At 65.1% G+C, this 56626-nt stretch carries 53 protein-coding genes (1 of these 53 cut by a window edge); 24 read left to right on the top strand and 29 right to left on the bottom strand.

Going from position 1 to position 56626, the window contains the following annotated elements:
* Together AC2FLM_RS02515 and AC2FLM_RS02510 are read right to left on the bottom strand one after the other, a co-directional pair.
* A protein-coding gene (locus tag AC2FLM_RS02515) for an aquaporin (protein WP_234136890.1) crosses the window boundary here: on the bottom strand, positions 1 to 537 show its 5' portion. The gene continues 99 nt to the left of window position 1, outside the view; the window shows 537 of its 636 coding nt (coding positions 1-537); the start codon lies at positions 535 to 537; the stop codon falls past the left edge of the window.
* Between the two features lie 155 nt (positions 538 to 692).
* Positions 693 to 1241: a peroxiredoxin gene (locus AC2FLM_RS02510; protein WP_496855310.1), complete on the bottom strand. Its 549-nt coding sequence runs from the start codon at positions 1239 to 1241 to the stop codon at positions 693 to 695.
* A 197-nt stretch (positions 1242 to 1438) separates the two neighbouring features.
* Here AC2FLM_RS02510 and lipA point away from each other — a divergent pair, with 197 nt between their 5' ends.
* Positions 1439 to 2389 carry a lipoyl synthase gene (gene lipA, locus AC2FLM_RS02505; RefSeq protein ID WP_234136888.1) on the top strand — a complete coding sequence of 317 codons (951 nt, stop codon included), beginning with the start codon at positions 1439 to 1441 and terminating at the stop codon, positions 2387 to 2389.
* On the top strand, positions 2386 to 3558 hold the full coding sequence (locus tag AC2FLM_RS02500; RefSeq protein ID WP_496855307.1) for an amidohydrolase: 1173 nt from the start codon (positions 2386 to 2388) through the stop codon (positions 3556 to 3558). The genes lipA and AC2FLM_RS02500 overlap by 4 nt, the downstream gene beginning before the upstream one ends.
* Here AC2FLM_RS02500 and AC2FLM_RS02495 read toward each other — a convergent pair.
* Positions 3536 to 4420 carry a c-type cytochrome gene (locus AC2FLM_RS02495; RefSeq protein ID WP_496855305.1) on the bottom strand — a complete coding sequence of 295 codons (885 nt, stop codon included), beginning with the start codon at positions 4418 to 4420 and terminating at the stop codon, positions 3536 to 3538. The genes AC2FLM_RS02500 and AC2FLM_RS02495 overlap by 23 nt on opposite strands.
* 58 nt (positions 4421 to 4478) lie before the next feature.
* On the bottom strand, positions 4479 to 4955 hold the full coding sequence (locus tag AC2FLM_RS02490; protein WP_234136886.1) for a c-type cytochrome: 477 nt from the start codon (positions 4953 to 4955) through the stop codon (positions 4479 to 4481).
* A gap of 100 nt (positions 4956 to 5055) precedes the next feature.
* On the opposite strand from AC2FLM_RS02490, the gene AC2FLM_RS02485 reads away from it, so the two are divergent.
* A complete protein-coding gene (locus tag AC2FLM_RS02485; protein WP_496855303.1) occupies positions 5056 to 5916 on the top strand; it encodes a LysR family transcriptional regulator in 861 nt (286 codons plus the stop codon).
* A gap of 61 nt (positions 5917 to 5977) precedes the next feature.
* On the opposite strand, the gene hpt is transcribed toward AC2FLM_RS02485, so the two are convergent.
* Positions 5978 to 6520: a hypoxanthine phosphoribosyltransferase gene (hpt, locus tag AC2FLM_RS02480; RefSeq protein ID WP_234215569.1), complete on the bottom strand. Its 543-nt coding sequence runs from the start codon at positions 6518 to 6520 to the stop codon at positions 5978 to 5980.
* Between the two features lie 74 nt (positions 6521 to 6594).
* Here hpt and AC2FLM_RS02475 point away from each other — a divergent pair, with 74 nt between their 5' ends.
* The gene (locus tag AC2FLM_RS02475) at positions 6595 to 7041 is read left to right on the top strand and encodes a type II toxin-antitoxin system RatA family toxin (protein WP_496855300.1); all 447 of its coding nucleotides are present in this window, start codon (positions 6595 to 6597) and stop codon (positions 7039 to 7041) included.
* Positions 7042 to 7087: 46 nt separating this feature from the next.
* A complete protein-coding gene (locus tag AC2FLM_RS02470; protein WP_496855298.1) occupies positions 7088 to 8383 on the top strand; it encodes an MmgE/PrpD family protein in 1296 nt (431 codons plus the stop codon).
* Between the two features lie 167 nt (positions 8384 to 8550).
* Here AC2FLM_RS02470 and AC2FLM_RS02465 read toward each other — a convergent pair whose 3' ends face one another.
* The 4 genes from AC2FLM_RS02465 to AC2FLM_RS02450 all read right to left on the bottom strand — a co-directional run bounded on the left by AC2FLM_RS02465 (position 8551) and on the right by AC2FLM_RS02450 (position 11990).
* Positions 8551 to 9732, bottom strand: coding sequence for an ammonium transporter (locus AC2FLM_RS02465; RefSeq protein WP_496855296.1), 1182 nt, complete (start codon positions 9730 to 9732; stop codon positions 8551 to 8553).
* A 154-nt stretch (positions 9733 to 9886) separates the two neighbouring features.
* The gene (locus tag AC2FLM_RS02460) at positions 9887 to 10366 is read right to left on the bottom strand and encodes a CinA family protein (protein WP_496855294.1); all 480 of its coding nucleotides are present in this window, start codon (positions 10364 to 10366) and stop codon (positions 9887 to 9889) included.
* Positions 10363 to 10860: a phosphatidylglycerophosphatase A family protein gene (locus tag AC2FLM_RS02455; RefSeq protein WP_496855292.1), complete on the bottom strand. Its 498-nt coding sequence runs from the start codon at positions 10858 to 10860 to the stop codon at positions 10363 to 10365. Before AC2FLM_RS02455 ends, AC2FLM_RS02460 begins: the two co-directional genes overlap by 4 nt.
* Positions 10857 to 11990, bottom strand: coding sequence for a bifunctional 2-C-methyl-D-erythritol 4-phosphate cytidylyltransferase/2-C-methyl-D-erythritol 2,4-cyclodiphosphate synthase (locus AC2FLM_RS02450; protein ID WP_496855290.1), 1134 nt, complete (start codon positions 11988 to 11990; stop codon positions 10857 to 10859). The genes AC2FLM_RS02455 and AC2FLM_RS02450 overlap by 4 nt, the downstream gene beginning before the upstream one ends.
* A gap of 194 nt (positions 11991 to 12184) precedes the next feature.
* Here AC2FLM_RS02450 and dusB point away from each other — a divergent pair, with 194 nt between their 5' ends.
* From dusB to ntrX, 5 genes are all read left to right on the top strand, one after another.
* Positions 12185 to 13168 carry a tRNA dihydrouridine synthase DusB gene (dusB, locus tag AC2FLM_RS02445; RefSeq protein ID WP_496855288.1) on the top strand — a complete coding sequence of 328 codons (984 nt, stop codon included), beginning with the start codon at positions 12185 to 12187 and terminating at the stop codon, positions 13166 to 13168.
* Positions 13165 to 14244 carry a two-component system sensor histidine kinase NtrB gene (locus tag AC2FLM_RS02440; RefSeq protein ID WP_496855286.1) on the top strand — a complete coding sequence of 360 codons (1080 nt, stop codon included), beginning with the start codon at positions 13165 to 13167 and terminating at the stop codon, positions 14242 to 14244. The genes dusB and AC2FLM_RS02440 overlap by 4 nt, the downstream gene beginning before the upstream one ends.
* Entirely contained in the window at positions 14244 to 15617 is a 1374-nt protein-coding gene (locus tag AC2FLM_RS02435; RefSeq protein ID WP_234145563.1) for a response regulator, read from the top strand. Before AC2FLM_RS02440 ends, AC2FLM_RS02435 begins: the two co-directional genes overlap by 1 nt.
* Before the next feature lie 99 nt (positions 15618 to 15716).
* The gene (locus AC2FLM_RS02430; protein ID WP_496855283.1) at positions 15717 to 18002 is read left to right on the top strand and encodes a sensor histidine kinase NtrY-like; all 2286 of its coding nucleotides are present in this window, start codon (positions 15717 to 15719) and stop codon (positions 18000 to 18002) included.
* Positions 17999 to 19411, top strand: a complete 1413-nt coding sequence (gene ntrX / locus AC2FLM_RS02425) for a nitrogen assimilation response regulator NtrX (RefSeq protein ID WP_496855281.1) — start codon at positions 17999 to 18001, stop codon at positions 19409 to 19411. The genes AC2FLM_RS02430 and ntrX overlap by 4 nt, the downstream gene beginning before the upstream one ends.
* 17 nt (positions 19412 to 19428) lie before the next feature.
* On the opposite strand, the gene AC2FLM_RS02420 is transcribed toward ntrX, so the two are convergent.
* Positions 19429 to 19908, bottom strand: coding sequence for a hypothetical protein (locus AC2FLM_RS02420; RefSeq protein WP_234166471.1), 480 nt, complete (start codon positions 19906 to 19908; stop codon positions 19429 to 19431).
* A 98-nt stretch (positions 19909 to 20006) separates the two neighbouring features.
* Here AC2FLM_RS02420 and trkA point away from each other — a divergent pair, with 98 nt between their 5' ends.
* From trkA to hflX, 4 genes are all read left to right on the top strand, one after another.
* Positions 20007 to 21383, top strand: coding sequence for a Trk system potassium transporter TrkA (gene trkA / locus AC2FLM_RS02415; RefSeq protein WP_496855279.1), 1377 nt, complete (start codon positions 20007 to 20009; stop codon positions 21381 to 21383).
* A complete protein-coding gene (locus AC2FLM_RS02410; RefSeq protein WP_496855277.1) occupies positions 21383 to 22918 on the top strand; it encodes a TrkH family potassium uptake protein in 1536 nt (511 codons plus the stop codon). The genes trkA and AC2FLM_RS02410 overlap by 1 nt, the downstream gene beginning before the upstream one ends.
* Before the next feature lie 137 nt (positions 22919 to 23055).
* Positions 23056 to 23295 carry an RNA chaperone Hfq gene (gene hfq / locus AC2FLM_RS02405; RefSeq protein ID WP_011047807.1) on the top strand — a complete coding sequence of 80 codons (240 nt, stop codon included), beginning with the start codon at positions 23056 to 23058 and terminating at the stop codon, positions 23293 to 23295.
* The gene (gene hflX / locus AC2FLM_RS02400; RefSeq protein WP_496855275.1) at positions 23295 to 24566 is read left to right on the top strand and encodes a GTPase HflX; all 1272 of its coding nucleotides are present in this window, start codon (positions 23295 to 23297) and stop codon (positions 24564 to 24566) included. Before hfq ends, hflX begins: the two co-directional genes overlap by 1 nt.
* On the opposite strand, the gene AC2FLM_RS02395 is transcribed toward hflX, so the two are convergent.
* From AC2FLM_RS02395 to hemB, 4 genes are all read right to left on the bottom strand, one after another.
* On the bottom strand, positions 24551 to 25735 hold the full coding sequence (locus AC2FLM_RS02395; RefSeq protein ID WP_496855273.1) for a cation:proton antiporter: 1185 nt from the start codon (positions 25733 to 25735) through the stop codon (positions 24551 to 24553). The genes hflX and AC2FLM_RS02395 overlap by 16 nt on opposite strands.
* Before the next feature lie 3 nt (positions 25736 to 25738).
* On the bottom strand, positions 25739 to 28207 hold the full coding sequence (locus tag AC2FLM_RS02390) for a penicillin acylase family protein (RefSeq protein ID WP_496855271.1): 2469 nt from the start codon (positions 28205 to 28207) through the stop codon (positions 25739 to 25741).
* A gap of 144 nt (positions 28208 to 28351) precedes the next feature.
* Positions 28352 to 28924, bottom strand: a complete 573-nt coding sequence (locus AC2FLM_RS02385; protein ID WP_234217977.1) for a lipid-binding SYLF domain-containing protein — start codon at positions 28922 to 28924, stop codon at positions 28352 to 28354.
* 142 nt (positions 28925 to 29066) lie between these two features.
* On the bottom strand, positions 29067 to 30065 hold the full coding sequence (hemB, locus tag AC2FLM_RS02380) for a porphobilinogen synthase (protein ID WP_234217978.1): 999 nt from the start codon (positions 30063 to 30065) through the stop codon (positions 29067 to 29069).
* A 123-nt stretch (positions 30066 to 30188) separates the two neighbouring features.
* Here hemB and AC2FLM_RS02375 point away from each other — a divergent pair, with 123 nt between their 5' ends.
* Positions 30189 to 30713: a component of SufBCD complex gene (locus AC2FLM_RS02375; protein WP_496855268.1), complete on the top strand. Its 525-nt coding sequence runs from the start codon at positions 30189 to 30191 to the stop codon at positions 30711 to 30713.
* Positions 30714 to 30743: 30 nt separating this feature from the next.
* Entirely contained in the window at positions 30744 to 34196 is a 3453-nt protein-coding gene (gene mfd / locus AC2FLM_RS02370; RefSeq protein ID WP_496855266.1) for a transcription-repair coupling factor, read from the top strand.
* A gap of 64 nt (positions 34197 to 34260) precedes the next feature.
* On the opposite strand, the gene AC2FLM_RS02365 is transcribed toward mfd, so the two are convergent.
* From AC2FLM_RS02365 to AC2FLM_RS02345, 5 genes are all read right to left on the bottom strand, one after another.
* Entirely contained in the window at positions 34261 to 34914 is a 654-nt protein-coding gene (locus AC2FLM_RS02365; RefSeq protein WP_496855264.1) for an SH3 domain-containing protein, read from the bottom strand.
* Positions 34915 to 34916: 2 nt separating this feature from the next.
* Complete coding sequence (locus AC2FLM_RS02360; protein ID WP_496855262.1) at positions 34917 to 36584, bottom strand: hypothetical protein; 1668 nt, start codon at positions 36582 to 36584, stop codon at positions 34917 to 34919.
* Positions 36585 to 36747: 163 nt separating this feature from the next.
* Positions 36748 to 37956, bottom strand: a complete 1209-nt coding sequence (locus AC2FLM_RS02355) for a multidrug effflux MFS transporter (RefSeq protein ID WP_496855260.1) — start codon at positions 37954 to 37956, stop codon at positions 36748 to 36750.
* A gap of 78 nt (positions 37957 to 38034) precedes the next feature.
* Positions 38035 to 38691, bottom strand: a complete 657-nt coding sequence (locus AC2FLM_RS02350) for a DsbA family oxidoreductase (protein ID WP_011047796.1) — start codon at positions 38689 to 38691, stop codon at positions 38035 to 38037.
* Positions 38688 to 40205, bottom strand: a complete 1518-nt coding sequence (locus tag AC2FLM_RS02345; protein WP_496855258.1) for a class I adenylate-forming enzyme family protein — start codon at positions 40203 to 40205, stop codon at positions 38688 to 38690. The genes AC2FLM_RS02350 and AC2FLM_RS02345 overlap by 4 nt, the downstream gene beginning before the upstream one ends.
* 64 nt (positions 40206 to 40269) lie before the next feature.
* Between AC2FLM_RS02345 and AC2FLM_RS02340 the strand changes: the two genes are divergently transcribed.
* On the top strand, positions 40270 to 40893 hold the full coding sequence (locus tag AC2FLM_RS02340) for a helix-turn-helix domain-containing protein (protein WP_234217984.1): 624 nt from the start codon (positions 40270 to 40272) through the stop codon (positions 40891 to 40893).
* An 8-nt stretch (positions 40894 to 40901) separates the two neighbouring features.
* On the opposite strand, the gene AC2FLM_RS02335 is transcribed toward AC2FLM_RS02340, so the two are convergent.
* On the bottom strand, positions 40902 to 41126 hold the full coding sequence (locus AC2FLM_RS02335; RefSeq protein WP_234217985.1) for a hypothetical protein: 225 nt from the start codon (positions 41124 to 41126) through the stop codon (positions 40902 to 40904).
* Between the two features lie 149 nt (positions 41127 to 41275).
* Complete coding sequence (locus tag AC2FLM_RS02330; RefSeq protein WP_496855255.1) at positions 41276 to 43090, bottom strand: extracellular solute-binding protein; 1815 nt, start codon at positions 43088 to 43090, stop codon at positions 41276 to 41278.
* A 408-nt stretch (positions 43091 to 43498) separates the two neighbouring features.
* Here AC2FLM_RS02330 and AC2FLM_RS02325 point away from each other — a divergent pair, with 408 nt between their 5' ends.
* Both AC2FLM_RS02325 and AC2FLM_RS02320 read left to right on the top strand, forming a co-directional pair.
* On the top strand, positions 43499 to 44272 hold the full coding sequence (locus AC2FLM_RS02325) for a 3-hydroxybutyrate dehydrogenase (protein WP_496855253.1): 774 nt from the start codon (positions 43499 to 43501) through the stop codon (positions 44270 to 44272).
* A gap of 92 nt (positions 44273 to 44364) precedes the next feature.
* Positions 44365 to 45396 carry a patatin-like phospholipase family protein gene (locus AC2FLM_RS02320; protein ID WP_496855251.1) on the top strand — a complete coding sequence of 344 codons (1032 nt, stop codon included), beginning with the start codon at positions 44365 to 44367 and terminating at the stop codon, positions 45394 to 45396.
* Here AC2FLM_RS02320 and AC2FLM_RS02315 read toward each other — a convergent pair.
* The 6 genes from AC2FLM_RS02315 to AC2FLM_RS02290 form a co-directional block, all read right to left on the bottom strand.
* Positions 45393 to 45899 carry a GNAT family N-acetyltransferase gene (locus AC2FLM_RS02315; protein WP_496855249.1) on the bottom strand — a complete coding sequence of 169 codons (507 nt, stop codon included), beginning with the start codon at positions 45897 to 45899 and terminating at the stop codon, positions 45393 to 45395. The two genes, AC2FLM_RS02320 and AC2FLM_RS02315, sit on opposite strands and share 4 nt — an antisense overlap.
* Complete coding sequence (locus AC2FLM_RS02310; protein WP_234136852.1) at positions 45896 to 46570, bottom strand: DUF502 domain-containing protein; 675 nt, start codon at positions 46568 to 46570, stop codon at positions 45896 to 45898. Before AC2FLM_RS02310 ends, AC2FLM_RS02315 begins: the two co-directional genes overlap by 4 nt.
* Positions 46571 to 46647: 77 nt before the next feature.
* Positions 46648 to 47562: a pseudouridine-5'-phosphate glycosidase gene (locus AC2FLM_RS02305; RefSeq protein WP_234183522.1), complete on the bottom strand. Its 915-nt coding sequence runs from the start codon at positions 47560 to 47562 to the stop codon at positions 46648 to 46650.
* Entirely contained in the window at positions 47559 to 48452 is an 894-nt protein-coding gene (locus AC2FLM_RS02300) for a PfkB family carbohydrate kinase (protein ID WP_496855246.1), read from the bottom strand. The genes AC2FLM_RS02305 and AC2FLM_RS02300 overlap by 4 nt, the downstream gene beginning before the upstream one ends.
* Positions 48453 to 48506: 54 nt before the next feature.
* Positions 48507 to 49310 (bottom strand): glutathione S-transferase family protein, encoded by an 804-nt coding sequence (locus AC2FLM_RS02295; protein ID WP_496855244.1) that lies wholly within the window; start codon positions 49308 to 49310, stop codon positions 48507 to 48509.
* Positions 49311 to 49409: 99 nt separating this feature from the next.
* Entirely contained in the window at positions 49410 to 50177 is a 768-nt protein-coding gene (locus tag AC2FLM_RS02290; protein WP_496855332.1) for a DUF4198 domain-containing protein, read from the bottom strand.
* A 31-nt stretch (positions 50178 to 50208) separates the two neighbouring features.
* On the opposite strand from AC2FLM_RS02290, the gene AC2FLM_RS02285 reads away from it, so the two are divergent.
* Positions 50209 to 51348, top strand: a complete 1140-nt coding sequence (locus AC2FLM_RS02285) for a HupE/UreJ family protein (RefSeq protein WP_496855242.1) — start codon at positions 50209 to 50211, stop codon at positions 51346 to 51348.
* A gap of 9 nt (positions 51349 to 51357) precedes the next feature.
* On the opposite strand, the gene AC2FLM_RS02280 is transcribed toward AC2FLM_RS02285, so the two are convergent.
* A complete protein-coding gene (locus AC2FLM_RS02280) occupies positions 51358 to 51978 on the bottom strand; it encodes a thiamine phosphate synthase (RefSeq protein WP_496855240.1) in 621 nt (206 codons plus the stop codon).
* 235 nt (positions 51979 to 52213) lie between these two features.
* Here AC2FLM_RS02280 and AC2FLM_RS02275 point away from each other — a divergent pair, with 235 nt between their 5' ends.
* The 4 genes from AC2FLM_RS02275 (at position 52214) to AC2FLM_RS02260 (ending at position 56193) form a co-directional block, all read left to right on the top strand.
* Positions 52214 to 52960, top strand: coding sequence for an RNA methyltransferase (locus AC2FLM_RS02275; RefSeq protein ID WP_496855238.1), 747 nt, complete (start codon positions 52214 to 52216; stop codon positions 52958 to 52960).
* Between the two features lie 67 nt (positions 52961 to 53027).
* Positions 53028 to 54170 (top strand): heme A synthase, encoded by a 1143-nt coding sequence (ctaA, locus tag AC2FLM_RS02270; RefSeq protein WP_496855237.1) that lies wholly within the window; start codon positions 53028 to 53030, stop codon positions 54168 to 54170.
* A 6-nt stretch (positions 54171 to 54176) separates the two neighbouring features.
* Entirely contained in the window at positions 54177 to 55646 is a 1470-nt protein-coding gene (locus AC2FLM_RS02265) for a carboxypeptidase M32 (protein WP_496855236.1), read from the top strand.
* Between the two features lie 82 nt (positions 55647 to 55728).
* Positions 55729 to 56193 carry an MAPEG family protein gene (locus tag AC2FLM_RS02260; RefSeq protein WP_496855235.1) on the top strand — a complete coding sequence of 155 codons (465 nt, stop codon included), beginning with the start codon at positions 55729 to 55731 and terminating at the stop codon, positions 56191 to 56193.
* Here AC2FLM_RS02260 and AC2FLM_RS02255 read toward each other — a convergent pair.
* The gene (locus AC2FLM_RS02255) at positions 56190 to 56540 is read right to left on the bottom strand and encodes a DUF6614 family protein (protein ID WP_234170121.1); all 351 of its coding nucleotides are present in this window, start codon (positions 56538 to 56540) and stop codon (positions 56190 to 56192) included. The genes AC2FLM_RS02260 and AC2FLM_RS02255 overlap by 4 nt on opposite strands.
* Positions 56541 to 56626 lie beyond the last annotated feature (86 nt).

Genomic DNA, 56626 nt, shown 5'->3' with positions numbered 1-56626 from the left:
GTCGAACAGGTTGCTGGCAATGGACCGGGCCGGATTGACCGAGACACCGGTGATGGCGATGCCCGCGATATGGATCAATGTCAGGGTCAGGCCGATGGCCAGCCCGGCCACCGGGGTCGCATGCCCGTCCTGGGTCGCGCCAAGGATCACGGTCACAAAGAGGAAGGTCGCCACCACCTCGAAGATCAGCGCCGCCGCAAGCCCCTGCGGGCCGATCATGTTCTTGGCCATGGCCGGATCGCCGCTCATCGCGAGAATGACAAAGGCCGCCGCCAGCCCGCCCACGACCTGCGCCACCCAATAGCCGATCATCTCGGGCATCGACATCCGCCCGGCCATGAAGGCGCCGATGCTGACCGCCGGGTTCAGATGCGCGCCCGAGATCGGGCCGATCCCATAGGCCATGGCCACCACCGCCAGACCAAAGGACAGGCTGATACCCAGCGCGCCCACCTGATCGGCCATGAAGGTAATGGTCGAAAAACTCATGAAGACCAGCGTGAACGTGCCGATCACTTCTGCAATATTCTTTTTCATGTTCCCTCCCGTGGGGGTATTCCCCTGAATTGATATGCCGGCAGTCGCCGTGTCTTTTTGCCTTATGAAAAAAATCTAACTCACCAGACGGGAAAAAAGTCAAAAAAATACCCGCGCAAGTCGCGCGGGTATCGAGAAATGGTGGGGGCCAGGGGTCAGGCGGCGATTTCGCTATTCGCCGCGACCAGCCAATTCAACACGGTCTCGGGCGACGAGACGCCATAGGGGTCCTCGGGGCAGTTGTCCATCAGACCGGGTTCTTCGAACCAGGCCTCGATCTTGCCGTCATTGACAATGGCCGCATAGCGCCACGAGCGCATGCCGAAACCCAGATTGTCCTTGTCCACCAGCATGCCCATCTTGCGGGTGAATTCGCCCGAGCCATCGGGGATCACGGCGACGTTCTTCAGGCCCTGCGCCTCGGCCCATTTGTTCATCACAAAGCTGTCATTCACCGACATGCAATAGATCGCGTCGATGCCCTGGGCCTGGAAATCGCCAAAGCCGTTTTCGAAACCGGGCAGCTGGTAGGTCGAGCATGTGGGGGTGAAGGCGCCGGGCAGCGAAAAGAGCACCACGCGCTTGCCCGCGAAATAGTCGGCGGTGGTCATGTCCTGCCAACGATAGGGGTTCGGGCCAGCGACGGCCTCGTCGCGCACGCGAGTGCGGAAGGTGACATTGGGAAGGGATGCTCCGGTCTTCATCAGACGATCTCCTTGGAATTTCAATAGGTCGGGCGACGGTTAGAGCGATTCCAAACCGGCTTCAACCGGGGAAATGCTGCATGTGCAGCATCACGCCGCCCCGAGAATGCATGGCGGTCATGCAGCAGTGGCCTTACTTGTGACGCCGCGTTATGTTAGAGGGTGCCGCAACCGTTCCAGCCAAGGGAAACCGACCCGTGCGTGACCTGAAGATCCCCGAGCAGCGCCACCCTGAAAAGGCGCATCGCCCCGATCAGTCGCAACCCAAGAAACCGGACTGGATCCGGGTCAAGGCGCCGGGGGGCAAGGGCTATGCCGATACCCGCCGGATCATGCGCGACAACAACCTGGTCACCGTCTGTGAAGAGGCCGGATGCCCCAATGTCGGCGAATGCTGGAGCCAGGGCCACGCCACCATGATGATCATGGGCGAGATCTGTACACGCGGCTGCACCTTCTGCAACATCGCCACCGGGCGCCCCGATGCGCTGGACGCGTTCGAACCGGGCCGGGTGGCCCATGCGGTCGAGAAACTGGGCCTGAACCATGTGGTGATCACCAGCGTCGACCGCGACGACCTGGACGATGGCGGGGCCGAACATTTTGCCCAGACCATTCGCGCCATCCGGCATCGCAGCCCCTCGACCACGATCGAGATCCTGACGCCCGATTTCCTGAAATGCGCGCCCGAGGTTCTGGAGGTTGTGGTTGCGGCGAAACCGGATGTGTTCAACCACAATCTGGAAACCGTGCCGGGCCTGTACCCCGAGGTGCGCCCCGGCGCGCGCTATTTCCACTCGCTGCGCCTGCTCCAGCGGGTCAAGGAACTGGACCCGTCGATCTTTACCAAGTCGGGTATCATGGTCGGCCTGGGTGAGACCGAACAGCAGGTGCGCCAGGTGATGGACGACATGCGCGCCGCCGATATCGATTTCCTGACCATCGGCCAGTATCTGCAACCGACGCCGAAACACCACCGGGTCGACCGTTTCGTCACGCCCGAAGAATTCGCGTCTTATGAGAAAGCCGCCTATGGCAAGGGCTTCCTGATGGTCTCGGCAACGCCGCTGACGCGCTCGTCCTACCACGCGGGCGACGATTTTGCGCGCCTGCGGGACGCCCGGCAGAAGAAGCTCGGCCTGGCATGACGCCCGACGATCTGGCGCGGCTGACGGCGCTGCGCTATACGCTGCACCGCGCGCCCGAGATTTCGGGCGCCGAGGCGCACACCGCCGCCATGGTGGCGGGGCTTCTGCGCGAGATGGGCGCCGACCGGGTGCTGACCGGTCTGGGCGGTCACGGGGTGGTAGCGGTCTTTGACAGCGGCGTCGCGGGGCCCAGCGTTGGCGTGCGCTGCGAGCTGGACGCGCTGCCCATTCCCGAAGAGACCGGTGTGGCCCATGCCAGCGAAACGCCCGGTTCCGGGCATCTTTGCGGACATGACGGTCATATGGTCATCGTGCTGGCGGTGGGTGAGGCGCTGGCCGCGCGGCGCCCGGCACGCGGCCGGGCGATCCTCATTTTTCAACCGGCCGAGGAAACCGGCAAGGGCGCCATGGCGCTGCGGGCCGATCCGCGCTTCGCCGAGGTCGCGCCTGACACGGTGCTGTCCTTGCACAACCTGCCGGGATTGCCGCTGGGCACGGTCGAGCTTTGCGCGCGTGCGGCCAACTGTGCCTCTCGCGGGATGGCGATCCGGCTTCTTGGCAAAACCTCACATGCGGCGGCGCCGCAGGATGGGCTATCGCCCGCGGGTGTAATGGCCGCGCTGATGCCGCGGCTGGCGGCGCTGGGTCCGGGTGGGGCGCTGGACGATGGCTTTGCCTTGACCACGCTGACCCATGCCCGGTTGGGCGAGCCGACATTCGGTGTGGCACCGGGCGAAGGTGCGCTCTGGGTCACGTTGCGCACTGTCACCGATGCGCGCATGGCGGCGCTGGTGGGTGAGGCCGAGGCGTTGGTGCGCGCCCATGCGGAACCGGCCGGGCTGCGCGTCGAGATCGCTTATGACGATGTGTTCGAGGCCTGCACCAATCATCCCACCGCTGTCGATCTGCTAGCCGAATCCTGCCGCGCGGGGAATGTGCCGCTGCATCTGACGGAGCAGCCGCAGAAATTCTCGGAGGATTTCGGGCAATTCGGCAAGGGGGCCGAGGCCGCGATGCTGTGGCTGGGGGCGGGGAGCAACCATCCGCAGCTCCACAATCCCGACTATGATTTTCCCGATGCGCTGATCCCGGTGGGGGCCGGTCTCTTTGAACGCGCCCTGCGTGCGGTGCTGGGCTCCGGCCCGGTCAATTCGCAGGCAGCGCCTTGAGATAGGCGGCGATTGCGGCCCGATCCTCGGGCGGCAGTTGCGCGGTGTTCTGGATCACATCGGCCATGGCGCCGCCTGCGCTGTCGTAATCGGGGGTAAACCCGGTTTCCAGGTAATAGGCGATGTCCTCGGCGCTCCATTTCAGCGTCCCCGGCGTCAGGTCGGGAAAGCGGCCCTTGCTGCCGGGAATCGGTCCGCCGGTCAGCCATTTGTCGCGCTGCAACCCGCCCAACGCGTCACGCGGGGTGTGGCATTCGCCGCAATGTCCCAGCGCCTCGACCAGATAGCGCCCGCGCGCGATCTGGTTGTCGGCGGGGTCGGTCATCACCCAGCCTTTGCCCGTGTTGAGCTGTTTCCACATCCCCAGGCCCCGTCGGATGTTGAAAGGAAACCCCACGTCATGCGCCCGGCTGGGCGTGTCCGACACGGGCAGGGTGATCAGATAGGCATGAAGATCGGCGATATCGCCCAGTTCCGCATTGGCGTAGGAGACGAAGGGGAACGCGGGATAGTAATGCTGCCCCTCGGGCGAAGTGCCGTGTTGCATCGCATTGGCCAGGTCCAGCATACTCCAGCCGCCAATCCCATGTTCGGGCGAGGGCGAGATATTGGGCGCGTAGAAGGTGCCGAAGGGGCTGGCAAAGCCCTCGCCGCCGGCCAGAACCAGCTTGGTTTCACCCTCGGCGCCCGGCGCCGCATGGCACGAGGCGCAACCGGCGGCGGCAAAGACCAGCGCGCCACGGCTGGCATCGCCAGCAAGGCCGTCCGTCTTATCCTGGGCCAGCCGTTCGGGCCGCGTGAGCAGCCAGAAAGCCGCAAGCCCGGCGAGCGCCACGACAACAGCGATCCGCAAGAGCCGCATCCGCTCCTCCGTCTGATGAAATGTACCGGTCCCAGTCTAGCCGGGACCGGTGCGCGCGTCACTCTTCGGCGCGGAAGGGCTTGTGGCAGCCGCCGCATGAGGCGCCAACCGGGCCGATGGCCCCACGCAGCGCCTCAAGATCGGTGCCGGCGGCGGCCTGAAGGGCCGCGACCGCTTCACCCATCGCCTGCGACTTGGCGCCGATATCCGAATCGGCGGCCCAGATGGCGGGCAGGGCGCGGGTGCCCTCGACCGAGGCATTGTCCGACCCGGCGGGCCAGGCGGTGGGCATCCAGATCGACTTGGCTGCGGCCAGGTTGTTGGCGGCCTGCGCGGCGGCTTCGGCGTCGTATTCGGCCTCGCCCTTGGCCATGGCGCCAAGAATGCCCAGGTTGAAGGCATAGAGCGTCATCTGCGCCTGGCGGGCCTTGATTTCACGCGCGAATTCGCCCTGTGCGTGGCTACCGGCCAGGGCCAGCCCCCCCACGGCACACAGCGTGGCGGCGGCGATGGCGGTCTTGGTCTTTGCAAACATGTCCCGTCTCCGTTGCGAAAAAGATAATGACAACATCTCCAAGTGTACTTGTGTTAATCTTAGCGGATAGTCTGCATTTCTGGTTAAAGGGTCTTAAATCTTGCACAGATTGAACTGGGACGACCTGCAATTCGTGCTGGCGGTGGTCGAGGCGGGCAGTGTGGCGGGGGCGTCCCGGCAGATGGGGGTCAATCACGCCACCGTTCTGCGCCGGATCGCCGCCTTTGAGGAGAGTGTCGGCACCCAGGTGTTCGACCGGACCCCGCGTGGCTATGTTCTGAGACCCGATCGGTTGCGCCTGATCGCAGCGGCGCGTGAGGTGGGGCAGGCGGTGCAGTCGGTACACCAGCTGGCGCAGGGGCTGGACGCGCCCCTGGCCGGTCACGTGCGGGTGACCTCGACCGATACGCTGTGCCAGAGCCTGCTGCCCGAGATCCTCGCCGATCTGCACCAGAGTGCGGGGGAATTGCGGCTGTCGCTGATCTCGACCAACAGCCATCTGAACCTGTCGCGGCTCGAGGCCGAATTGACCCTGCGCCCGGCCCCGGTGCTGCCCGAGGGTTTGGTGGGCGAAAGCCCGGTCAGCATGGCCTTTGCAGCCTATGTGGCACCGGGTTGCACCACCGCGGGCTGGCTCGGCTTTGACGGAGCGATGCGGAGGTCGCGACCCTGGGCCTGGCTGGAACCGCAACTGGAACCTGGCGCGGCAATCGGATCGGCCGACAGTTTCCTGGTGCTGCGCGAGATGGTGGCGCAAGGGCTGGGCCGGGCCTTGCTGCCCTGTTTCATCGCCCGCAACGATCCCCGATTGGTACGGCTTGATGTCGGACTGCCACCCGAGACCGCAACCCCGATCTGGGTCGCCTGTCACGAGGAACTGGCCGATGTGCCGCGCCTGATCCGGGTCCGTGGCCTGCTTTGCCAGGCGCTGCGTGACCGGGCGGCGCAACTCGGCCCGTGAGCCGTGACCAAGAAAATTCGTCGAATTTTCTTGGCCTGCGCCGCGCCTGATGCGCGCGCCCTCAGGCTTCGGTAAAGCGCACCTTGCCGATGAAGGGCAGGTTGCGGTTGCGTTGGGCAAAGTCGATGCCATAGCCCACGACGAATTCATCGGGTATCTCGAAGCCGATCCAGTCAGAGCGGAAATCCACCTCGCGCCGGCTGGGTTTGTCCAGCAGGGCGATGGATTTCAGGCGTTTGGGCTGACGGCTGAGCAACAGATGCGTAACATGGTTCAGCGTGTGGCCGGTATCGACGATATCCTCGACCACCAGCACGTCGCGCCCCTCGATCGGGCTGCGCAGATCCTTGAGGATACGCACCTCGCGGCTCGATTCCATCGCGTCGCCATAAGAGGAGGCTTCGAGGAAATCGACCTCGATCGGCAGGTCCAGTTCGCGCACCAGATCGGCGATGAACACGAAACTGCCGCGCAACAGGCCCACCACGACCAGCTTGTCGGTATCGGCGAACTCGGTCTGGATCTCACGGCACAGCGCCTCGATCCGCGCCGCGATGGCCTTGGCCGAGATCATCTCGTCAATCACATAAGCGCGGTCAGTCATCGCAGCCCCCTTGATCTTTGGCGCGCAACATACGAAATCACGCGCCATTGTCACCAACAAATACCCAAGGACAGATGCCCACACATTCGGAAACACGTCGCCTGCCCTATACCGCCCAGCAGATGTACGATCTGGTTGCCGATGTGGCGAAATATCCGCAATTCCTGCCCTGGTGCGCCGCGGCCCGTATTCGCAGCATCACGCCGCAGGGCGCGGCGCAGGTGATGGAGGCCGATCTGGTGATCTCGTTCAAGGTGTTCCGCGAACGGTTCGGCAGCCGGGTGACCCTGTTTCCGGAGGATATGCGGATCGACACCGAATACCTGGACGGGCCGTTCAAATACCTGAAATCCGACTGGGCCTTTGCCGATGCACCCGAGGGGGGCTGCGACGTCTCCTTTCACGTGGATTTCGAGTTCAGGAACGCCATCCTGCAAGGGGTGATCGGTCTCGTGTTCAACGAGGCGATGCACCGGATCGTGCGCGCCTTCGAGGAACGGGCACGGACGCTTTACGGCTGAGCGATGCCCTCTTTACGCGGGTCCGTCCGGCGCTAGACTGCGCGTCATGCCAGATTTGACACGCGCCCTTGCCGATTTCGCTACCGGTTCCATCACCACGACGCCCGCCGCCCGGCTGGTCACGTCGCTATCCGCGCTTGACTGGATCGCGGTCGGTCGGGCCGGGGTCGAGGAGCCGGTCTCGCGCATCCTGCGCGAGATGGTGCTGGAAGAAGGCGGAACCGGGTGCGCGCATCTGTTCGGTGGCGGCGCGGCGCCCCTGCGCGGCGCGGCGCTGGTCAACGGCACCGTGTCCCATGCGCTGGATTACGACGACACCCATTTCGCCCATATCGGCCACCCTTCGGTGGCGGTGTTTCCCGCCGTGCTGGCCATGGCGGAGGCGCGCGATGCCGCGATCGTCGAACTGCTGGAGGCGGCGCTGGTGGGTATGGAGCTCTCGGTGCGCGTGGGTCTCTGGCTGGGGCGCGGGCATTATCAGGCGGGGTTTCACCAGACCGCCACGGCGGGCGCCTTTGGTGCCACCGCCGCTGCCGGACGGCTGGCCGGGCTGACGCCGGAGCGGATGGCGCTGGCGCTGGGGCTGACCGCCACCCGCGCCGCCGGTCTCAAGGCGCAGTTCGGCACCATGGGCAAGCCCTATAACGCGGGTCTGGCGGCCGCGGCCGGGATCGAGGCAGTGGAGTTGGTGCGGCGCGGCTTTGTCGCCAATCCGCTGGCGATGGAGGGCGAATACGGCTTTGGTGCGACCCATCACGGGGCGGATGAGATGTCGGCGCTGGAGGGCCTGGGTGAAAGCTGGCTGTTCGAACAGGTCAGCCACAAGTTCCATGCCTGCTGCCACGGGCTGCATGCGGCGCTGGAAGCGGCGCGCAGCCTGGATATCGCCGCGCCCGAGGTGGCCACATTGACGGTTCGCACCCATCCGCGCTGGCTGAGCGTGTGCAACCAGCAGGCGCCGACAACCGGACTGGGGGCCAAGTTCTCGTATGGGACCGTGCTGGCAATGCGGGCGCTGGGGCATGATACCGCGCGGCTTGACAGCTATAGCGATGCCATTTGCGCAGATCCCCGGCTGATCCAGCTGCGCGACCGGGTGGAGGTGATCGGTGACGAGAGCCTGAGCGAGACCCAGGCGCATCTGTCGCTCTTGCGCCGCGACGGTCAGCGACAGGAGGTGAGCCATGACCTGATGGCGCCACTGACGCTTGCCGAGCGCGAGGAACGCGTGCGTGCCAAGGCGGCCAAGCTGATCGGGGGCGGTGCCGCCGACGAGATCTGGGCCTTGCTGCGCACCGGCGGCGGGGCGGCTGATCTGGCGTCGCGTTTGACCGCTGGCTGAAGCGGTATCGCGCGTGCCGCGCGATGCCTCCGGCGGGGATATTTACAGCAAGAGGAAAAAGGGGGTCTTCAAGGGGAGAGGCTGAGGTAGCGACCAGAGAAAAGGCGGACCCCTTCTCAGAGATCCGCCTGAGCCCGTTGAGGGGCATCAAAGCAGCCGAGGTGGGCTCAGCTGCTCATGTCATAGGCCCGCTCACCATGCACGGAGAGGTCGAGCCCGTTTGTCTCGGTCTCGGCATCTACGCGAAGCGGAGTGATGAGCGCAACCACCTTGATCAACACGATGGTGACAACTGCCGTGAAGATACCCACGATGACCAGCCCGCCCAGCTGCGCGGTCCAGCTGCCAGCGCCGAGCAGGGCGATCATGAGCGTGCCAAAGATGCCGCCGACCCCATGCACGGCAAAGACGTCGAGCGTATCGTCGATCTTGAGCGTGTTGCGCACCAGGTTCACCGCCTCTTGACAGAGGATGCCCGCGACGGCGCCAATGAGCAGTGCTGCGGCCGGGCCGACAAAGCCGCTGGCGGGCGTGATCGAGGCAAGACCTGCGATGGTGCCGGTGACGAGGCCGACCAGCGAGGCCTTGCCGTATTTGATCCGCTCCCACAGCGCCCAGCTGAGCGAGGCGGTGGCGGCCGAGATATGGGTGACGGTCAGCGCCATGGCGGCGCCACCATCGGCGGCCAGCTGTGAGCCGCCGTTGAAGCCGAACCAGCCCACCCACAGCATCGCCGCACCGATCATCACGAAACCGGGATTATGCGGCGGGGTGGTGCGGTTCCGGCGCGGCCCCAGCACGACCGCGATGATCAGTGCGGCCAGACCGGCGGTTTCATGCACGACGATGCCGCCGGCGAAATCCTTGACGCCCGTCTCGCCAAAGATGCCGCCATCGGCCAGCATGCCGCCGCCCCAAATCCAATGCACCACCGGCGCATAACACAGCAGCATCCAGAGGCCCGAGAAGGTGAGGACAAAGCCGAAGCCCACGCGCTCGACATAGGCGCCGACGATCAGGGCGGGGGTGATGATGGCGAATGTCATCTGGAAGGCAAAGAACAGGATCTCGGGCAGGGTGCCGCTGAGGCTGTCGGCGGTGACACCGGTCAGCATCACCTTGTCCAGCCCGCCCCAGAACCCCGATGAACCGCCGCCAAAGGCGATGGAGTAGCCCGCCACCAGCCAGAGCACGCTCATCAGGCAGGCGATGGCGAAACAGTGCATGAAGACGCTCAGCACGTTGCGGGCGCGCACGAGGCCGCCATAGAACAGGGCCAGCCCCGGCAATGTCATGAAGAGGACCAGGGCCGTGGCCACGATGATCCAGGCGGTATCGGCTCCGTTCATGGGCCGCTCTCCTTTGCTGCGAATGCGAGTGGTGAGAGCGGTTGTGCGGATTTCAGGCGCGGGAAAAAGAGGCGGCCTGCCGGAAACCTGCCTGTTTTTGCCGCTTTTTTCCAAGTGATGAAAAAAGCGGCGCTTTGGCCCCGGCTTTGCCGGTTCAGGCGGCGATCATGGAAAGGCCGCGATCCAGCAACGCCAAGGCATGGTCGCGGGCGGCCGCGCGCACCTGGGCACGGCCCAACGCGCCGAACTCGACCGTTTCGCTGCTGGTGGCGATGCCATCGCCCGCAAGCGCGAAACAGACCCGACCCTCGGGCTTGAACTCGGATCCGCCGGGCCCTGCGATGCCGGTGATCGACACCGCCAGCGTGGCGCGGGAATGATCCAGCGCGCCCTCGGCCATTTCGCGCGCGACCTGTTCGGACACCGCGCCATGCGCGTCGAGCGTGGCCTTGCGCACGCCCAGCATCTCTTGCTTGGCGCTGTTGCAATAGGTGACAAAGCCCCGGTCGACCACATCCGAGCTTCCGGGAATGTCGGTCAGGGCGGCGATTACCATGCCGCCGGTACAGCTTTCGGCGGTAGCGATCCTGGTCCCCTGTTTTCGGGCACGCTCCAGCAGGTCGGCAACAGTCATAGGCCCAGTACTCCATGGAAAAGCCCCGCCAGGAGCGCGGTGCCGAAAGCGGCGAAAAGACCGGCGATGATATCGTCCAGCATCACCCCCGTCGGGTCGCCCCGGCGGTCGGCCCAGCCGACCGGGCCGGGTTTGGTGATGTCGAACAGGCGAAACAGGACAAAGGCCGCGATCCAGCCGGGCCAGAGCGCCGAGATGTCGAGCCCGTGCAACCAGGCGGGCAGGGACAGCGCCCAAAGCGCCAGGAACTGGCCGGCGACCTCGTCAATGACGATTTCCGAAGGGTCGTGATCGGCCTTACCCAAGGTCATTACCCGCGTTGCCCAGAGCCCGGCGAAATAGGCGCCCGCGGTGGCCAGCGCCAGCAGGGGAAAGCCGCCCAACTGATGCAGGATCCAGGCCAGCGGCAGCGCCGCCAGAGAACCCCAGGTCCCCGGCGCGGGTCGCAGATAGCCGACGCCGCCGACGGTGCCGATCAGGGTTGCCACGCTCATGGTTTCACCAGACAGGCGGTGGCCAGCGCGGCGATCCCTTCGCCCCGGCCAGTGAAGCCCAACCGCTCGGATGTGGTGGCCTTGACCGAGATACGGGTTGTTTCCAGCTCCATGATCCGGGCCATTTCCTGTTGCATTGCAACGGCGTGCGGGCCGATCTTGGGGTATTCGCAAACCAGCGTGCAGTCGATGTTCGACACAGTGAACCCACGTGCCTGCACCAGATCGACCGCGTGACGCAGAAAGATCTCGCTGGCCGCGCCCTTCCATTGCGGGTCCGAAGGTGGAAAATGGCGGCCGATGTCGCCCTCGGCCAGCGCGCCATAGAGGGCATCGGTGACCGCATGCATGCCCACATCGGCATCGGAATGGCCCTGCAAGCCCCGGTCATGCGGCACCTTGATCCCGCAAAGGATCACGTGATCGCCCGGTCCGAACCGGTGCACGTCATATCCATTGCCAAGCCTTACATCCATGTCCTGCCTCAATATCCGTTCGGCGCGGGCGAAATCCTCGGCCCGCGTGATTTTCAGGTTGTCGGGGTCGCCCGGCACGATGGCCACGGTCAACCCGGCGGCGCGCGCCACCTCGACGTCATCCGCCGCAGCGCCCGGGTGGGCGGCATGGGCCGCGACGATCGCGTCATAGCGAAAGCCCTGCGGCGTCTGCGCGGCAAACAGCCCGTCACGGTCGCGGGTACCAGTCACCATGCCCTCGGCCCCGGTCCAGAGCGCATCGGTCACCGCCAGTCCCGGCGCCGCGCCGGGATGGGCGTCGAGCGCGTCCAGAACAGCGCGAATGGTGTCCTTTGAAACGCAGGGCCGCGCCACGTCATGGATCAGCACCTTGGTGATGCCCAGACCGTCCAGCGCCGCCAGCCCATTCTTGACCGAGCCCGCACGATCGTCTCCGCCCGGTGCGAGGATCAGCGGGGTCTGCGCGAATTCCTTCCACGCATCGGGGTCCTCGGGATTCAGCACCAGAACCACGTAACTGATCTGCGGGGTGGCAAAACGTTCCAGCGTCCAGTCGGCCACCCGGCGCCCGGCCAGCGGGCGCCATTGTTTCGGCACGCCACCGCCCGCGCGGGTGCCGCGCCCGGCGGCAACGATGATGGCGGCTGTGGTCATGGCGGTCCTCGGGGCGCGGGCAGGCGGGTATTGCTCGATCTTTATGGGGTGACGCCTTCGCTGGCAATGACCCGTGGTGAAGCGATTAAAAATTAGGCAGATGCGTAATTGATGACCCTTGATTGGGTGCGATTCATTGTGCAATGGCCGTGGCTTCATTACCAAGACCTCAATTGCACAAGGATTAGGCACAGGTGACGCTGCATCTCGGAGACAAGACCCTGACCCCGCCGGTGATCCTGGCGCCGATGGCCGGAATCACCGACCGGCCCTTTCGCGACCTGGTGATGGAATTCGGCGCCGGCATGGTGGTGAGCGAGATGGTTGCCAGCCAGGAGATGGTTCAGGCCAAACCGGGCGTGCGCGAACGGGCGGAACTGTCGGCGGATGTGGAAAACACCGCCGTGCAGCTGGCCGGGCGCGACACCCACTGGATCGCCGAGGCCGCCCGTCAGGTTGCCGACCGGGGCGCGCGGGTGATCGACATCAACATGGGGTGTCCGGCCAAGAAGGTGACCAACGGCTATTCCGGCTCGGCCCTGCTCAAGACCCCCGATCACGCGCTGCGCCTGATCGAGGCGGTCGTGGGGGCCGTCGAGGTGCCGGTGACGCTCAAGACCCGGCTGGGCTGGGACGATACGCTGATGAACGCGCCTGATGTGGCGCGGCGCGCGGCGGATGCGGGGGTGCGCATGGTGACGATCCATGGCCGAACCCGTTGCCAGTTCTACAAGGGACGCGCCGATTGGGCGGCGATTGCGGCAGTGCGCGCGGTGGTCGATGTGCCGCTGATCGCCAATGGCGATATTACCTGCGCCGTCACGGCCCGGCAGGCGCTGGAGCGGTCTGGCGCCGACGGGGTCATGGTGGGGCGCGGTGCGCAGGGGCGACCCTGGCTGTTGGCGCAGATTTCCCATGCCCTCTATGGCACGCCCGCGCCCGAGGTGCCGCAGGGCGTGGCGCTGGCCGACATGGTGGCGCGCCACTATCAGGCGATGCTGGATTTCTACGGGCGCGACCTGGGCCTGCGCGTGGCGCGCAAGCATCTGGGATGGTACATGGACGAGGTCGCCACCCCGGCGCCGCTGCGCAAACAGGTGTTGACCGCGCGCGACCCCGAGGCCGTGTTGCGCCTGCTACCCGAGGCGCTGAGCGGCACGGCGGAGGCGGCGGCATGAGCGCTGAAAACGCCATCTGGGCCTCGCTGCCGGTGCCCGCCTTCCTGATCGACGCCGGCGACCGGATCGTCGACGTGAACTCTGCCGCCGAAGGGTTCCTGAACCTGTCGCGCAAGGCGGTGCTGGGCCAACCGGTCTGGGATCAGCTGGCCATTGACGCGCCGATCGAACCTGCGTTCGAGCGCGCTCGCGCCCAGGGTACACCGCTATTCGTCAACGATATCGATGTCGGCTCGGGCAATCGGGCTCCGTTGCAATGCGCCATCCAGATCGCCCCCCTGATCGGCAGTCCCGGTGTGATGATGATGCTGCTCAGCCCGCGTGAACTGGCCGGGCGGATGACGCAGAGCCATTCGGTGAAATCGGCAGCGCAATCAGCCATCGGCATGGCCGAGATGCTGGCGCACGAGATCAAGAACCCGCTGGCGGGCATCACCGGCGCGGCGCAGCTTCTGAGCATGAACCTAGCGACCGAAGACCTTGAACTCACGGATCTTATCGTGGCCGAAAGTCGCCGTATCGTAAAACTGCTGGAGCAGGTCGAACAATTCGGCAATCTCAGTGTGCCCGATTTCAAGCCGGTCAATATTCACGACGTGCTGGACCGGGCCCGCCGTTCAGCGCTGCTTGGCTTTGGCGCGCATATGAAGATCATCGAGGATTACGACCCCTCGCTGCCGCTGGCCTATGGCGATCCCGACCAGCTGTTGCAGGTGGTGTTGAACCTGCTGAAAAACGCCTCCGAGGCGGCGCCGGGTGGTGGCACCATCCGGCTGCATACCTATTTCGAGCATTCCTTCCGTCTGCGCCGCAATGACGGCTCGGGCCATTCCCTGCCGCTTCAGGTCGAGGTGATAGACGACGGTCCGGGCCTGCCCGAAGAGATTCGCGCCGATATCTTCGATCCCTTTGTCTCGGGGCGCGAGAACGGCACCGGGCTGGGCCTGGCGCTGGTGAGCAAGATCATTTCCGACCATGACGGCTGGATCGCCGTCGATTCGGTCCCGGGCCGCACGGTGTTCCGCCTGTCGTTGCCCCGGGTGCCGAAGCAAAGCGGCGAAAAGGAGAGCAACTGATGGATGGCACGGTTCTGGTGGCCGACGACGACCGCACGATCCGCACGGTGCTGACCCAGGCGCTGACGCGGGCGGGGTGCAAGGTGCATGCGACCTCGTCCCTGACCACGCTGATGCGCTGGGTGGCCGAGGGCAAGGGCGATGTGGTGATCTCGGATGTGATCATGCCCGATGGCAACGGGCTGGAGATGCTCCCCAAGATCTCGCAGGACAGGCCCGGCCTGCCGGTCATCGTGATCTCGGCCCAGAACACCATCATGACCGCGATCCAGGCCGCCGAGGCCGAGGCCTATGATTACCTGCCCAAACCCTTTGACCTGCCCGACCTGATGAAACGCACCGCGCGTGCGCTGGAGCAGAAGCGGCGCAGCGCGCCCTCCGAACCGCGCGACGAGGTCGCCGAGCGGCCCGACGAGTTGCCGCTGGTGGGGCGCACCCCGGCGATGCAGGCGCTCTATCGACTGGTGGCCAAGGTGATGAACACCGATCTGCCGGTGATGATCTCGGGCGAGAGCGGCACGGGCAAGTCGCTGATCGCGCGCACAATCCACGATTTCTCGGACCGCCGCACCTTGCCCTTTGTCTCGGTCACCGCCGCAGACCTGATGGAACTCGAAGGGCCGGCGCGGGTGCTGGCGCGGGTCAAGGGCGGTACGCTGCTGATCGACGAAATCGCCGATATCAGTGACGAGATTCAGGGCCGGATCGTACGGATGATGGATGCGCCCGGCGACTACGTGCCGCGGTTCATGGCCACCAGCCAGGGCGATCCGGCCCGCGCGATGGAGGCGGGCAAGCTGCGGCGCGACCTTTACTACCGGCTGTGCGGAGCGCCCATACATGTGCCCGCCCTGCGCGAGCGGGTGGACGATATTCCGCTGTTGACCGAGTATTTCATGGCCAAGGCCGAACGCGAAGGGGCGCCAAAGCGCTGGTTGGGCACCGGCGCGGCCGAACTGTTCCGCCTCTATTCCTGGCCGGGCAATGTGCGGCAGTTGGAGAACGCGGTGCGCCGCTTGTCGCTGATCAGCCGGGCCGAGGAAATCTCGCGTACCGAGGTCGAACAGGTGCTGGGCAATCAGCCCGAACTGGAACCCGCGCTTGGCGGACGCGGCGATGCCGAAAAGCTTTCGGCCTCGGTCGCGCGGCATCTGCGGCGCTATTTCGACCTGCACGGCAATGTCCTGCCGCCGCCGGGCCTGTACCAGCGCATCCTGCGCGAAGTCGAGGCGCCGCTGATCGAAATCGCGCTCGAAGCATCGGGCGGCAATCAGGCCAAATGCGCCGATCTTCTGGGGATCAACCGGAATACGCTGCGCAAGAAAATCACCGATCTCGATATAGAGGTGACACGGCGGCGCAAACTGATGTAATATCGCCACACAAAGCGTGGCATCCGGGCCGCAACCCGGCAAAGACCACGAAATATGGCGGTAAGCCGCTTCGGCGGCACATCAGGATGAGGGCAGCAGGTGGCAACCCGGTCACAGAACGGGACGTTCCTTTCGCTCAGCGAATGGCGTAAGACGCGAAAAGCCCGAAATATCGGGACTTTGGGCCTGGTTGTTCTGGGGCCGATCCTGACCGTTGCGACCTATCTGGTGACCGGACCCTTCGATCTGGGGGCTGGCTCCACCACGTTGCGACTCATCCTGCTTGCAGACCTTGTCTATATTCTGGTTCTGGCGGCGCTGGTGCTGTCGCAGGTGGGGCGGCTGGTGGCCGCCCGGCGCGAGAAATCGGCGGGATCCCGCCTGCACCTGCGCCTGATCGGGGTGTTTACCCTGTTGGCGCTTATCCCGACGATCACGGTGGCGATCTTTGCCGGGCTGACGCTCAATATCGGGCTCGAAGGCTGGTTCTCGGACCGGGTGCGCAACGTCGTGGGCAGCTCGCTCGCGGCGGCCGAGGCCTATGAGCTGGAACACCGCGAGGGGCTGACCCAGGATGCCCGCGCATTGGCCCGCTATCTGGATCAGGCGCGGACGCTGAATTTCTTTATTTCCGATGCCGAACTGCGGGGGGTATTGGCCCAGGGGCAGGGCCAGATTCAGCGCGGCCTGCGCGAAGCTTACGTGGTGGACGGCGGCGGCGAGATCAGGGCGCGCGGCGACCGGTCCTATCAGTTCGATTACGAGCAACCCGCGCCTGACCAGTTCCGCGCCGCCCAGACCAACGGTCATGTGATCATCCAGGATTGGGACAACAGCGAATTTCGGGCGCTGGTGATGCTCCAGGCCTATCCTGACCGGTATCTCTATGTCAGCCGCGAGGTGGATGGCGAGATCCTCAACCTGCTCGACGACACCAAGGAAACGGTGCACCTGTATCAGCAGCTCGAGAATGAGCGCGGCCGGGTATTGTTCGAATTCGGCCTGCTTTATCTGGGCTTTGCGGTGATCCTGATCCTGGCCGCGGTCTGGCTGGGCCTGTGGTTCGCCGAACGGCTGTCGCGCCCGGTGGGGCGGCTGACCACGGCGGCGCAGCGGGTCGGTGGCGGCGATCTGGGCGTACAGGTGCCCGAGGAACCGGGCGATGACGAGATCGCCATGTTGGGGCGCTATTTCAACCAGATGACCCGCCAGTTGAAGGGGCAGCGCGACACCCTCCTGGAAAATACCCACCAGATCGAACGCCGCCGCCGGTTGTTCGATTCCGTGCTCAGCTCGGTCACCTCAGGCGTGGTCGGGCTGGACGCGCGGGGGCGGGTGACCTTTGTCAACCGGTCTGCCGAACGGCTGCTGGACTGGTCGGGCGACGAGCAGAGCCTCGATCTGGCGGTGGCCGTGCCGGAGTTCGTGCCCTTGTTCGAGAGCCTTGTCGGGACCGCGCAGGAAACCGTGCAGGCCGAGATCAAGGTGACCCGCAAGGGGCAGCTGGAAAACCTGCTGGTCCGCATGTCCACCCGGCGCGGCGAGGATGACACGCTGGAGGGGTACGTGGTCGCCTTTGACGATGTCACCGACCTGGTCAGCGCCCAGCGGATGGCGGCCTGGGGCGACGTGGCCCGGCGCATCGCACATGAGATCAAGAACCCGCTGACCCCCATCCAGCTGAGCGCCGAGCGCATCAAGCGCAAGTTCTCGCGCAAGCTGGACGAGGCCGATTGCGACAGCCTGGAATCGATGACCGATGTGATCGTGCGCCAGACCAACGACCTGCGCCGCATCGTTGACGAATTCTCGAAATTCGCCCGCATGCCCGAACCCGACCGGCACGAAGAGAATCTGACCCGGCTGGTGCGCGACGCGGTGCTGCTGCAACAGACCGGTCAGCCGGATGTGCGGGTCAGTGCCGATCTGCCCGATGCGCCCCTGATGGGCAATGTGGATGCAACCATGCTCAGCCAGGCGCTGACAAACCTGATCAAGAACGCGGGTGAAGCTATTGAAAGTCTGATTAAAAAGGGCGCTCCTGACAATCTGTCCCCCGAGATACGGGTGACCCTGTCGGGCGATGCCGATGGCAGCCAGATCACCATTGCCGACAACGGGATCGGCCTGCCCGAGGATCGGGCGCGCCTCTTTGAGCCCTATGTCACCACCCGCGACGAAGGCACCGGCCTGGGCCTGCCCATCGTCAAGAAGATCATCGAGGAACATGGCGGGACGCTGCATCTGGAGGATGCGCCCGTCTTTGACGGCCAGGACCATTTCGGCGCCATGGCCGTTATCCGACTGCCGGGCTACGACCCGGCCTCCAGATCCGCCATGCAGAGACAGGCGGCCAGAAACAAGGCGAAAGCAGGACCGACATGAGTGATATTCTGATCGTTGATGACGAACGCGACATTCGGGAATTGGTCTCGGACATTCTCGAGGACGAGGGTTATACCACCCGTCTGGCGGGCACGTCCGATGAATGCATGGCCGAAATCAACGCTGAACCACCGGGTCTGTTGATCCTCGACATCTGGCTGAAGGACAGCCGGATGGATGGCATCGACATCCTCAAGACCGTGAAACGTGACAACCCGGATGTGCCGGTGGTGATCATCTCGGGACACGGCAATATCGAGATCGCGGTGGCCGCGATCAAGCAGGGCGCTTATGATTTCATCGAAAAGCCCTTCAACATCGACCAGTTGATGGTGGTGATCCGCCGCGCGATGGAGACTTCGCGCCTGCGTCGCGAGAATGCCCAGCTGAAACGCCGTGAAGTGACCAGTGCCGAGATGATCGGCCAGTCGGCGGCCTTCCGCGCCATGATCGGACAGCTCGACAAGGTGACCAAATCCAATGGCCGGGTGATGCTGCGCGGACCGGCAGGAGCGGGCAAGGAGATTGCCGCGCGCTATATCCATGCCCATTCCAACCGTGCCAATGCGCCCTTTGTCACCGTCAACTGTGCCGGGGTTGAGCCGGAACGGATGGAAGAGATGCTGTTCGGCCGTGAAAGCCAGGAACGTGGTGTCGAACCCGGTCTGCTGGAACAGGCCCATGGTGGCGTGGTGTTCTTTGACGAGGTGGCGGACATGCCGTCCGGAACCCAGTCGAAAATCCTGCGGGTGCTGGTGGATCAGCAGTTCCAGCGGGTCGGCGGCACCGACAAGGTGCGGGTCGATCTGCGGGTGATCTCGTCCACCAACCGCGATCTCGAGGCCGAGATCCAGGCCGAACGCTTCCGCCAGGAGCTGTATCACCGTCTGAACGTGGTGCCGATCGCGGTGCCCTCGCTCGAGGATCGGCGCGAGGATATTCCGGTTCTGGCCAGCTATTTCATCGAACAGTGTCATCAGAGCCAGGGCCTGCCGCTGCGCGAGTTGAGTGACGAGGCGGTCGCGCTGATGCAGACCATGTCCTGGCCGGGCAATGTGCGCCAGCTCAAGAACCTGATCGAGCGGGTGCTGATCCTGGGCGAGGGCTCCGGTGCAATCGAGGCACGCGAACTGCCCAGCGACGAGGACAAGGCCGCCGAAGAGGGCCGGGTGGTGTTGTCGGGCGCGCTGGCGACCCTACCGCTGCGCGAGGCGCGCGAGGCGTTCGAGCGCGAATACCTGCTGACGCAGATCAACCGGTTTGGCGGCAATATCAGCCGCACCGCCAGTTTCGTCGGGATGGAGCGCAGCGCGCTGCACCGCAAGCTGAAATCGCTGGGCGTGGTCACCTCCAGCAAGTCGGGCGCCCGCGTGGCGCATATGGACGAAGAGGTGGAGGCCGCCGAGTAAGGGGAGCTGTCGCGCCCCTAACCCGCGGGCCGGGGCGTGACCACCTGATACGAGCCGTCCTGATAGGTCACCACGCAGGAATTCGGCCCCAGCGCCGGTAATTTGGCGCCGCGCACCGGCTGTACCTGGGCAGCCACCGCCTCGCTGCATCGGGGCAGTTCGACCGGGGCATAGCCCTTGGCGGCCATGCATTGCTGTTCGACACGGGCGCGCAGGCCGGAATTGGCGTCGACGGTATAGACATTGCCCGGCACCCAGTTGCCCGGCGTGGTGTAACACTGGCCGGCAGAGTTGCAGACCGTCCTTCCGGGATAGAAGATCGGCGGGCTTTGCCGGACCTGATTGGCCACCGGCGCATCGCGCAGCGCCTTGACCTCGCAATCAAGCGTATCCGACTGTTGCCGCGTGACGCTGACGCCCTCGCGGTAATAGATCGAAAGCGGGCCGCAACCCGTTAGAATCACTGTGGCGGCAAGGGGCAGGGTCCAGAGTTTCATGCATGGCAGAGTGGCACTGAATTCGGCGTCTGACAATTGAATTGACCCTGTCCCGGCCTTCTGTCATTCAAAAACCCTCAGGCAAAAGGGGCCAGGGAATGAAGGTCATCATCTGTGGGGCCGGGCAGGTCGGATGGCAGATCGCGCGGCATCTGTCGGGCGAACTGAACGACGTGACTGTGGTGGACAACAACCCCGATCTGGTGCGCCGCGCGACCGAAACGCTGGACGTGCAGGGCATTGCCGGTTTCGCCTCGTATCCCGATGTGCTGGAACGCGCGGGCGCGCGCGACGCGGACATGATCATCGCCGCCACCTATTCGGACGAGGTCAACATGGTCACCTGCCAGGTGGCCCATTCGGTATTCGGCATCCAGCGCAAGATCGCCCGCCTGCGCTCGAAATCCTATCTCAATGCCATCTATTCCGACCTGTATCGGCGCGAGCATCTGCCCATCGACGTGGTGATCAGCCCCGAACGCGAGGTGGCCGCCGCCGCCATGCGGCGCCTGTCGGCGCCCTCGGCATTCGATACCGAAACCTTCATGGATGGGCAGGCGCAGCTGGTCGGCCTGTCGGTGGACGAGGAAAGCCCGGTCATCAACACGCCGCTGCGCCAGCTGACCGACCTGTTTTCCACCCTGCGCGCCATCGTTGTCGGGATCCGGCGTGAAGGCACGCTGTTTGCCCCCGAACCCGGAGACCAAATCTTCGCAGGCGACGAATGCTATGTCTTCTGTCATGTGGATGACGTGAACAGAACGATGGAAGTCTTTGGAAAGACATATAAAAAGCAGGATCGTGTTGTGATTGTGGGCGGCGGGAACGTGGGGCTGGAGGTGGCCCGCGCGCTGGAGGAGCACAAGACCCGCATTCATGCCAAGGTGATCGAGCGCGACCGCCGCAATGCCGAGCGCGCCGCCGAGGCGCTGGAACGTACCATCGTGCTGCATGGCGACGGTCTGGATGCGGGCCTGTTGGCCGAGGCCGGGATCGCGCGCGCCGATGCGATGCTGGCGGTGACCGATGATGACCGCACCAACATGCTGGCCGCCGTGCGCGCCAAGGCCGAGGGCTGCCGGCTGGCGATTGTGCTGATCAACGACCCGACCCTGGTGGCGCTGATGCCGCCGCTGGGGATCGACGCCTATATCAACCCGCGCGCCACCACCGTCAGCTCGATCCTGCGCCATATCCGGCACGGGCGGGTGCGGCAGGTCTATTCCATCGGCGATGCCGAGGCCGAGGTGATCGAGGCCGAGGTGCTGTCGACCTCGCCGATGGCGGGCCAGCGCCTGCGCGACATCGACTTTCCCGAGGGCGTTCTGGTGGGCGCGGTCCGCAAACAGGGCAAGGTGGTGCGCCCGACCGGAGAACTGCGTATCGAAGAGGGCGACGTCATCGCCATATTCGCCATGGCCGACGACGTGCCCGAGGTCGAGCGGCTGATGCAGGTCTCGATCGACTTCTTCTGATGGCACGGCGCGGGCTCAAAGAGGATACCGGCCTGTTGCGGCAACTGCCGCTGGCCCTGCTGATCTGGGGGCTTTTCTCGGTCATGATGTGGGTGCCCGCGGTCTATGCCCTGACCCTGAACGATCATCCCACCTCGCGCTCGTTCTTCTATTCCGGCATTCTGGGGCTGGTGACCGTCACCACCATCGCGCTGGCGCGGGCCGGTCGCCCCTCGCGCCACGGGGTGCTGGGGCAGTTGGCGGCGTTGTTGTCCACCTTTGCGCTGTTGCCGCTGTTTTTGGCGGTGCCGTTTCACGACGCGCTCAAGACCACGAGCTTCCTGAACGCTTACTTCGAGATGGTCAGCGCCATTACCACCACGGGGGCCGAGATGTTTCCCGATCCCGGACGGCTGAACGCGTCGCTGCATCTGTGGCGGGCGCAGGTTGGCTGGCTGGGTGGACTGGTGATGTGGATCGCGGCCTCGGCCATCCTGGCGCCGCTATCGCTGGGCGGGTTCGAGGTGACGGCTCAGGGACAGCCGGGCCGGGTGCTGGTCGGGCAGGGCGAAAGCGTCGATCCTCGGGGTCGGCTGCTGCGCGTTGCGGCGACGCTGGCGCCGGTCTATGCCGGGTTGACGCTGGTGGTGGCGATCCTGCTGCTTGCGGCGGGTGATCCCGGTCTGGTGGCGATCTGTCACGCGATGTCTGTCATGGCGACCTCGGGCATCTCGCCGGTGGGCGGGCTGTCGGGCAGCGCCTCGGGCCTGACGGGCGAGGCGATCCTGTTCCTGTTCATGTTCTTCGCCCTGTCGCGGCTCACCTTCTCGTCGGATACCGCGATGCGTGGTCATGCCCGGCTGGATCAGGACCCCGAGTTTCGCATCGGGCTGCTGATCCTGTTCGGGGTGCCGGCCCTGTTGTTCCTGCGCCACTGGTCAGGAGCGTTCGAGATCGCTTCGAGCGAGAATCTGACGCTGGCGCTCAGGGCGCTCTGGGGCAGCCTGTTCACGGTGATGTCCTTTCTGACCACGACCGGCTTCGAATCGACCGACTGGGCCGAGGCGCGGCAATGGTCGGGGCTGGGCACGCCGGGCATGATCCTGCTGGGTCTTTCGGTGATTGGCGGCGGCGTTGCCACCACCGCCGGCGGGGTCAAGCTGTTGCGGGTTTACGCGCTTTACCTGAACGGCATGCGGGAAATGCAGCGGCTGGTGCATCCTTCGTCGGTCAGTTCCGCCACCGGACGCAATCGCCGCATCCAGCGCGACGGGGCGTTCATCGCTTGGGTGTTCTTCATGCTGTTCGCTATCTCGCTGGCGGCGATTGCACTGGCGTTAGCGGCGGCGGGGTCGGATTTCGAAACCGCCATGGTGCTCAGCATTGCCTCGCTCAGCACCACCGGTCCGCTGATCGAGATCGGCGCCGAAGCGCCGATCCGCCTGATCGAGATGCCAGCCGCCGCCAAGCTGATCCTGAGCGGCGCGATGATCATCGGACGGCTCGAAACGCTGGCCTTTATCGCCCTGATTACCCCCGCGCTCTGGCGGAACTGAGCGCCGGGCGCAGCCGGTGCTTTCGCAGATAACCTATATTTTCGGCTGGCATATCCCAAATTCGCGCGACATACTCCGCCTGAGGGAGCGCGCTGGTCCGCGGTGCGTTGCAAGAACAAAGGCGAGATTGAACAAAAATGGCTTCGGACAGACAAAATCTGCAGGACGCATTCCTGAATCACGTCAGAAAGACCAAGGTTCCGGTCACGATTTTCCTGATCAACGGTGTGAAATTGCAGGGTGTGATCACCTGGTTCGACAATTTCTGCGTGTTGCTGCGCCGCGACGGACAGTCGCAGCTGGTTTACAAGCATGCGATCTCGACCATCATGCCTGCCCAGCCGATCAGCCTGTATGAGGGCGAAGACGCCAATTGATGGAACATGATCGGGCGCGCACCCGGGCCTGGGTGCTGCACCCCGAACTCAAATCCGATCTTGATCGCCGTGACCCGGTTCCGGCGCTGGAAGAAGCCGTGGCTTTGGCCGCGGCCTTGCCGGATCTCGAGGTTGTCGGATCTGGCATCGTGCGTTTGGCCAAGCCGCAGCCCGGACACCTGTTCGGATCGGGCAAGGTCGAGGAACTGGCCACGCTGTTGCATGACAACGAGGTCGAGCTGGTGCTGATCGACGGGCCCCTGTCGCCGGTGCAGCAGCGCAATCTGGAAAAGGCATGGAAGGTCAAGATACTCGACCGGACCGGCCTGATCCTGGAGATTTTCAGCGACCGCGCCCGCACCCGCGAAGGCGTTTTGCAGGTCGAGATGGCGGCACTCAGCTATCAGCGGACCCGGCTGGTGCGCGCCTGGACCCACCTGGAGCGTCAGCGCGGCGGTCTGGGCTTTGTCGGTGGTCCGGGGGAAACCCAGATCGAGGCCGACCGGCGCGCCATTGACGAACAGCTGGTGCGGCTCAAGCGGCAGCTCGACAAGGTGGTCAAGACCCGCGAGCTGCACCGCAAGGCGCGCGCCAAGGTGCCCTATCCGATCGTCGCGCTGGTGGGGTATACCAACGCGGGCAAATCGACCCTTTTCAACCGGCTGACCGGGGCCGAGGTGATGGCCAAGGACATGCTGTTCGCCACGCTCGACCCGACCATGCGGCGGGTGGTGCTGCCCGACGGGCCCGAAGTGATCCTGAGTGACACCGTGGGGTTCATCTCGGATCTGCCGACCGAGCTGGTGGCCGCCTTCCGTGCCACGCTCGAAGAGGTTCTGGCCGCCGATCTCATCGTGCATGTGCGCGATATCAGTCATGCCGCGACCGATGAACAGGCGCGCGATGTCGAGGCCATTCTGGCCTCGCTCGGGGTGGACGAGGGGCGGCCGAAATTCGAGGTCTGGAACAAGGTCGATCTGCTCGACCCCGATAAGCGCGCGGCGCTGCGCGAGCGGACCGCGCGCGATGCGTCGCTGTTTGCGGTGTCGGCGGTGACGGGCGAGGGGTTGGAGCCGCTGCTGTCGGCGATTGCCAGGGCCTTGGCCGAGACCCGCAGCGAGGAAGTGCTTACGCTCGGATTTGCCGAGGGCAAGCGACGTGCCTGGTTGTTCGAGCAGGATGTGGTGCAGGCCGAGGAACAGACCGAGGACGGGTTCCGCCTGACCGTTCTTTGGACGCCCCGTCAGGCGGCGCGCTACGCGGCGCTCTGATCACCGTTGTCGCTGACACGGCGCAAGGCATAGGCGGCGGCAAGCGGTCCGGCCAATTCGAACACCACCGTGGCGCCGATGGCGAGCGCGGTGATCATGTCCGCAAATTGCGGAAACAGATCGCCCGCGATCAGCGCCATGCCGATGGCAACCCCGGCCTGTGGCAACAGGGCCGGGCCGTACCAAGGGCGTTCGGCTCGCGCGGTTCCGGCCAGCTTCGCTCCGGCCCAGCCGCCCATTACCCGGCCCAGCACGCGCAGTGCCACATAGCCCATCAGCAGGGGACCGACCGCCCAGAGCGCGCCGAGATCCAGCGAGGCCCCGGCCAGGATGAAGAACACGATCATGAACGGCCATTCAAAATGCTCGATCTCGCGAAAGGCCCGCTTGTGATGATGGGCGAGGTTCACGATCACCGCCCCCGCCGTCATCCCCGCGATCAGATAGGAGAGATCCAGCCAGAGCGACAGGCCCGCGGTCAGGAACACCAGCCCCAGCGCCTCGATCCTGAGCGGCTCGCCGCCTGACAGGCGCCCGGTCAGATAGGCGCCGGGCAGACCGACGGCCAGGCCCAGGGCAACCGATCCCGCGATTTCGACCAGCGCCCCACCCAACAGGCCGGGGCCGGACCCGTTCCCTTCGACCGCTCCGGCCAGTACCGCCACCAGTGCAAAGAGCAACACGCCCCAGGCGTCGTCGATGGCAACGATACCCTTGAGCCTGCGGGGGAAATCGCCGGTGGCTTGGCCCTGCCGGATCACGTCGAGCGTCGCCGCCGGATCGGTGGCGGTGGCCAGCGCCCCCACGATCAGCGCCGCCGCCAGCGGCATGCCGATCAGCGCCAGCCCGGCCGACACGGTCAGCTGCGTCACCATCACCACCATCAGCGAGATCACCACGATGGCGCGGCCATGGGCGCTGAGCGTGCGCAGCGACAGTTCTCCCCCCAAGAGGAACGCGACCATGCTGAGCGCGATGACCGACACGATGGGATAGACGGCGGCGAGGCTCTCGGGGATCAGGTCAAACCCCGCCGAACCGGCCATCAGCCCGCAGAACAACAGCAGCGTCACCCGCGGCAACCGGCTGCGCGCGCCCAGTTGATCGGCGGCCAGACCCGCCAGGAACAACAGACCCAGCGCGATCAGATCGGCGGCATAGCTCTGCATCGCTTATTCGGGCGCGGGCAACAGCCGGGTCACCCCCACCGCCGCCGCGCGCGCCAGGTCGGCATCCAGCGACATCGGGATATATTCGCCGCGCCGCCACAACTGTGCCTGATCGTCGTAATAACGGGACAGGAAATGCCCCGATTGCCCGGTTGAGATGACAAAGACCGAGCTGTCGGGATCGGCGAAATCATAGACCCCGCGATAGCCCGCGCCATGCACGTTGCGGAACGGGTCCGGATCCTCGCCCGAAGTGCGTCCCCGTTGCAGCGTGTGGTCGCCGCCACTGGTCGATTGCCGGATATTCACGAAATAGCGCAGCACCGGCACCTCGCCCAGGACCGGGTGATCATGGGTGGCCTGATGCGCGTCGCCCCAGCGCAGGCTTTCCAGCGCGGTGCCAAATCGCTCGCCGATCCAGACCAGCGCATCGTCCAGCGCCAGCCGGGCGATCTCGGTACAGCTTTCCCTGGGCGCGCTCTGGCGGATGTCGCACCAGACCGCGGCGCCGTCGATGTCGCGGAACACCCGTTCGATGAACAGCGGCTCGACATGTTTGAACTCGGCGGCCAGCGGCCCCAGCTCGTCGGTGATCAGCCGCTTTTGCAGGGCGCGCAGCCAGGCGGCATAGATCAACGGCTCGGGCAGGTGTTCGTTCATCTCGCCGTTCCATTCGGCAAGAATGGTCAGGGCGATCTGGCGCTGGCGCTCGGGTGTGCCCTCGGGCGCGGCCTCGCCGGTGAACCACAGATCGGCGCCAATGAGCGGCAGCAGGGTGCGCGCCGCCGGGCTGACCGGGTCCTGTTGCGCCTCGATGAAACTGTCGCGGGTATGCACCTCGCGCGATTGCATGAGCCTCTGCCAGCGGGTCACCCGCTGGGTATCGCCCCACACAAACGAGATATGGTTGGGAAAGGGACGTTCCAGCAGCTTGTTGTTGGTATTGCCCAGTATGCCGCCCACTGGGCCGACGAATTCCGGGTTCGAGGCATAGGGCATCCGGCCCTGCCATCGGTTCTCGGCCCGCCAGCCTTGTGCAGGCAGGCGGCCCTGGCTTTGATGGCGCGAGTCACGGCGCGGCACCGCCCCCACCATCTTGAGCGCCACGGTCTCGCGGTCGGCCAGCGTCAGGTTCTGCGAGGGGCCGATATAGGTCTCGGTCGCGCGGATCGCCTCGTGCACCGTGCCGGCATTGACCAGCGCCAGCGCCGCCGACATCGAGGTATCGCGGGGGTTCAGCACGGTCCAGCCCAGGGAAATCACATGGCCGGGCGGAGTGATGGTCTCCAGGTCGTAGACGCTGCCGGGAAGGACCGGCCCGTTTTCGGTCCAGCGCAGGGTCAGCGTGATCGGGGCCGCGCCCTTGATCTCGATGATCGAGGGACGGCTTTCGAAGGCCTTGTAGCCGTCAGGGGTCAGGTATTCCTCGGGGTTCTCGGGGTTCAGCTTTTCCACGAACAGGTCCTGATCGTCCATGTAGGACGAAGTCAGGCCCCAGCCCAACCGTTCGCTGCGTCCCAGCAGCACCGCAGGCATGCCGGGAATGGTGCCGCCGATGACGCCGCCCTTGGCCAGCTCCAGCCGCGCCAGATACCAGGTCGATGGCGCGGCAAAGCCCAGATGCGGGTCGTTGGCCAGCAGGGTGCCACCGCTGGCAGAGCGCGAGGGCGCCGCGGCCCAGGCATTCGACGCCCCGGCCAGACCCCGGCGAGGCAAGGGCGACAGCGGATCGCGCGGCGTTTCGCGCCCGGCGGCATAGCGGGGCAGGTCCGGGAACAGTTCGGCATATTCCGGCAGAGCGGCAGTGCCGGTACCCGGTGCTTCGGGCAGGATATCAAGGAGCCGCGCGGGATCGCTCAGCATCAGCGAGGTGCGGGCGCGCAGCACCTCCTCCTCCAGATGGCCCGAGAGTTGCAGACCCATCAGCTTGATGATGGCCAGGCTGTCGGCAGGTTGCCAGGGGGCGACAGGGGCGTTGAACAGGAACATCTCGGGCGCGCCACGGCCCAGCGCCTCGTCGTTGATCTCGGCCAGGCGGGCGTTGACGCCAGCGGCATAGGCCTTGAGCGCGGCGGTGGCATAGGCGTCCTGCGCGCCGACCGACTGCTGTGCCAGCCGATACAGGTCGAGCCGCCGCAAGAGGCGGTCGATGCCGACGGTGCGCGGGCCGAACACCTCGGACAGACGGCCCTGCACGGTGCGGCGCAGCATGGTCATCTGCCACAACCGGTCCTGCGCATGGGCATAGCCGAGACCAAAGAACACGTCCGGGTCGGAACTGCCAAAGATATGCGGCACATTATGGGTGTCGCGCACGATCTCGACCGGCGCGGTCAGCCCGGCAACCTCTTGGGTCTGGTTGTATTCAGGCAACGATTGACCAGCCAGATAATAGACCAGCACCACAGCCGCGACAGCAAGTGCGATCAGACCGGCGGCAAGGCGAAGTAGCCAGCGAAAGAGCAGACCCATGAGCGACCCGTGATTTCCCCGAACTCGGATTTCCCGAGCGACACTAGGGGATTGGCAGAGAAAACGAAAGGGCGGCTCGGTGGCCGCCCCTGCGATGGATCAGAGCCCGGTCATGACCACGTCGCGCCGGTGTGAGTGCGCCGATCAGGGAATGATGCGGGTATATTTGGTGCCTTCCAAGGTCGCGCCCACGCGCAGGCCGGCCCGGCCGAACACCGCCGCCAGAACCGGCGAGCGCAGCGTATTGGTATCGGCGGCCAGAGAGTCGCCCTGGTCGCTGACCACATATTCCAGATCGGCCCCTGCCGCCCAGCCACTCGACCGCCGGAACTCGCTGAGCGCGGCCTGGGTCATGAAGAACAGGACATGGGCATATTGCTGTGCGCCCACCTGCAATCCGGCGCTGCCCTTGACCGCCGAGTAGTAATCCACCGTCACACCGTCGATGCGCAGGGCGCCACGCCCATAGCCGCCGCCAAAGACGAAACCGGCCTCGGTCAGCAGCGGCATCACCAGCATGCCTGCCGACTTTTGCGAGATCTCGACCGTGTTGGGAAACTGGGCATACATCTCGGTCAGGGTGGCGTTGACGCGCGCGTCGATCTGCGAGGCATTGGAATTGCCGACGCCATTGCCGCATGCGGCGGTTACGGTCAAACCGGCCATGCCAAGGGCAAAGCCACGACGGGTCAGTCGGGGAGGGTGGATACTGCTCATATCTCTCGATCTCTGTATTGTTGCCTGACAAGCCGGATTTTCCCGGTCTTGGCCGCGACATTACGCCGAACCGACCCGGCTGTCACCAAACAACTGCCCTGTTTGCGCGGGATATCGCCCGTCGGGCCGATTGCCCGCGCGGTCAGCCTTGCAGAATGCGGGCCACTTCGGGGGCGAAATAGGTCAGGATGCCGTCGCAACCGGCGCGCTTGAACGCCAGCAGGCTTTCCAGCATCACCTTTTCGCCGTCGATCCAGCCGTTCTGCGCCGCCGCCCGGATCATCGCGTATTCGCCCGAGACCTGATAGGCATAGGTGGGGGCGCCAAAGCTCTGTTTCACCCGGTGGCAGATATCCAGATAGGCCAGCCCCGGCTTGATCATCACCATATCCGCGCCCTCGGTCAGGTCGCGCTGGATCAGGCGCAGCGCCTCGTCCGTGTTGCCCGGATCCATCTGATAGGTCTTCTTGTCGCCGGTCAGCGCGCCCGAGGCGCCGACCGCGTCGCGGAACGGCCCGTAAAAGGCGCTGGCATATTTGGCGGCATAGCTCAGGATCAGCACATTGCGATGCCCGGCCGCCTCAAGCGCCTGCCGCATGGCGCCGATGCGCCCGTCCATCATGTCCGATGGGCCGATGATATCGGCGCCAGCCTCGGCCTGGGCAAGCGTCATCTTGACCAGTGCCTCGACGGTTTCGTCATTGACGATCTCACCCTGGACCACATAGCCGTCATGGCCGTTGATATTGTAGGGGTCGAGCGCCACATCGGTCATCACCGCAATGTCCGGGGCGGCGGCCTTGATGGCGCGGATGGCGCGGTTCGACAGGTTGTCGGGGCTCCAGGCCTCGGCGCAATCCTCGGTCTTCAGCGCGGCATCGGTATAGGGAAACAGGCAGATGGCCGGAATGCCCAGCGCCTGCGCCTCGACCGCGGCCTCGGCGATCTTGTCGACCGAACGGCGCATCACGCCGGGCATCGAGGGCACCGGTTCCTCGATCCCTTCGCCGTCGCGCACGAAAACCGGCCAGATCAGATCGTCGACACCAAGGGTATTCTCGCGCACCAGCGCACGCAGCGCGGGCGATTTGCGGGCACGCCGGAAACGGGCGGCGGGAAAGGCGGCGACGGTCGGGGTCATGCATGGCTCTCCTTGCACATTTGTGCATTGGGTGGCATGGAATTGATCCGGTCACAAGGGTACCAATGGCCGCGCAGGCGGGATAGAAGGCCGCGATGACGGCCAGAGGGAAGGGCAGAGCGTTTGGATTGGTATTCCTCGATCTTCGAACTTATCGACATGCGCAGCTTTTCGAACCTGTGGTTCTGGATCGCGCTGGCGGTGGTCTGGTCCTCGGCCAGTCACTGGGTTCTGGGCGTGCCCTATGACATGGTGACCCGCGCCCGCCGGGTCGGCGGGCAGGCGGCGCAGGATCTGGACGATATCGCACGGGTCAACGTGAACCGCATGCTCTATATCGTCGACACCGCCGGATTGTGGATCTTTGCCTTTTGCTGTTTCACCCTGTCGGCGCTGGCGATGCTTGGGTTCTTTTACGGGATGGAATTCGCGCAGGCGGTGTTCCTGCTGGCCTTTCCGATGTCGCTGGTGGCGCTGTTGAACCTGTCGACGGCGCGACGGGTACGCGGGCAGGCGCTGACGGGTGAGGATCTGGCGCGCGCCATCGGTCGCTGCCGGATCTATACCCAGGTCATCGGCATGGTATCGATCTTCTTCACCTCGCTCTGGGGGATGTATCAGAACCTGTCGATCGGGGTTCTGGGCTAGACAGACGGAAACGGACAGGGACAGGTCACGATGAAGGCACCGAACCATGTGCTGGTGGGCGGCGCGCCCGAGGGCTTTGACGCCCGGCTTATCCTGAACGAGGTCGCCCGCGCGGGCGGCCCGGTGTTGCATGTGGCCCGCGACGACAAGCGGCTGGAGGCGATGCGGGCGGCGCTGACCTTCTTCGCGCCCGATCTGCCGGTTTTCGTGTTTCCCAGCTGGGATTGCCTGCCTTACGACCGGGTCTCGCCCAATGCCGATGTCTCGGCGGCGCGGATGGCGACACTGGCGGCGCTGGTGCACCAGATGCCCGACCGTTTCGTGCTGCTGACCACGCTCAACGCCGCGACCCAGCGGGTGCCCGCGCGCGACCTGCTGCGCGAGGCGGCATTCAGCGCCCAGATCGGGCGGCGCGTGGATGAACAGGCGCTGAGACAGTTCCTTGTCCGCATGGGGTTCAGCCAGAGCCCCACGGTTATGGAACCCGGCGATTACGCGATCCGGGGCGGTATCATCGACATCTATCCGCCCGGTGACAGCGGGCCGGTGCGCCTCGACTTCTTTGGCGACGTGCTGGATGGCGCCCGCCGCTTCGACCCCGCCACCCAGCGCACCACCGAGAAGCTGGACCTGATCGAACTGGCCCCGGTCAGCGAGGTCATTCTGGACGAGGCGGCCATCACCCGGTTCCGCCAGAACTATCGCATCGAGTTCGGCGCTGCCGGCAGCGACGATCCGCTCTACGAGGCGGTGAGCGCCGGGCGCAAGCATCAGGGCGTCGAACACTGGCTGCCCTTCTTTCACGAGCAGCTTGAAACCCTGTTCGACTATCTGCCCGGTGCCACGGTGACGCTGGACGATCAGGTGACGCCTTCCCGTCTGGCGCGTTGGGACAGTATCCAGGACCAGTACGAAACCCGCCGCCTGGCCGTGTCGGGCCGGTCCCGGATGGACAGTGTCTATAAACCCTTGCCGCCGGGGCTGCTGTATCTTGACGATGGCGATTGGTCGGCGCTGCTGGCGGATCGGCGGGTGATGCAGTTCAACCCGTTGCCGCAGGCCAGCGGCCCCGGCGTGATCGACGCGGGCGGCCGGATCGGTCGCAATTTCTCACCCGAGCGTGCACTGGAAAACGTCAGCCTGTTCGGGGCCTTGGCCGGTCACCTTAAGGACCGACTGGCGGATGGTCCGGTGTTGATCGCCTCCTACTCCGAAGGGGCGCGTGAACGTCTGACCGGCCTGATCGAGGATGAGGGCCTGGCCGAGGCGATCCCGGTGGCAAACGGCACCCGCATCGGCAAGCGCGGCCTGCACCTTGCCGTCTGGGCGCTGGAACACGGGTTCGAAGCGCCCGGCCTGACCGTGATCTCGGAACAGGACGTGCTGGGCGACCGGTTGATCCGCCAGCCCAAGAGGCGCCGCAAGGCCGAGAATTTCCTGACCGAAACCCAATCGCTGACCCCCGGCGATCTGGTCGTGCATGTGGATCACGGCATCGGGCGCTATCGCGGGCTTGAGGTGATCACCGCCGCCGGTGCCGCGCATGAGTGCATCGCGCTCGATTATGCCGAGGAGGCGCGGCTGTACCTGCCGGTCGAGAATATCGAGCTCTTGTCGAAATACGGCCATGAAGAGGGGTTGCTCGACCGGCTGGGTGGCGGCGCCTGGCAGGCCAAGAAAGCCAAGCTGAAGGAACGCATTCGCGAGATGGCCGACCGGCTGATCCGGGTGGCCGCCGAACGCGCCTTGCGCAAGGCGCCGGTGATGGACCCGCCGCCGCATGCCTGGGAGGATTTCAGCGCCCGCTTTCCCTATCAGGAAACCGACGACCAGTTGCGCGCCATTGGTGACGTGATGGACGATCTGCATTCGGGCATGCCGATGGATCGGCTGATCTGCGGCGATGTCGGCTTTGGCAAGACCGAGGTGGCGATGCGCGCGGCCTTTGTCGCGGCCATGTCCGGGCTGCAAGTGGCGGTGATTGCACCCACCACGCTGCTCGCGCGCCAGCACGCGGCCAGCTTTCGCGACCGGTTCCGGGGCTTTCCGCTGGAGGTGCGGCAACTCAGTCGCTTTGTCTCGGCCAAGGAGGCGCAGCAGACCCGCGAGGGGCTGGCGCGCGGCACGGTGGATATCGTGATCGGCACCCATGCGCTGTTGGCCAAGGGCATCCGGTTCCAGAATCTCGGCCTGCTCATCATCGACGAGGAACAGCATTTCGGCGTCGGTCACAAGGAGCGGCTGAAACAGCTGCGCTCGGACGTGCATGTGCTGACGCTGACGGCAACGCCCATCCCGCGCACCCTGCAATTGAGCCTGACCGGCGTGCGGGATCTGTCGATCATCGGCACGCCGCCGATCGACCGGCTGGCGATCCGCACCTATGTCAGCGAATTCGACGCGGTCACCATCCGCGAGGCGCTGTTGCGCGAGCATTACAGGGGCGGGCAGAGCTTTTACGTGGTGCCGCGCATCACCGATCTGCCCGAGATCGAGACCTTCCTGAAGGAACAGCTGCCGGAACTGAGCTATGTGGTGGCGCATGGCCAGATGGCGGCGGGTGAGCTCGACGACCGGATGAACGCGTTCTACGACGGCAAATACGATGTGCTGCTGGCGACGACCATCGTCGAAAGCGGGCTGGACATCCCCACCGCCAACACGATGGTGGTGCATCGGGCCGATATGTTCGGACTGGCGCAGCTTTACCAGATCCGGGGCCGAGTGGGCCGGTCCAAGGCGCGCGCCTATGCCTATCTGACCACCAAACCGAGGGTGCGTCTGACCCCTGCCGCAGAAAAGCGGCTGCGGGTGCTGGCCTCGCTCGATACGCTGGGGGCAGGCTTTTCACTGGCCTCGCAGGACCTCGATATTCGCGGCGCGGGCAACCTGTTGGGCGAAGAACAGTCGGGCCAGATGCCCGATGTGGGCTATGAGCTTTACCAGTCGATGCTGGAAGAGGCGATTGCCAAGATCCGCAGCGGCCAGATGGAGGGGCTGAGCGAGGCCGACGACCAATGGGCGCCGCAGATCAACCTGGGCGTACCGGTGCTGATCCCCGAAGACTATGTGCCCGATCTGGACGTGCGGCTGGGCCTCTACCGGCGGCTCTCGTCACTCACGACCAAGGTCGAGCTTGAGGGCTTTGCCGCCGAGTTGATCGACCGCTTCGGCAAACTGCCCAAAGAGGTGAACACGCTGCTTCTGGTGGTGCGGATCAAGGCCATGTGCAAACGCGCAGGCATCGCAAAACTGGATGGCGGGCCAAAAGGCGCGACCATCCAGTTCCACAACGACAAATTCGCCTCGCCAGCGGGGCTGGTCGAGTTCATTCAGGCGCAAAAGGGTCTGGCCAAGATCAAGGACAACAAGATCGTGGTGCGTCGGGACTGGCGATCGGATGCAGACAAGATCAAGGGCGCCTTTGCCGTGGCCCGGGATCTGGCCGAAAAGGTCGCGGCGGAGAAGAAGAGCAAGGCGTAGCGCGCAGATTTTCAGTTGAAAATCTGCTTACAAAATCTTCGTCGAAGATTTTGTCCCCGCGCGCTCAACGCCCGGTGGTGAATGTGCAAAGTTGCCAGATGCCCTCTGGTGACCGGACCAGAGCCGCGCGGGGTCCCGACATCGGTGTCAGGTAATCGCGATGCAGATAGCCGCGTGTGCTGTCTGACAGGATCACCGCGCGATACTCGGCCTCGGGGTCGAACCCGGCGGCAAGAACCACCTCGAAACTGACCCGCGTCAGGATATCCCCGCTCCGGTCCGGGGCCTGGCGCAGGTTCACATTCTCGCCATTGACGAAAAACGCCTGTGTCGGATCGATCCTGGCGGGCAACTGGATGCGCCAGTGATAGGGCATCCAGAACTCGCCCTCGGCATCGAAATATCCCGGCGCGGCCAATGTTTCGGCCAGCGCTTGCCAGCGGTTGTCGACCGCGCTTTGGGGATTGGTGCCCGACGGGGTCAGCATCTGGCGCAATTCGTCTGGGCCGCCCGGGCCGTCGTCGCTGAGGCTGAGATCGGGGCAGGCGGCGGCGGCCAGCCCGTCCAGATCGCGTTCGGCGACTGCCGCGCGAAGCCTGTCGCGCAGGGCAAGAACATCGGTATTTGCCAAGGCCTCGTCACGGGGGACAAAGCTCTGCCGCTGGGCCAGTGCGGGTTGGGCGAGAAACAGGACCAGCGGCAGGATCAGTGCTCTCATCGTCACTCGGCCGCCCGCATCGCCGCCTGGGCGCAGAAGCACGACGCGCCGACCGCCCGGTCGGCCCGTGCCAGCGCCAGATCCAGACGCTGGCGGATCTGCACGATCTCGACCGTTTCGCCACGGGCTTTCAGACAGTCGTGCAAGCCCTTGAGGCTCCACACATTGTCAGGATGTACGGCGGCGCGGCTCAACTGGCCGCCCAGGCCCAGATCAGCGCGATAGACTGCCTCGGCCTCGTCGGTATGGCCCTGTTCGAACAGCAGCGCGCCCAGGGCGTGGCGCGTGGGCTGCATCCAGCCCCAGGGCTCGTCATATGGCAGATTGTCGTCCAATTCGACCGAGCGACGCAGATGGGCATAGGCCCGATCATAGCTACCCTTCCGGTATTCGATCTCGCCACGCAGCATTTCCTTTGCGATCTCAAGAAGATCAACGACGCGGTTATTGTGCAGCAACCGGCTTTCGGGCACCCGTGCGGCGGCGCTCAGGAATACCTGTTCCTCGGCTTCTGCCTCGGGCACGCGCCCGGTGGCGGCAAAGGCTACGGCACGTGCGTAATGCACGGTCGCGGTCAGGCAGCGGTACAGGTCGGGATCGGCGGGCGGCTCCAGCGCGATGGCCTCGTCCCAGCGGCCGAAGCGGATCAGGATATGTGGCCCCATCGTCATGTAGCTTTCGAAATAATCCGCCATGGGCGGGCTTTCGACGCGCAGCATCTCTTCGGGCGTGGTGTCCCACAGACCCTGGTTCGCCTCCAGCGCAGGTTGCATCTGGCCCAGGAACAGCGCCCCGTAGATTACGAAATGGTAATCGTGGATACGGTATCCGGTGTAGATGTTGAACGCGCCTTCGCGTTCGAAGTACTTCAGATCTGCCTCGGCGGCCTTCTGGTTCCAATGGACGACATCATGATAATGTCCGCACAGGACGTCGATATGGGTCGGCATATGGACCAGGTGACCGGCATCCGGGACCAGGGTGCGCAGGGCATCCCCGGCCTTGAGCGCCTTTTCGGGAAAGGGCGACATTTCCATCAGGTGCACATAAAGGTGCAAAAGCCCCGGATGCGACATGGCGGCCGGGTCGTCGCGCAACGCCGTCTCCAGCACCTCCTGGGCCTCAAGCGTGGCGGCGCCCTCGGCGGGCCGGCCCGACTTCAGGTCCCACATCTTCCACGGGGTCAGGTTAAGCAGGCTTTCCGCATAGACCGTACGCAGGTCGAGATGTGTCGGCTCGGTGGCAAAGGCCGCACGCATCGCATCGGCGAAATCGTAGTCCCAGCGATGCATGTCATCGTCCAGGTCCCGCTGCGGATAGCGCGCGGGCAGGGCACGGATCAGCGCCTGTTCTACGGGCGTGCAGCCCTCGAGCCGCGCCATTGCGGCCTGCGTCGCGTCATGGGCGGTTTGCAGAGCATTGACGCGTCCGTCGACGTCGAACAGGTCCCAGGGCATGTTGTAATTGGGGCCGGTGGAATAGGCGATGCCCCAATGGGCCATGGCACAGTCGGGGTCATGTTCCAGTGCGCGGCGAAAACAGACGGCGGCTTCTTCGTGATTGTAGCCGTATGTCCAGATGAGACCGCGGTCGAACCACAATTGCGCTTCGGGGGATGTCGTGGTGATCGGGCAGGTATGGTTGCCCAGGTCATAGCCATAATCAGTCATTGCCAACTCCCTTTGAATATCGTCGGAGCATACCGCATTTTGTATCGTGTATTAACCACAATTGCCCTGTCGCTCCGATGACGGGGCGCTGAAGGGCCTGCCATTCAGGACGCTTCGGTCCTCTGGCGGCAACACGATCTTGCGCGATACGTGCAAGGCCGGATCAGGCGATCACGCGCTCTTCGATCCGGCCCATATGCAGCATCAGGGCAAAGCCCAGCCCGCACATCAGCAGGCTCCCGGTGGTGAGTGGCGCCATCGAGCCATCAAACAGCAGGCCGACAGGGGCGGCGATGGCGGCGGCCAGCACCGTGGCAACCGCTCCGATGACAGAGGCGGCCATGCCTGCAATATGACCCATAGGCTCCATCGCGATGGCGTTCAGATTGCCCAGCGTGGTGCCGGCCATGAAGAATACCGCCGTCTGCCAGGCCACGAACAGGCCGAACCGCGCGTCGGGAGACATCTCGACCCAGCCGCTGGCGATCATGCAAGCGGTGAATACGATCTGCGCGCCCAGTGACCAGGTCACCATCCGGCGCATGCCCAACCGCACCACCAGCGCCGCGTTGAGAAGGCTGGCCGAGCCCGACATCAGCGCCACCAGCGCGAACCAGAACGGAAAGCTGTCGGCGCGGTCGTGGATCACGTCATAAACCGGCTGCACCATGGTCAGCATGGTAAAGAGCGTGCCCATGCACAGTGTCTGCACCATGATCGACAGGCGTACGGTGGGATGGGCGAACATCTGGCGTACCGCATCGGCCAATAGCGGGCCGCGAAACGGGCGGCGGTTCTCGACCGGAAGTGACTCCGGCAGGCGCAGTCCCATCCACAGCACAACAATGGTAGAGAACAGGATGAACGAGAGGAATATGCCGCGCCAGCCGACCAGCGCGATCACCCCGGCCCCCAACAGCGGTGCCACCGCCGGCACCAGGGTAAAGATCAGCATCGCAATCGACACGATCCGTGCCATCTGGCGCCCGGAATAAAGGTCGCGCACCACGGCCATTGCCACCACGCGCGGCCCGGCAGCACCCAGTCCCTGGGCGACACGGGCAGCCAGCACCAACTCCAAAGACGAACTGAACAAGGCTACCGCGCTGGCCAGGATGTAAAGCGCCGCACCGCCATAGATCACCGGCTTGCGGCCAAAGGCATCCGACAGCGGACCGGTAAAGAACGTGCCTATGCCCATGCCCAACACAAAAGAGGTCAAGATCAGCTGCGCCCGGTTCACCGCATCCGGGCTCAGCTCCTGCCCGATCTCGGGCAGGGCGGGCAACATCGAGTCGATGGAAAAGGCGATGGTTGCGAACATCATAGCGATCAGCGCGATGAATTCGGCCTTGGACATCCGGTCTGCCATCTGGGGGTCTCCTCTGCTTTGGCGCTAACATGGGCGGGCAGAGGGGACCAGTTCAGAACCGCACAGATATCTGTGCGTTCATGCGGAGGTGGTCTCGATCTGAGACATGATTTCGCGGATCACCTGTTCCCACAGCTCCGGCGGCTGCGCGCCCGGAACCGCGTGCTGGTTGGCGACGATGAAGGTCGGGACCGAGCTGACCCCCATCTCGCGCGAATGGCTGTCGCGCTTGGCGATATCGTCGCGGTCGGCATCCGATTTCAGCAGCTTCAGGACCACGGCGGCATCCATGCCGATACTGTCGGCGATATCGGCCAGCACCTCGGCGTCACCGATATCGCGGCCCTCGGTGAAATAGGCGGCAAAGAGGGCATCGACGGCCTCTGTCTGCTTGCCCTCGACCCCGGCCCAGTGGATCAGCCGATGGGCGTCCAGCGTGTTCGGGGTGCGCTGCATCGCCTCGAAGTCAATCGCCAGCCCGGCCTTTTCGGCATGTTCCACCACCGGCGCATAGGCGCGCACCGCGCCCTCCTTGCCGCCGAACTTGCGCTCCAGATACTCGCGCCGGTCCATGCCCTCGGGGGCCATGTCGGGGTTGAGCTGGAAGGGGTGCCATTCGATGACAAAGGGATGATCCGGGATCGCCGCCAGCGCCTTGTCCAGCTGGGTCTTGCCGATATAGCACCAGGGGCAGATCGGATCGGACAGGATGTCGAGCTTGACGGTCTGGGTCATGGTTGCGGGGCCTTGAAATAGGCCGGGAGCGCCCGGCGCAGGAGTTTGCCATTGCCGCCCGTGGGCAGCGCCGGAAGATGCACAAAGGCGCGCGGCTGTTTGTAGCGGGCCAGATTGGCCTCGACATAGGTGCTCAGCGCGCCCGCGTCCAGTTCGGCGGGGCCGGTATAGAAGGCGGCGATGATATAGGTGTCGGGTTTCACCTCGACGGCGGCGGCGCCGACCTGCTCGATGCCGGGAAAGCGGATCAGCGCGGCCTCGACCTCGACCGGCGAGACGCGATAGCCGCCCGCATTCATCATGTCGTCGTCGCGGCCCAGATAGGTGATCTGCCCGTCGATGGCCATGGCGCCCTGATCGCCGGTCAGGAACCAGTCGCCCTGCATCCGGGCGGCGGCTTCGTCGGGCGCGTTCAGATAACCCAGCATCAGGCCCGGGTCGCCCCGATGCACCGCGATGGTGCCGGGCTGGCCCTGCGGCACTGGCCCGTCGGGGCCAAGGATGGCGACGCGGCGGCCCATCTGCGGCTGGCCCAGCGCGTCACCACGCGCCGGATGGGCAGGGCTGGAAGAGATGAAGGTGGAGCATTCGGACATGCCGAAGGCCTCGTACAGCTCGGTCCCGGTGGCGCGGGTCCAGCTTTCGTGCAAGGCGCGCGGCAGTTTTTCGCCCGCGCACAGGCCATGGCGCAAAGCGGGCAGGTCGAGCACGCGCGCCCCTTGCAGCATCTTGCGAAACACACCGGGCGCGGCGGCAAAGAGGGTGGCGCCATGCGCGGCCAGCAGGCCGGGCGCGGCGGCAATATCGGTGCCGGGTTCGGGGATCAGCGCGGTCGCGCCGATGGCCCAGGGGTCCATCAATCCGGTGCCCAGCGTATAGGTCCAGTTGAAGGCGCCCGCATGGCACAGCCGGTCCTCGGGCGTCAGCCCATACCAGCCCTCGACCATCATCTGCCGCGCCCAGATGGCGCGATGGGCATGGGCCACCGCGCGCGGCTTGCCTGAGGTGCCCGAGGTATAGACCGCATAGGCCAGCCGCTCGGGGTCGCCCAGCGCATAGTCGGCGGGCGGCAGGGCGTGCATGGCATTCAACGCCTCGATGCCGATCTGTTTGGGATGCGGGGCACAGGCCACATCGGGCGCGCGCAGGATGGCGGCGGGCGCGAGGTCGGCGATCATGCGCGCGGTCTCGGGCTCGGTCAGTTGTGACGAGGTCGGCACCGGCACGATCCCCGCCGCGATGGCGCCCAGATAGGCGATGGGAAACTCGACCGTGTTTCCCAGCCGCATCAGCACGATGTCGCCGGGCGCCAGACCCGCCTGCAACAGCCCCGTCGCGGTGCCCAGGATGGCTTGCTCCAGTCGGGCATAGCTCCACTCTTCGGCGCCATCGGGACGCAGCACCGACAGCGCCACCTTGTCGGGCTGGCGGCGGGCGTGGCGCATTACATGGGCGGCCAGGTTGAACGGGGCGGGGCAGGGCGGCGGCGGCCCTTGGTCAAAGATCGACAGCATGGCCCTTGGCTAGCCCGACACCGCGCCCGTTGCAAGCGGGCGCGGCTGCGCCTATAGACCGGTCATGACCAAGCGCGACCCGTCATCCCTGATCCGTATCGCCCGCGAAAACGGCGCCGAGGCCGAGGCCGAGCCGCTGGATCTGGGCGCGCGCGTGCGCGAGTTGCGCAAGGCGCGCGACTGGACGCTGGAACAGGCGGCCAGTCAGGCCGGTCTTGCACGCTCGACGCTGAGCAAGATCGAAAACGGCCAGATGTCGCCCACCTATGAGGCGCTGAAGAAGCTGGCGGTGGGGCTGCAAATCTCGGTGCCCCAGCTGTTCACCCCGCCGCAAAAGGGGCAGGTGAACGGGCGCATGACGGTGACAAAATCCGGCTCCGGCTCGGGCCACGCCACCGCCACCTATGAACACGAGCTGCTTGCCGACAGCCTGACCAAGAAACAGATGCTGCCCTATCGCGCCCGCGTCCGCGCCCGCACGATGGAGGAGTTCGACGGCTGGGTCCGTCATGACGGCGAAGAATTCCTGTATGTGCTGACCGGGGTGATCCGGCTTTACACCGAATTCTATGAGCCGATCGAGATGCGCCGGGGCGACAGCGCCTACTACGATGCCTCGATGGGCCATAACGTGGTGTCGGTCAGCGACGAGGACGCCACCATCCTGTGGGTGACCTCGCTGGTCTGAGGTGGAGACTAGTCTTCGAGTTCGCGGCTGAGCGTTTCGACATAGAGAAAATCCTCCAGCTCCTCGCGCGCTTCTGACAGGGTCAGGTTGTGGCGGGCGGCCAGATAGGCTTCGAATCGGCCGCGGTCGAGCTTCAGGAACGGCATGTCACCATCATCCAGATTGGGAAACCGCCGCTTTGCACGTGCAAAGGAGCTTGCCCAATCCTGTGTCAGGTCGGTCCAGGTCAACATCGCTGAGCATTCCTTCGTGGGTGGTTGACGGAAACGCTCCTCCCCTGCCTCAGCCTAGAAATGTAACAGCTTTGCAAGCACCGGGCAAAACGCCGCACGATATTTGGGCGAGTATTTGCTGGCGCCACACCTATAGCGTGTTGCGAAGGTCAGTCCTGGTACCACCAGACATCCGGCATGTATTGCGGCCCGTCACCATAGATCGGTGGATTGGGCGGAAAGCGCAGCTGCCTGATATGGGCGATGCGTCCCACATCGAAGCGCCATATCGGGATCACATAGCGCCCGGCGGTCAATACCCGATCCAGCGCGCGGGTTGCCTCGGTCATTTCCTCCTGTGTGGTGGCCGCCAGCATGGCGTCGATCATGGCGTCGATGGCGGGCGAAGCCGCGCCCATCAGGTTGCGGCTGCCCGGCTGGCCCGCGCTTTGCGAGCCCCAATAGAGCCGTTGTTCGTTACCGGGCGATAGCGACAGGTCGCGGCGGAACGGGGTCAGGTCGAAATCCAGATCGGCCACGCGGGCGGTATATTGGGCGTTGTCCACCTTTTCGATCCGCGCCGCGATGCCCAGCCGTTCCAGCGCGCGGGTATAGATCTCGAGCACCGTCTGCATGTCGCTGTCGCCCTGGCGCAGCAGAAACCGCAGCACCAGCGGGGTGCCTTCGGAATCCAGCAACTGGCCCTGCTCGACGCGGAACCCGGCCTGGTCCAGCAATTGCGCGGCGCGGCGCAGATTGGCGCGGTTGCGCGCGGTGCCATCGCCCCGGGGCAGGGCATAGCCTTCGAGCGTGCCGGGCGGCAGGTCGGCGGCAAAGGGGGCCAGCAACTCGGCCTCTCGCCCGCTGGCGGGGCCGGGCCGATAGGCCAGATCGGTGCCCGAGAAATACGAGGTGATGCGCGGCATCACCCCGCCGGTCACCGTGTCGTTGATGAATTCGAAATTGAAGGCCAACAGCAGCGCCTCGCGCAGGCGCCAGTCATCGAAGGGTGCGCGCAGGGTGTTGATCACGAAACCGGTCATCCCCGAAGGCTTGCCATGGGCGATCTCGGTCTTGATCACATCGCCCCGCTGGGCGGCCGGGAAATCATAGGCGCTGTCCCATTTCTGGGCATTGAACTCGCGAATGGCGCTCAACTCGCCGGCCTTGAACGCCTCCATCAGCACCGCACCATCGCCGAAAAAGTCGATCCGCATCTCGTTGAAGTTCATGGTGCCGCGGCGAAAGCCCAGATGGGCGCCCCAATAGTCGGGATTGCGGGCAAAGCTCACGTAGCGCCCCGGCTCATAGGCCGAGACCACATAGGGACCGGTGCCGATGGGGATGTCGTGAATGCTGCCCTCGGCCAGGCTGCGCCCCTCCCACTGGGCCTTTTGCAGGATCGGGCGCAGGCCCGCCAGCATGGCCAGTTCGCGGTCGTCATCGGCGAAAGTGATGCGCACGCTGCGTGGCCCCGTCGCCTCGATACTGGCGATGCGCGACCAGAAACCGCGATAGCGCAGATGCCCCTCGGTGCCCAAAGTCCGGTAGGACCAGATTACATCTTCGACCGTGACCGGGCTGCCATCCGAGAATCGGGCCTCCTCGCGCAGGGTGAATTCGACCCAGGAGCGGTCCGGCGGCGTCTCGACCGATTCGGCCAAAAGGCCGTAAAGCGTGAACGGCTCATCCCAGGATCGGCCCATCAGGCTCTCGTAGGACCAGAACGGCATCTGCCAGGGATAGGTGCCTTTTTGGGCAAAGGGATTGAGGCTGTCGAAGCCGCCGGTATTGCCGAACACGATCCGACCGCCCTTGGGCGCGTCAGGGTTGGCATAGGGCAGGGACACAAAATCCGGTGGCAGGGCGGGCTCGCCATACATAGCTATGGCGTGGCGTGATTCTGCAGAGGCGAAACTGACCCCCAATAGAAGGGCGATTCCCGCCGTCAGAGGGCGGAAGGGTCGGAAATAATCTGGTCGCACTTGCGCAACAATCCTGCTCGGGCCTTATTTTCTTGGCCCTCACCCTAACGATGGTTTCACGTCTTTTCAAACTTTTAGCTTGGATGCGGGCGTGGAATTGCTTATAAAGGGGTCACTGCTCGATAGGTTTCTTGCCTGTATGAAACCTGCCTCAATAACTTAACGCCCGCCTTGTGCGGGCGTTTTTTTCTGCGCGCTCCCTTTTACGGATACGCGGGAAGCCGCCGCCAGGCCCCCCTTTCAATTCGTGACCCACAGGCTTGGGGAGACGACAAAATTCTGCGAATTTTGTTCCGAGGGGCTGCGCCCCCCGTTCCGGGACCGCCGGTTCCGAGATTCCCCGTTTTCTTTGCAGGTGCAGCATGGCAGGGTGACCCGCGACAGAGCCTGCTGAAGAGAGGGAAAGACATGTCGCTGAACGGCAAGACCGCAATCGTCACCGGATCGAATTCGGGCATTGGCCTGGGCATCGCGCGCGAACTGGCGCGGGCGGGTGCCGATGTGGTGCTGAACTCTTTCACCGACCGAGACGAGGATCATGCCCTGGCCGCGGGCATCGCCGCCGAGTTCGGCGTAACCGCCCGCTATATCCAGGCCGATATGTCCAAGGGGGAGGCGTGCCGGGCGCTGATCACGCAGGCCGGACGTTGCGATATCCTGGTCAACAATGCGGGTATCCAGCACGTGGCGCCGATCGACGAGTTCCCGCAGGAGAAGTGGGATGCCATCATCGCGATCAACATGAACTCGGCCTTTCACACCATGGCTGCCGCGCTGCCGATGATGCGCGCCGCGGGCTGGGGGCGGATCGTCAACATCGCCTCGGCCCATGGCCTGACCGCCTCGCCCTTCAAGGCGGCCTATGTGGCGGCCAAGCATGGGGTGGTCGGCATGACCAAGACCGTGGCGCTGGAAACCGCGCAAGACCCGATTACCTGCAACGCCATCTGCCCCGGCTATGTGCTGACCCCGCTGGTCGAGGCGCAGATCCCCGACACGATGGAGAAATACGGGATGAGCCGCGAGGACGTGATCAAGAAGGTCATGCTGGAGCGGCAACCGTCCAAGGAATTTGCAACTGTCGAACAATTGGGCGGCACCGCCGTGTTCCTGTGTTCCGATGCGGCGGCCCAGATCACCGGCACCACGATCAGTGTCGATGGCGGCTGGACCGCACTTTGAGCCGAGGGCGGAGGGGGGCTCTGCCCCCTGGCACAAAATTCGCAGAATTTTGTCGCCTCCCCCCGGAGTATTTGTAGCGAAATGAAGAGGGGATGGCGGTGCGTCGGATCAATCTGGCCTTGCAGGGCGGCGGTGCACATGGCGCTTTTACCTGGGGCGTGCTCGACCGCTTGCTGGACGAGGCGGATGTCGAGGTGGCGGCGATCACCGGCACGTCGGCCGGGGCGCTGAACGGGGCTGCCTTCAAGGCCGGCATGGTGGCCGGAGGGCGCGCGGGCGCTCGCGACGCGCTGGACCGGGTCTGGCGGCGCATGGGCGCGGTCACCGACGACCGGATCAGCGGCTGGCTGGGGGGCGGGGACCCGGCGCAGCTGGCGCGCGTGCTGGAGTATTCCGCCCCCTTTGCCCTGGCCGAAACATGGTCGCGCCTCGTCTCGCCCTATGCCTATGGGCCATTTTACGGCAATCCCCTGCGCCTCGTGGTCGAGGCGCTGGATTTCGCCAATGTCTGCGCCCATGAGGGGCCAAAGCTCTATATCTGTGCCACAAGGGTGCGCACCGGCAAGATTCGGGTCTTTGCCGAGGAGGAGATCAGCACCGATGCCATCCTCGCCTCGGCCTGTCTGCCGACCCTGTTCCAGGCGATCGAGATCGACGACCCCGAGACCGGGCGGCGCGAAGCCTATTGGGATGGTGGCTATACCGGCAATCCGGCGCTGTTCCCGCTGTTCAACCGCGACCTGCCCGACGATGTGGTGATCGTCAACATCAACCCGCTGGAGCGTGACGCGCTGCCGGTCACGCCGCAGCAGATCCAGAACCGGATCAACGAGATCAGCTTCAACTCGTCCCTGTTGCGCGAGTTGCGGGCGATCCGCTTCGTGCAGCGGCTGTTGGAGGATGGCACGCTGGAGCGGGGGCGGATGAGCCGGGTCCTGGTTCATATGATCGCCGATGACGCGCTGATGAACAGCCTGTCGGTGGCAACCAAGGTGGTTCCGCTGCCCCAGATCCTGGATCGGCTGAAACAGGCGGGCCGGACGGCGGCGGACGGTTTCCTGAAGGCCCACAAGGACGATCTGGGTCAGCGCTCCACTGTCGATATGGAGGCGATGTTCGGCTAGGCCCCGGCCTCGATCTGGAACACATGGTTCAGATAGGCGTTCTCGTTCAGCCGGAAATGTGTGTCGCCCACATGGGCAAATCCACGCGCGCGGTAGAACCGCAACGCACGGTCATTCTCGGAGCTGGCCATCAGCCAGGCAAGCGTGCCGGGAGCCAACCCCGCCAGCCCGGCCCGCAACAGCGCGCGGCCCAGCCCGGCGGCCTGATGGCGCGGCTGAACGTAGAGCTTGTCGATCTCGACGCGGGCCTGGCCCGCCGGGGCCGGGCTGTCATGCCTGAGATGCAGATAGCCGCCGATCCCCTCGGCGCAATCGGCCACCAGCACCGTGCTGGCAGGGGCGGTGATCAGCGCCTCCATGGCGGCAGGGGTAAAGCTGGTCAGGACATAGTCGGCATAATCCGCCCGCACACCGTGTTTGACATAGGTGGCCAGCCAAACCTCGATCGAGAGCGCGGCCAGCGGGGCGGCGTCTTCGGACCGGGCGACGCGAATGACGCTCACTCGTCGCTCTTCTGCTTGTCGTTGGGATAGACAAGGCCCGCCGAGATCACCAGCTTGGCCGCGTCCTCGACCGACATGTCGAGGATGATCACGTCCTCTTCGGGGAAATAGAGCAGAAAGCCCGAGGTCGGGTTGGGCGTGGTGGGGACAAACACGCTCATCAACCGGCCGCCGGTCTCGGCCTTGTCGGCGATCTCGCCCTTGGCGGTGGTCGAGACAAAGCCGATGGCCCAGATGCCCCGGCGCGGATACTGGATCAGGCAGGCCTGTTCGAAGCTGCGTTCGGTCTGGGCAAACACCGTTTCCGAGATCTGCTTGATCCCGGAATAGACCGAGCGCACCACCGGCATCCGGTCGACCAGCCCTTCGGCATACTGGATCAGCGAGCGGCCGATGATGCCCTTGGCGATCCAGCCCACAAGGATGGTGAAGACCAGCAGGAAGATGACCCCGACACCGCGCAGGTTGATGCCGATATACTGTTCGGGGCGGAATTGATGCGGCACCAGCGGCAGCACGAAACTGTCGACCCAGCCGACCACGGACCAGAACAGCCAGATGGTCAGGCTGACCGGCGCGATCACCACGATGCCGGTCAGGAACGAGGCGCGCAGCCCGGCGAACCGGCGGGGTTTCACGTGATGGGGTTCTTCGTCAAAGGGTGTGTTCATCGGGTCCGTCCGCGCGTTTGTGGGGGAACGTAGTCATTCCGCCGCGCGCCCGCAATGGGGGGCTTGGGAAACGCCCGTCAGCCCCCCAGCGCGATCAGATCCCGGGCGATTTTCGCGGCCAGGCGCGCATTATTGCGCACCAGCGCGATATTGGCCGTCAGCGAGCGGCCCCCGGTCGCCTCGAATATCGCCTGTAGCAGGAAGGGCGTCACCGCCTTGCCCGCGATCCCCTGCGCATCGGCCTGGGCCTGCGCCTGTGCGATGACCGGGGCCAGATCCTCGGCTGCGATCTGGTCGGCAGCCGGGATCGGGTTGGCGACCAGCTGGCCGCCCGGCAGGCCCAGCGCGCGGCGGGCGGCATGGGCGCGGGCGATGCTGGCGCTGTCATCCATCCGGAGCGGCGCCGGCAGGTCCGAGGTGGCCGACCAGAAGGCGGGAAAGCTGTCCTGCCCATAGGCGATGACCGGCACGCCCAGAGTTTCCAGCACCTCAAGGGTCTTGGGCAGGTCGAGAATGGCCTTGGCCCCGGCAGCGACCACGGTGACCGGGGTCTGGGCCAATTCGTGCAGGTCTGCCGAGATGTCAAAGCTTTGTTCGGCCCCCTTGTGCACCCCGCCGATGCCGCCGGTGGCAAATACCTCGATCCCGGCGAACCGGGCGGCGATCATGGTGGCGGCCACGGTTGTGGCGCCGGTGCCGCCGGTGGCGATACAGGCGGCCATGTCGGCGCGCGAGAGTTTCGCCACCCCCTGCGCCTGTCCCAGCGCATCAAGCTGATCGGGTTCCAGCCCCACATGCAGCCGCCCGTTGATCACCGCGATGGTGGCGGGCACGGCGCCGGCGTCGCGGATGTCCTGTTCCACCGCGCGGGCGGTCTCGACATTCTGCGGATAGGGCATGCCATGGGTGATGATGGTGCTTTCCAGCGCCACGATGGGGGTGCCCGCGACTCGGGCGGCGTGAACCTCGGCTGACAGGTGCAGGTCGATCACAGGGGGGTCTCTCCGGATACATAGGTTGCGGCGGCATGCAGCGCGCGCGACAGGGCTTGGTCGCGGTCGGCGCCCTGCGCCTCGGCGGCGATATGGGCCGCCATAAATGTGTCGCCCGCGCCGGTCACACGGGTGACCAGAACGGCGGGCGGGGTCTGGGTGATCAGGCGGTTGGCGTCGCCCTCGCTGGCCGAGCGTCCGCCATCGGTGACCAGCACCCGCTGGGCGCCGCGCTCCAGCAAAGCCTGGGCGGCGCTGGCGGAATCGCCAAACTCTGTCTGGCAGAGCAGGCCCGCTTCCTCGAGATTGACATAGAGCGTGGCGCGGCCCTGACGCACGAAGGGCAGCAACCGCTCCGCCTTGCCGGGAGAGGCCGGGGCCACCCGCAGGTCGGCGCGGGCAAAGGCGGGGCTATGCGCGATTTCTTCGAGCAGCGACAGGGTCAGGTTGCCGTCCAGAGCCACCGGCCCGGCATGGGGCGTGGCGGCACTGCCCAGCGTGCCGTCCAGCATCGGGCGCAGGATCTTGGGTCCTGCCGCCTCGAGCGAATGGGCATCGGCAATGGCGGCGATCAGCCCGTTGGCGCCCTCGACCGCCATATAGCGGTCGGTGGGCAGGTCGTCCGAGCGATAGACGTGATCGGTGCACATGCCCATCTGGGCGCAGGCGCGGATCAACTCGTCGCCTTCGGCATCGCGGCCGATGGCGGTGAGCAGGGTGGGGCGCATGCCGAAGCGCACCAGAGTCATGGCGATGTTCATCGCGACGCCGCCGGGCAGGCGGGTGATCCGGCCCGGCACGTCCGAACCCTGCCGCATATGGCTGGCCGAGCGTCCGATCACGTCCCACAGGACCGAGCCGATACAGAGAATATCCGAGGTTTGGGTCATCCTGCCCTCATGCCGCAGGGCGCGAGCGTGTGCAAGCGGGCATGCGTATCCCGCTCAGGCGGATAAAAGGCCAAGTGCCGCGTCCGAGGCAGTGCCGTCGTATTTGTCGCGCGGTGGCCATGGCCGCGAGCGCCAGTCGGGTTCAAAGGCGAAACTCGACACCTTGCGCCCATCGACCAGCGCGCCGTTTCCGGCGCCAAGCGCGTAATCGTAGTAAAGCTTCACGATCTCTTCCTCGCTGACCTGACCGGTGGCGGGGTGTGCCATGCAGGCCGTGCGCCAGGCACGAACCCGGTCATAGGCCGGATCGTCGGGCAGCGCGAAACCCTCGTAATAGTCCAGGAACCAGAACCGTTTGAAGATCGGCGTGTAAACGGCCTCGGCCAGTCCGAACGCGTCGAACAACCATGTGCCTTTGGGATTGTGCTCGACAAGGAAATCGTCGAGGCCGCGATAAAGGCCCAGCAGCCTGTCCAGATGCGCCGCGCGCTGTGATCGGTCCTGGTTCATCACGTAAAGATAGCCCGCGGTGACAAACGCGCCTTCCCTGGCGACCAGCATGGATTCGATCGCATGTTCCGCCGGATCGCTGCGCCGCAACGCGCCGCCGGGCAGAACCTCGTCGAGATAGCGCAGAATGACGAGGCTTTCCTTGATGATCCTGCCGTCCGGCGTTTCCAGCACCGGCAGGGCCGTGGTTCCGCGGGTCTTGGCCAACAACTCCGGATCACGTGGCCGGGTGATGTCGACAACGCGGAACTCGACCGCATCGGTCAGACCGCGCAGCGCCAGAAGTATCTCGATCCGTTGTGAAAAGGGGCAGACTGGAATGTGGTAGATGATGAATTTGCCGGACAAGGTGTTTGCTCCTGGTTCGTGTTGTTAATAACGGATCAGTCCAATCTCCTGATGCCAAGCATGCACAGCGACCAGAGTGGTGCAAGCTTGGAGACAGTTTCAGCGCAGGGGCACCGCAAAGCTGAGCCCGGCCCAGAGCGATTGCCAGACCGCGCGTTCCCCCTCGGGCGCAGGGCGCAGGACCACCGCATCGAGCAGATAATCATATCCCGGCAAGACGGGCAGGGTGGCGTGCCCCGTCGCATCTGTGCGGGCGAGATGCACGGTGACAGCGCCATCGGGCGCACGCGCGAATACCTCGACCTGCGCCTGCGCGCGCGGCTGACCCTGATACAGCAGCAGCACCCGCATGCCGCCGGACAGATCATCGGTATAAGGGTTTGTGAGCGCGACGAATTCGGTCTCCATCCCGGTTTCGCTGTCCTCGCCCTCTGCCGCGCCGACCCCGATCAGTGCCTTGACATGGCGGGTATAGGTCTCGAAGAAATCCTGCCGGGGAAGCCCGCGCGCGGCGTGCCAGGCCTCGATATCGGGAATATCCTTGTGGGCGGCGAAATCCGCGAATTTCTGCCATTCCTTGTATTTCACGCTGCTGGGGCTGGTTTCATGCACCAGCACCCACAGGCCCGGCGTGTCGGCCACCAGCCGGATCGCCGGAACATCGCCCATTCGCCCAGCATAGGGTCTGATTTCGCCTGCGACACGGATCTCGGACCGCGGTGCGCGGTCGGGAAAGAAAACTTGCGCGGCACCCACGAACCGCTCTCCCACGCGCAGATCGGCCACCAGTTCGGCACCGGTTTCCACTTGAAATTCATGGGGTTCGATCCAAAACTCATGAGCAAGCCCGGGCGAGGCAGGAAACATGAGGCAGAGGAGCGGGACAAGGATGCGGAACATGGGTGGAGCCTTTTTGGCGGTGCTGTTCAAGCTGGCGTTTGTGGCGCTGCTGTCAAGCCCGCTGACAGGGGTGGCCAGCGCCCATGAGGTCACGCCCACGGTTGCCGATCTGCGGGTCGAAAACGAGACAGTCATCCTTGATCTGCGTCTGAACGTCGAAGCCTTTGTGGCCGGGATCGACCTGGATGGGCTGGACGATACCGATGAGTCCGACGGGTCGGACAGTTATGACCAGCTACGTGCCATGGGCGCGGCCGAGTTGGAGCCGAAGGTGCGGGATTTCGCCGTCGCCTGGAAGGACCAGCTGAGTCTCAACGCCGGTGACGTGCCGCTGGAACTGTCCTATGAAGGTGCGCGCATTCCGGTCGTCGGCAATCCCGACCTGCCACGTGTCTCGCACCTGCTGCTCACCGCTTACCTGCCCGCTGGCGCGGCCAGCCTGACACTGACCTGGCCCAGCGGAGCGGGCGCGCTGGTGTTGCGCCAACAAGGGGTCGACGATCCCTATACCGGCTACCTTCAGGGCGGTGAAAGCAGCCCGCCCATCCCGCTGGCAGGCGGCGCGGCGCTGGGACCGCTCGAGACCTTTCAGGCCTACATTCCGGTGGGCTTCACCCATATCCTGCCCAAGGGGCTGGATCATATCCTGTTCGTGCTGGGCCTGTTTTTCCTGTCGCCGCGACTACGGCCACTGCTGTGGCAGATCAGCGCCTTTACGCTGGCACATACGCTGACGCTGGCGCTGGGGGCGACGGGGACGATCCGGGTGGATCCGGCGATTGTCGAGCCGTTGATCGCCGCCTCGATCACATTTGTCGCGCTGGAAAACATCCTGGTGCGCCGCCTGCATGCCTGGCGCCCGGTGATGGTCTTTGGCTTCGGTCTGCTGCACGGGCTGGGTTTTGCCGGTGTGCTGGAAGAATTCGGCCTGCCCGCCGGTCAGTTCCTGCCGGCGCTCCTAGGCTTCAACATCGGGGTCGAGCTTGGCCAGCTGGCGGTGATCGCCGCCGCGTTCCTGAGCGTCGGCCTGTGGTTCCGCAACCGGCGCTGGTACCGGGGCCGCATCGCGATCCCGGCCTCGATGCTGATCGCGATGATCGGCGCCTATTGGGTGGTGGAACGGACGCTGCTGGCCTGAGCCCGCACGTCAGCCCATCGCCGCCGTCAGGGCCTTGAGCGCGGCGAGCGGATCCTCAGCGCCCCAGAGCTCGTCGCCGATACCAAAGAAATCGGTCTGCGCGGCCAGACTGCGCACCATCTCGGGCGTCAGTCCGCCCTCGGCCACCACCGGAACCTCGATCACCGCCGACCACCATTCAAAGAGTTCGGGATCGACCACACTGCCGTCATCGAGCCCATGCGCGCCCACCGGGCCAAAGGCCACGTAATCGGCCCCGGCCTCGCCCGCGTTCATGCCGTCATGGCGCGAGGTGCCGCAGAAACTGCCGACGATGGCATCGGCGCCCAGTTCCTTGCGGGCAGCGCGGACCGAGCGGGCGGCATCGGACAGATGCACCCCATCCAGCCCCAGCCGCTGGGCCAGCAGCACGTGATCGGCAATCACCAGCGCGATATCGCGCGCATGGGCAACCTCGCGGCAGGCATCCGCCGCGCGCGACAGCAGATCCTCGTCCCGGCTGGCCAGGGCCAGTCGGATGCAGGCGATCTCGGCCCCGTCGAGCACCCGCGCCAATTGGTCGGGAAAGAGGTCGAGGTCGATGCTGGGCGGGGTGATCAGGTAAAGCTGCGGCTGTTCGGGGGTTTCCATGGCGGGACCTCTGGTCTGGAGTTGCTGCCGTTTAGCCGATCGGACGGCGAATGGGAATATGGCGAAGGGGCTTCTGGTCAAGGGCCGGTTTCCGGGGGCTCTGCCCCCGGGGCGAACAAAATTCGTCGAATTTTGTTCTGTCCCCCGGAGTATTTGGTGCGGAATGAAGGGCAGGGGCGGTCTTGTCCATCAGGCCTCCGGGCGCTAGAGCGGGCACAACATTCGGAGGTGAGACATGCCCAGCGACAAGGCGCAGCCCGCAATCGTGCTTGTGCGGCCGCAGATGGGAGAGAATATCGGCGCCGCCGCGCGGGCGATGTGGAATTTCGGCCTGGACCGGATGCGCATCGTGGCCCCGCGCGATGGCTGGCCCAACAGCCGGGCGGTCGCCATGTCCTCGGGCGCGGGGCGGCTTTTGGACGAGGCGCAGCTCCATGACGATCTGCCGGGTGCGTTGGCGGATTGCACCTATGTCTTTGCCACCACCGCGCGTCCGCGCGAGATGACCAAGCCGGTCTACAGCCCCGAACGCGCCATGCAGATGGCCGCCGAGAAACTGGCGGCGGGCGAGAAGGTGGCGGTACTGTTCGGGCCGGAGCGGGCCGGGCTGGAAAACGATGATATTTCGCGCGCCAATGCGATCATCACCGTGCCGGTGAACCCCGATTATGCCTCGTTGAACCTTGGTCAATGCGTATTGCTTGTGGCCTATGAGTGGATGCGCCAGACCGGGGATGTGGTGCATGAGGCCGACGCGCCCGGTCCCAAGGGCGACTGGGCCACGGGGCTCGAGATCGAGAAGCTGGCCGAGCATTACGAGCAGCGGCTGGACGAGGCGGGCTTCTTTTTTCCGCCGGAAAAGGCCGAGGGCATGCAGCAGAACCTGCGCAACCTGTGGAGCCGGATGCGGCTGACCCGCGCGGATGTGCAGATGCTGCACGGGATCATGCGGCAGATGGTCCGCTGGAAGGAACGCGGCTGAGCCGGGTGCTGGACCTTGGCGCGCCCGAGGCCTAGCTTGCAGTCAAAGCGACAGGAATGAGGATGGCATGAGCGGCAAGCGCAGCATCTTTGAAGAGGTCTCGGACGGAACGCGGGCGGCGGCGGCACAGCCCGGCATGATCGACCGGGGACGGGGCGGCGCGCGCGGCGCGATCCGGGCCTGGCTGGCGGTGCTCTTTGCGCTGGTGGTGGCGATGATCGTGGTGGGCGGGCTGACCCGGCTGACTGACAGTGGTCTCTCGATCACCGAATGGCGCCCGGTCACCGGAGCGATACCGCCGCTGAGCGAGGCCGACTGGCAGGCCGAATTCGACAAGTACAAGCAGATCGACCAGTGGCGCTTGCAGAACCAGTGGATGGAGCTGGCCGATTTCAAGTCGATCTATTGGTGGGAATGGGGCCACCGTCAGCTGGGCCGGGTGATCGGGCTGGTCTGGGCGCTGGGGTTCTTCGGTTTCCTGCTGGCGCGCAAGATCCCCGCTGGCTGGACCGGGCGGCTGGTCCTGCCCGGCCTGCTGGGCGGGGTGCAGGGCGCGGTTGGCTGGTGGATGGTTGCCTCGGGTGTCACCCAGGGCGAGGGCATGACCTCGGTCGCCTCCTACCGGCTGGCCACCCATCTGGGCCTGGCCTTTATCATTCTGGGGTTGCTGGCATGGTACATTCTGCAACTGGCGCGCAGCGAGCGCGACCTGATGCAGGCCCGCCGCGCCAAGGAGGCGCGGTTGTTCGGGCTGGCCACGGGCTGGCTGCATCTTGCATTCCTGCAAATCCTGATCGGCGCGCTGGTGGCGGGCCTCGATGCCGGGCGCAACTTTGTCGACTGGCCGCTGATGGCGGGGCAGGTGATCCCGCCCGACCCGCTGGAGCTGAGCCCGGTCTGGCGCAACTTCTTTGAAAACCCCGGTCTGGTGCAGTTCATCCACCGTATCGTCGGCTATCTGCTGCTGGCCTACGGGGTGATGGCCTGGCTGCGCGGGCGCCGCAGCGCGCATGCGCAGACCCGATTTGCTTTCAACGCAGGCTTTGCAGCTTTGAGCCTACAGGTGGTGCTAGGCATCGTTACCGTCCTATATGCCGCGCCCTGGCAGATCGCCATCCTGCACCAGTTGCTGGCGGTCGGGGTGTTCGTGCTGATCCTGCGGGCGCGATTCCTCTGCGCCTATCCGATTGCAACCTCCATCCGGGGATAAGACATCATGAGTGCATTCGAACAGTTGATGGCGCATGCCCGCGAGACGGCGGCGCTGGACCAGATCGCAGGGCGGCTGGGCTGGGATCAGGAAACCATGATGCCGCGCGGCGCGGCGCCGCAACGGGCCGAGGAAAGCGCCGCCATCGCCGGTGTGCTGCACGCCCGTCGCACCGACCCGCAGGTGGGCGACTGGCTGGCGGCAGCCGCGGCGCCGGACGAGGCCGGTGCCGCGCAGCTGCGCGAGATCCGGCGCAGCTTCGATCGGACCGCGCGTGTACCCGCCGATCTGGCCCGCGCGCTGGCCCGCACCACGGCACGGGCGCAAGGCATCTGGGCCGAGGCGCGGGCGACCGAGGACGTGGCGGCGTTTCTGCCCGTGCTGAAGGAGGTTGTTGCGCTGCGCCGCCAAGAGGGGCAGGCGCTGGCCCAGGGCGGCGATCTCTATGACGCGCTGCTGGAGGAATACGAGCCCGCCACCAGTGCGGCCCAGATCGCCGAGACCTTTGACACCATGCGCCCGCGCCTGGTGGCGCTGCGCTCGGCGGTGCTGGACCGTCCGATGCCACAACGGCTGGAGGGGCAGTTCGACGAAAGCGCCCAGATGAAGCTCAGCCGGCAATTGGCGCGCAGCTTTGGCTATGACATGGCGCATGGTCGGGTCGACAAGGCGGTGCATCCGTTCAGTTCCGGTTCCGGTCTCGATGTGCGGATCACCACGCGGACCAATCCGGCCGATCCGTTCAACTGTTTCTACTCGACCATTCACGAGGTGGGCCACGCGGCCTATGAACAGAATATCGACCGCGCCTATCTGCTGACCCCGCTGGGGCGCGGCGTGTCGATGGGCGTGCATGAAAGCCAGAGCCGGATTTACGAGAACCAGCTGGGCCGCAGCCGCGCCTATACCGGTTGGCTGTTTGGCCAGATGCGCGAGGCGTTTGGCGATTTCGGGATTGCAGATCAGGACGCGTTCTATGCCGCCGTCAACACGGTGCATCGCGGCTATATCCGCACCGAGGCGGACGAGGTGCAGTATAACCTGCATATCATGCTGCGCTTCGATCTGGAGCGGGCGCTGATGGCGGGCGACCTTGCGGTGGACGACCTGGAAGCCGCCTGGAACGACCGCTTTGCCGCCGATTTCGGCTATCAGGTGGACAAGCCCTCGAACGGGTGTTTGCAGGATGTGCACTGGTCGGTTGGCCTGTTCGGCTATTTTCCGACCTATGCGTTGGGCAATGTCTATGCCGGCTGTCTCTATCAGGCGCTGCGTCAGGCGGTTCCGGGGCTGGAGACGGACCTGGCACAGGGCGAGACGACGGCTGCGACCGGCTGGCTGGCAGATCGGGTGCAGCGTCATGGCGGGCTTTATGCACCGCGCGAGGTGATTGCGCGGGCCAGCGGCATCGAGCCGGGGCCCGAACCTCTGCTTGATTATCTCGACGCCAAGTTCGGAGCGCTGTACGATCTCTGACAGCCCTTGGTAATGCGCTGAGCGATGCCAGGGTGCTCTTGGCATCGCTCAGTTGCGGCATACCTTAGGAAAGGCGCAGATCATGGAACTTGTCAGCTTGGATAATCCGGTCTTTGCGACCTATGCCATTGCCTCGGCCCTGATGGTGCTCAAGATCATGGGGCAGGGGTGGATGACCGTCTATCGCATGATACGCAAGGATGGCGGTCTCGTCAGCCCGGAGGATTTGCGAAAGACGCCACTGAACCCGAACCCGCGTCCCGAGCAGCTTGAACTTGACGATTTTGTCGACCGGTCGCGCCGGATGCACCGCAACGATCTGGAGAATATTCCCGGTTTCTGGATGGCGGGCTTTCTGCTGGTCATGGTCGCGCCACCCTTGTGGCTGGCGCAGGTCCTTATGTACGGCTTCGTTGCGGCACGCGCGGCGCATTCGGTGGTCTATGCCACGAAACAGGCCCATGAAGTGCGGGCTATATTCTATTCGATCGGCTCGCTGATCGTGATCTTCATGGCGCTTTACGCTCTTTGGGCGTTGTTACTCTAAAGCAGCGCCATGCGCTCGGCCCGCTCGGGGTCCGGGAAGGGGCGGTAGAGGCCAAAGTCGGACCGGGCGATCAGGGCCGTTACCGCGCCATAGAGACGCTCGACCTCTTCATCATGCTCGCCAAGCACCCGAAAGGCACGATCGAGCTGGCTCATGTCGTCAAACTCGATCTCAAGCAGGAAATCGCGGCAGCTGTCGGCGGCCAGGTTCAGCTTGCGCCGCAACAGCCGCCAGTCGCGCACCACACCGCGTGCCTTGAGATACTGCATCCAGTGGTCAAGTGCCGCGGCAAAGGCCAGCGCCTTGGCCTCGTGTTTCAGGTCGATTGCGCAATGATAGAGGTTCATGGCCGGAACGTCCTAGGCTCCAGACTCGTTCTTTTTCATAGCCAGAACAAAACGGTTGCGGCGAGAGCGATGGCTGAGAAGAAGGT

It is taken from the genome of Ruegeria sp. SAZD011 (genome assembly GCF_059612545.1).
Note: the sequence above shows the minus strand (reverse complement) of the source record. Positions and strands in the feature narration are given on the sequence as shown.

Bases quoted from the DNA above. Each gene is read 5' to 3' on its own strand.
- AC2FLM_RS02510 (WP_496855310.1), bottom strand. From the start codon at position 1,241: ATGAAGACCGGAGCATCCCTTCCCAATGTCACCTTCCGCACTCGCGTG.
- AC2FLM_RS02500 (WP_496855307.1), top strand. From the start codon at position 2,386: ATGACGCCCGACGATCTGGCGCGGCTGACGGCGCTGCGCTATACGCTG.
- AC2FLM_RS02495 (WP_496855305.1), bottom strand. From the start codon at position 4,420: ATGCGGCTCTTGCGGATCGCTGTTGTCGTGGCGCTCGCCGGGCTTGCG.
- AC2FLM_RS02490 (WP_234136886.1), bottom strand. From the start codon at position 4,955: ATGTTTGCAAAGACCAAGACCGCCATCGCCGCCGCCACGCTGTGTGCC.
- hpt (WP_234215569.1), bottom strand. From the start codon at position 6,520: ATGACTGACCGCGCTTATGTGATTGACGAGATGATCTCGGCCAAGGCC.
- AC2FLM_RS02475 (WP_496855300.1), top strand. From the start codon at position 6,595: ATGCCCACACATTCGGAAACACGTCGCCTGCCCTATACCGCCCAGCAG.
- AC2FLM_RS02470 (WP_496855298.1), top strand. From the start codon at position 7,088: ATGCCAGATTTGACACGCGCCCTTGCCGATTTCGCTACCGGTTCCATC.
- AC2FLM_RS02465 (WP_496855296.1), bottom strand. From the start codon at position 9,732: ATGAACGGAGCCGATACCGCCTGGATCATCGTGGCCACGGCCCTGGTC.
- AC2FLM_RS02460 (WP_496855294.1), bottom strand. From the start codon at position 10,366: ATGACTGTTGCCGACCTGCTGGAGCGTGCCCGAAAACAGGGGACCAGG.
- AC2FLM_RS02455 (WP_496855292.1), bottom strand. From the start codon at position 10,860: ATGAGCGTGGCAACCCTGATCGGCACCGTCGGCGGCGTCGGCTATCTG.
- AC2FLM_RS02450 (WP_496855290.1), bottom strand. From the start codon at position 11,990: ATGACCACAGCCGCCATCATCGTTGCCGCCGGGCGCGGCACCCGCGCG.
- AC2FLM_RS02440 (WP_496855286.1), top strand. From the start codon at position 13,165: ATGAGCGCTGAAAACGCCATCTGGGCCTCGCTGCCGGTGCCCGCCTTC.
- AC2FLM_RS02435 (WP_234145563.1), top strand. From the start codon at position 14,244: ATGGATGGCACGGTTCTGGTGGCCGACGACGACCGCACGATCCGCACG.
- ntrX (WP_496855281.1), top strand. From the start codon at position 17,999: ATGAGTGATATTCTGATCGTTGATGACGAACGCGACATTCGGGAATTG.
- AC2FLM_RS02420 (WP_234166471.1), bottom strand. From the start codon at position 19,908: ATGAAACTCTGGACCCTGCCCCTTGCCGCCACAGTGATTCTAACGGGT.
- trkA (WP_496855279.1), top strand. From the start codon at position 20,007: ATGAAGGTCATCATCTGTGGGGCCGGGCAGGTCGGATGGCAGATCGCG.
- AC2FLM_RS02410 (WP_496855277.1), top strand. From the start codon at position 21,383: ATGGCACGGCGCGGGCTCAAAGAGGATACCGGCCTGTTGCGGCAACTG.
- hfq (WP_011047807.1), top strand. From the start codon at position 23,056: ATGGCTTCGGACAGACAAAATCTGCAGGACGCATTCCTGAATCACGTC.
- hflX (WP_496855275.1), top strand. From the start codon at position 23,295: ATGGAACATGATCGGGCGCGCACCCGGGCCTGGGTGCTGCACCCCGAA.
- AC2FLM_RS02395 (WP_496855273.1), bottom strand. From the start codon at position 25,735: ATGCAGAGCTATGCCGCCGATCTGATCGCGCTGGGTCTGTTGTTCCTG.
- AC2FLM_RS02390 (WP_496855271.1), bottom strand. From the start codon at position 28,207: ATGGGTCTGCTCTTTCGCTGGCTACTTCGCCTTGCCGCCGGTCTGATC.
- AC2FLM_RS02385 (WP_234217977.1), bottom strand. From the start codon at position 28,924: ATGAGCAGTATCCACCCTCCCCGACTGACCCGTCGTGGCTTTGCCCTT.
- hemB (WP_234217978.1), bottom strand. From the start codon at position 30,065: ATGACCCCGACCGTCGCCGCCTTTCCCGCCGCCCGTTTCCGGCGTGCC.
- mfd (WP_496855266.1), top strand. From the start codon at position 30,744: ATGAAGGCACCGAACCATGTGCTGGTGGGCGGCGCGCCCGAGGGCTTT.
- AC2FLM_RS02365 (WP_496855264.1), bottom strand. From the start codon at position 34,914: ATGAGAGCACTGATCCTGCCGCTGGTCCTGTTTCTCGCCCAACCCGCA.
- AC2FLM_RS02360 (WP_496855262.1), bottom strand. From the start codon at position 36,584: ATGACTGATTATGGCTATGACCTGGGCAACCATACCTGCCCGATCACC.
- AC2FLM_RS02355 (WP_496855260.1), bottom strand. From the start codon at position 37,956: ATGGCAGACCGGATGTCCAAGGCCGAATTCATCGCGCTGATCGCTATG.
- AC2FLM_RS02350 (WP_011047796.1), bottom strand. From the start codon at position 38,691: ATGACCCAGACCGTCAAGCTCGACATCCTGTCCGATCCGATCTGCCCC.
- AC2FLM_RS02345 (WP_496855258.1), bottom strand. From the start codon at position 40,205: ATGCTGTCGATCTTTGACCAAGGGCCGCCGCCGCCCTGCCCCGCCCCG.
- AC2FLM_RS02340 (WP_234217984.1), top strand. From the start codon at position 40,270: ATGACCAAGCGCGACCCGTCATCCCTGATCCGTATCGCCCGCGAAAAC.
- AC2FLM_RS02335 (WP_234217985.1), bottom strand. From the start codon at position 41,126: ATGTTGACCTGGACCGACCTGACACAGGATTGGGCAAGCTCCTTTGCA.
- AC2FLM_RS02325 (WP_496855253.1), top strand. From the start codon at position 43,499: ATGTCGCTGAACGGCAAGACCGCAATCGTCACCGGATCGAATTCGGGC.
- AC2FLM_RS02320 (WP_496855251.1), top strand. From the start codon at position 44,365: ATGGCGGTGCGTCGGATCAATCTGGCCTTGCAGGGCGGCGGTGCACAT.
- AC2FLM_RS02310 (WP_234136852.1), bottom strand. From the start codon at position 46,570: ATGAACACACCCTTTGACGAAGAACCCCATCACGTGAAACCCCGCCGG.
- AC2FLM_RS02300 (WP_496855246.1), bottom strand. From the start codon at position 48,452: ATGACCCAAACCTCGGATATTCTCTGTATCGGCTCGGTCCTGTGGGAC.
- AC2FLM_RS02290 (WP_496855332.1), bottom strand. From the start codon at position 50,177: ATGTTTCCTGCCTCGCCCGGGCTTGCTCATGAGTTTTGGATCGAACCC.
- AC2FLM_RS02285 (WP_496855242.1), top strand. From the start codon at position 50,209: ATGGGTGGAGCCTTTTTGGCGGTGCTGTTCAAGCTGGCGTTTGTGGCG.
- AC2FLM_RS02280 (WP_496855240.1), bottom strand. From the start codon at position 51,978: ATGGAAACCCCCGAACAGCCGCAGCTTTACCTGATCACCCCGCCCAGC.
- AC2FLM_RS02275 (WP_496855238.1), top strand. From the start codon at position 52,214: ATGCCCAGCGACAAGGCGCAGCCCGCAATCGTGCTTGTGCGGCCGCAG.
- ctaA (WP_496855237.1), top strand. From the start codon at position 53,028: ATGAGCGGCAAGCGCAGCATCTTTGAAGAGGTCTCGGACGGAACGCGG.
- AC2FLM_RS02265 (WP_496855236.1), top strand. From the start codon at position 54,177: ATGAGTGCATTCGAACAGTTGATGGCGCATGCCCGCGAGACGGCGGCG.
- AC2FLM_RS02260 (WP_496855235.1), top strand. From the start codon at position 55,729: ATGGAACTTGTCAGCTTGGATAATCCGGTCTTTGCGACCTATGCCATT.
- AC2FLM_RS02255 (WP_234170121.1), bottom strand. From the start codon at position 56,540: ATGAACCTCTATCATTGCGCAATCGACCTGAAACACGAGGCCAAGGCG.